This window comes from Planktothrix mougeotii LEGE 06226 (genome assembly GCF_015207485.1).
GTDB lineage: Bacteria > Cyanobacteriota > Cyanobacteriia > Cyanobacteriales > Microcoleaceae > Planktothrix.
This window is the reverse complement of sequence record NZ_JADEWU010000048.1, coordinates 1-45,098: the sequence shown is the minus strand read 5'-3', so window position 1 is coordinate 45,098 and position 45,098 is coordinate 1. Positions and strand designations below refer to the sequence as shown.

The following is a 45,098-nucleotide window of genomic DNA, read 5'->3' as shown; positions in this document are numbered from 1 at the left end:
GAAGAGGGAAATTATTAATGTCTGACTCCCTCACTGTACCCTTTAGCTTGCACTCTGCATTGGGTTCTTTTTCCCGATAACCGACAACCTACACCCCTATTCTATACGCTCTTTAAGCAGTTGCTTGTTGGGGGAAAAGTTGGCTAAGGTTTTGACGGGATAGGGGTTTGACCCAGGAAAACCAGGGGGTTACGGGTTTAAAATCAACCGATTGATAGAGCTTTGTAGCTCCTGTTAAACTATCAGCATCAACGCTTAGTTTAGCAGTGGTTACGCCTGCTTTTTGCAGTTGAGATAAACCTGCCAAAAGGAGGGTTTTTCCTAATCCTAATTTCCGAAATTCTCGTCGTGTTCCTAACCATTCAATCCAACCAATTTGATCGCAATTTAAGTGACATCTACAAAAAGCCGCAAATGTGCCATTGGGTGCAACTGCAACTAAATCTAATTCCGGTTGATAAGTCGGTTGATTTTGCCAATATTCGGCTTGTTCTAGGGTTAATTCGTGATGATCCCAATGGTCAATAAAGGAGTCATTAAACAAATCAACCCAGGCTGAAAGGTCTTGTTTGCAATGAATATGAGATAATTTAAAACCTGATGGAAGTTCGGGAATAGAGAGGGGAGATTCTAAGGATTTCGCCATCGTAATAAACTGCCGATCTACGTTAAAACCTCGTTGTTTGAGTAACTCGTTTTGTTCGGTTTGTTGTTCTAAACTGTAGGTTCTTAATTGCACGGGACACCGTTTTTGTTGTCCGATTTCTCGAATACGGGTTTCACACCACCGCATCATTTGTTTGCCTAAATTGCTGGCTCGGACACTAGGATGAATATACAATCCAAAATATCCATCAATTCCAGTTTTAGAGGCTTGGGGTTCAATTCCAACTAATCCCAAAAGTTGACCTTTTACATCTGTCCAAAGACGGATATCTTTTTCGGGGTTAACCGTTGGAGAAGAGAGTCCTAATTTTAAGTCTGCTAAACTTTCATCTTCTGTGAGATGATCTACGGTTTGACAGGCTTGAAATAAATTAAAAATTGCAGACCAATCTTTTTGACCTTCGTAGGGTTTAATAATTAAAGAATTCATAACAAATTGTTCCGAAAATTCGGAAGTTTTGACTTAATCTCGAACCGATAAATTTGCACCAAAAACTAGAGGTTGTTCTTCAATACAACCTTTATCAATTCTCTATTCAATGTTGATAATAGAGAATTTAAACCAAACTCTATTTGAGCCAAAAACCCTTTAGGAATAAGGTTTTACGACTAAAATCAGGATAGTTTTAGGGTTAAAAATTAATGATGACGATAAAACTCTGTTTCCTGTGGGTAACACAGAAATGTTCAGGTTTTATCAAATTAGACACTCATAAAAAAGGGTTAATAAATCAATTAAATTTTGTTCTCTAACTTGACTTCTGCATCGGCTAAATGGATATTGCCAGTTCGACCACTGGCTCTTGGAAAGTCACCAAACCGAATGCAAGAGTCTTGATCATTTGATTAAATAGGTTTTGTCTCGCTAGGTAAAGAAGAATTTCACCTCCAATGAGGTCGTTTTGTTAATTCACCCTCAGACCTGACAACCGCAGGCTGGATGACTCCATTTGAGTGTGATTGGCTAATGGCGGACGTTCCTAATCTAAGGATAGCTGATCCCCCCAATCTGTTGTCAAGTTTCCAGGGTTAAGCTTTGGTTATGTAGTGAGTCCTTTAGGACTCTAAGCCCTGAAGGGCTTACTACTGTAGTGAGTCCTTTAGGACTCTAAGCCCTGAAGGGCTTACTACTGTAGTGAGTCCTTTAGGACTCTAAGCCCTGAAGGGCTTACTACTACTCAAAGCCCTGAAGGGCTTACTACTGTTAGATGATTCAGTCTTAATGCTATGATTTGGGTTGTTTGTAGAGTTGTAAAATTATTATCACTGATTAAAATTAGCGATCGCCCTGTTTCGGGTAAGGAAGATCCCCACGTTAATCCTTCAATATTATCAATCGGAATATTTAAACGGCTTAAATTCAGTAATAAAGTTTTTTCTGCGGGTATAATTTCTGTATTGACTTCCTTTAAACTGGGCAAATCTTGAATATTATCTGCTTTTTCTAAAGAAACTAAAAACAATTTAATTGTATATCCTAAACCTAAAGAAAAAGATCGTTCTAAACTAATTAAATGAGATTCATCAATCGCTAATAAATCGACTAAACCCTGTCTGTTATATTGTTCTGCTATAAATGAAGAATTGGCTAAAGGATCGGTAATATACAAAAACTCGGCATCGGGTTGATTCGTTTGTAGATTATATCGCAAAATTCGACAAGGACTTCCCTGGTCTAAATTCGCTATTTCTCCATCTTGAATTAAGGCGTTTTCATTCCCGGTAAATAGATGGGTTTTATCAGGTGTCACCGTTAAACTTTCAAAGGCTAAATTAGAACGAACGCCTCGGTTTTTCTTCCCATTCCCATCAAAAAACTTTTCAGGAATGGGTAAAGTTCTCAATATTTTACCGTCCAGGGAAAATTCTTGAATAAAAGGGGAAATATTTTGATAGAGGTTCCCTTCTGAAGCAATAAAAACACTATTTTTAAAAAATGTAATTCCTTCAGGATCAAGACTATTTTTAGGAAAGGGTTTTCCCGTTTCTGTTAATAGTGTGGTAGCCCCGACTACACTCACCCCTGTTTCTGAAAGGGAACCCGAACTTAAATCAATCTTGAGAGTATAAAATCGAGCATCATTTTTATCACTGGGATCATCGGATATGGCATAATAAACTTGTTGTTCGGGGTTATAAGTAATACCTGATAAACCACCGACTTCTGTATTATTATAGAGTAGTCCTGTTGGTAAAGTAGCTTGTCCAATTAAATCAATTACTGTTGAAATCGCTACACTAGAGGTGCTGAAAATTAAAAAGAAAATTAAGGTTAAAATTAACAGCAGACAAGATAATAAAATTTTCATTAGATTTGCCTATTTTAATAAAGTTTAGGGATAAAGAATTAATAATCTATTCTTTTCTATTCTAATATCGAAGATTGATTAGAACTTGAGTAATAAAGGGTAAAGTCTTTTTGCTTGGCAAATTTAAAGAGTTGGGAACAGTTTTTTGAGGTAAATCTCGACGGAGAAATAAGGGTAAACTCATTAATCCTAAAATAATTACAATCACTGTCATCATCCAAATTAATAAACGGTTGGGTTTATAATTCGCTTGTTCAATTTGCCAAAAAACTTGATTATAATTCCAAGCTGCAATTACAGTAATCATCATTCCGGTAATTACTAAAATAATCCCCATATTATCAGAATTAAAAATAGGATGACTAGGGGGAATTTTTTCGGTAAATGAGGTTTGCAATTGACGTAAAAACAAACTAAATCGAGCGATCGCAAAACCTAAAGCAATTAAGGAAATAGACGTTCTTAACCAAGCCAAAAATGTCCGCTCATTGGCTTGATGTTCTCGCTGACGATCAATTTTTTGTTGTTGATTCATAAGTTCTATATCTCTTAAAAATTTCTCTTGATAAACTCCATTTTGGGGTTAAGCATTAAGAAATTCTGTTAGCCATTCTTTAACATGAAATGTAGCACGACAATCATCTTCATTATATTGTACAATGGCATCTAATAAGGTGCGATCGCCTGTTTTTAACCATTGTTCATACCAACAAACAGATTGAGCACCATTTGCTTTGGGATCTCGCCATTCAAACCCTAACCATTTTGCTACAGGTTTAAGGGCGTAACTTTCCACAGGAAGTGTTACCGTTTCTGTCATTTTTTGATGAAGATCAATAAATCGTTTTAATACTGGTTTCCACCAATAATCCGGGGTATTATAAATTGTAGCTAATCGTTTAATGGTCTTCGGTTCATAATCACAAAAATGAAAAATAGGGGCGATGGGATAAGCCCAAACCAACTCTAAAAACTGTTTCCAAATTAATTCTTCTTGAGTTTTATCTTCCGCTAAAAAGGGATAAAATTTCTGTTGATTAGATCGCCGATCTATCACTAGAAGACCATGCAAATAATCTAAATTCAATTCCGGTTGTGCTTCAATATCAAAATAAATCTCAACCGGAAATTCTTTTAATTTGGTTTGATAGCTATCTTGAAAATTATCTAACCAATAGCTAGAATTAAAATTTTGCTCAAAACTGATAAATTCTTCCTGACGTTTAAGTGCTTTACTTTCTAAATTAGATTCAGCTTGTTTAATAATTTGTAAAGCAATTCCTTCTGCAAATTCGGGATAAATTTCTAATTGCTCTGGGGTAGCTTTCGCCAAGGTTTCTACAGTAGGTAAATTCAATTCTTTTAACCGTAGATACCGAGTCGGAGTAACACCCGGAATTAAAGAAATATGATTTTGCGATCGCGCGACCTCCAAACAATAACTATGCCATTGACACAAATTACATTTTTGTCTAGCAATAAAAACTTCCGGTTCATCACGAGATAACGCCATGTTTAAATAATCATTTAAAACCTGATACATTTGCGGAAGACGTTGCTCTAAATTAACCGAATACGGAGCCTTATCTCGTAAAATTAACCAACCAGTTTCCGGCTGGACTCCTTGAATTGATTCTAATAAATAAGCATGAAAAGCAGAAATAATTTGATAATCGAGTTTAGGACGTTTCCCTAACTTAATATCGTGAGAAACATAAACCCAATCTCCAAATTGAGAATATCCGGGCTGTTTCACTAATAATTCAGGAGAACTCACTAAAGTAATCTGAATCATTTCATCAGATTCTATTAATGATCCATCTAACAAAATTTCAGAAAGGTGTAGAGACGTTGCATGCAACGTCTCTACTTTCAGCAAAACCCCCTGATAAATTCGATCAACGCCTTGCCGCATTAACTCTAGGGTTTGTTTAGCTCCCAACTCCCAATTTCCAAAAAAAGAGTCTATTTTAAAATAAGGATAATGAGATAAAATACTTTTTTGATAAGCAGAACTATCCTGCATCAATTTTAGTAAAAAATCACTAGGAGGATCTTGTTGAGAACTATCTCCATAACGCTCTAAAAATGCACGCCTCTGACAGCGTTGATACAGCAATAGTTGTTTATCGGTGATTAACATAATTATTTCGGTGTCAATGATCAATGATGAGTCAGATATCCTCTTCACCTTAAACTTAAAAGTGTCCTTTGACGAAAAATAACGAACCCTTAATATTATGACAACTCCTTCCCTAGAAACCTATCGCCAACAGTTTCCCGCCTCAGCCAATAAAGCCTATTTTAATTATGGCGGACAAGGGCCGTTACCCCAGGTGTCAATGGATGCTATTATTCAAGGGTATAACGAGGTGCAGTGTTCTGGCCCTTTTTCGGCTAAAATTAATCAATGGCAAAAGCAAGAAACCCAGTTAACTCGCAATTTAGTCGCCACTGAATTAGGAATTTCCCCCGAAACCCTGTGTTTCACCGAAAATGTTACCGTTGGTTGTAATATTGCTCTGTGGGGAATCGATTGGCGATCGGGAGATCATCTGTTAATTTCAGATTGTGAACATCCGGGAATTATCGCAATTGTTCAAGAACTTCAACGTCGCTTTGATTTGCAAGTTTCGTTTTTTCCGTTGAGAGAAACCTTAAATCAAGGTGATCCAGTGGCGATGATTTCTGAGTATTTAAAACCGAATACTCGTCTATTAGTCATCAGTCATATTTTATGGAATACAGGTCAAGTTTTACCGCTAACAGAAATCGTTAAACTCTGCCATCAAAATTATAACACAAAAGTATTAGTTGATGCGGCTCAATCCGTTGGTGTTTTACCTCTTCAATTAACAGAAACAGGAGTTGATTTTTATGCCTTTACAGGTCATAAATGGTTATGCGGGCCAGATGGATTAGGGGGGTTATATGTGAGTGCTGAATCTTTATCCGAATTGTCTCCAACCTTTATCGGATGGCGAAGTATTATTAACGATGCACAGGGAAAACCGATTGCTTGGACACCCGACGCTAGACGGTATGAAGTCGCCACTTCAGCCTATCCATTATATGCAGCATTACGCCATGCCATTACCCTGCATCATCAATGGGGAACTGCACGCGAACGTTATCAAAAAATTTGTCAGAATAGTCAATATCTTTGGCAAAAACTATCAGAAATTCCCCAAATTCAATGTTTAAGAACCTCTCCCCCCGCAGCCGGATTAGTCTCCTTTCAACTCACCAATGAACAATCCCATCAATCCTTAGTCAACACTTTAGAAAACCAAGGGATTTTCCTACGAACCCTCCTCGATCCCAATTGCGTTAGAGCCTGCGTTCACTACTTTACCCTTCCCTCCGAAATGGATCAACTCATAGAAGCGATAGCACCGAACAGGTAGGAAAAGACGGATGTATTGGCTGTTAACGGTTAACAAACAGCTAACAGCCAATAATCAACTTTTTCAAATTTTTCTTAACTGATAACTGATAACTGATAACTGATAACTGATAACTGATAACTGATAACTGATAACTGATAACTGATAACTGATAACTGATAACTGATTACACACCAACCGCCGTATTCCCGACCACTTCACCTTTTAACATTCGTCCGGCCGCTTCTAATAACTGTTCCTCCAAATAAGGCTTAGTAAAATAACCCCGTGCCCCCAAATTAAACGCCATTTGACGGTGACGATCCGCCCCCCGTGACGTTAACATAGCAATGGGTAAATTCGTTAAGACCGGATCTTTTTGCATCCGCGATAACAACTCCAACCCATCCATCCGAGGCATCTCAATATCGCAGAACACGATATCACAAGGTAAACCCGATTTCAGTTTTTCCCAGGCTTCCTTACCATCTCGCGCCTCTTCTACGCGATAACCGGATTTTTCAAACGTAATCGATAAGAGCGATCGCACCGTAATCGAATCATCCACAATCAACACCGTCGGTTCAGACTTCTGAAGTTGGGGTTCAGCCACCGCATTGCCCATCTGCCAAATCTTACCAGCAGCATCCTTGCGAATTCGACCCATCGCCAAATCAATCAACTCCAGCACATCGGCGATCGCCACAATTTGACCATCCCCTAACACCGTCGCCCCTGCAATGCCAATCGGTTTCGGCACCGGCCCTTCCAAGGGTTTGATCACAATTTCCTGTTCAATCAACACCTGATCCACCTGCACCGCCAAATAACTACTCGAAGACCGCAGGACAATCACCGAAATCATATCCTCCTCAGCCGTAGCCCCATAGACATTCCCCCGACCCAAATGGCGGTGATAAGTCAACAACTCCCGCAGATGACGGAGCGGTAAAATCGTTCCTCGCCATTCTAAAGCCTTACTCCCATCCTCCATAACTCGAATTTGTTCACGGGGAACATCAATCATGTCTTCTACCCCATCCATCGGAAAGGCAATCCGCACCCGATCGCTCACACAGCACAACGCCCTGGAAATACTCATATTCAAGGGTAAGCGAATGGTGAAGGATGTCCCGCGTCCCAACGTCGAATCCGTCGTAATTGTGCCGCGAATATCCGTTAAACTGGTTCGCACCACATCCATCCCCACACCCCGACCTGCATATTCATCCGCCACATCCTTTGTACTAAAGTTGGGCAGGAATAACAGATCATAAATCTCTGGATTGCTCATGCTCTCAGCTTCGACCGCCGTAATCAACCCCTTCTGAATCGCCTTATTTTTCACCCGATTCACATCAATCCCACCCCCATCATCGGAAACCGCAATAATGGTTTGGTTCCCTTGGTGAAATACCCGAATCGTAATCCGACCCACTGCGGGTTTTCCGGCTGCTGTCCGCACATCCGCAGGTTCAATGCCGTGAGTAATAGCATTATTGACTAAATGAATCAACGGGTCATGGAGTTTACCCAATAACATCTTGTCAATTAAAGTATCTCGACCCTCGACAAATAACTCCGCCTGTTTGCCACATTTAATCGAAATATCCCGCACTGGACGCTTCAACGCATCCGCTTCAATGGCAAAGGGTTCCATCCGGGCTCGATTTAACCCTTCCTGCAACGCGGTGGTAATTCGTCGCAACTCACGGGTAACTTGATCCGCTTCTTCCACCAAAAACTCAATATCCGCCGACGACTCCCGCACCCGGACAATTAACTCAATAATCTCTTGAGAGAGGGTATGGAACGGCGTAAACCGATCAAGTTCCGTCGAATCTAAATCCGTATTAGAATCATCATCATGAATTGAAGACGTTTCATTAAACCAGAACGGCTTACGACGGTGGGACAGGAGGGAAATTTCTAATAGCGATCGTTCATAGAAATCCTGCATCCGTTGACCCACATCCCCCAACAGCGAAACTTGGTGCAGCAAATTATCCAAAAACTGCCGCATCCGTTCTTGATCCTGTTCCAAACTGTTGCGGTTAACCACCAGTTCCCCCATTAGGTTGCTAAGGTTATCCAATTGTTTCACCGGAACCTTAACAATCGGTTCAGCAATCGGTTTGGCAAAGTTTCCTCTGGGAACCGCCGCTGACCGAGAGCTTGGCGGCCCATTTTCAATTAATTGCAGCAACTCCGTAAACTCTGAATCATCCTCAGAAGAAGACGATACTTTACTAACAGGGGTTCGTCCACTGTCTGAGGATTTGGGAATTGACGGTACAGACCGATCATGGCGCGTCTCTACTGCATCCGGGGACTGTAACAGTTGATCTAAATTTAAGAAAATATCTTCTTCTACCGTCTGATTAGCTTGTGCACCTTCTTCATTCAGTAAAGCATCTAAACTCGTAAAATCATCATCCGGTAGTTCCAAATTGGGAGCAGGTAGAGACCGACCCTGATCGGTCTCCATCGTTTCTAAGTTTTGAGATATCCTTGGGCTTAACACCTCAACACTGTCCTCAATAGTTGCAGCTTGCTCTTCTCCAAATTGCATCAAATCATCCAAAGAAGAAGGAGTCGATATTTCGGGTACAATACCCATCTCACTTTCTAACAGTTCGTCAAACCAATCCTCTTCTGGGGCTGCTTCTACGGTTAAGGAAGAACTGGGTTTTGCCGTTTGGGGTTTGGGTTCGGGAGAAGACCCTTGAGCCTGTTGGTCAAACTGGTCAAACAGTTCATCCAAACTTTCCGCATCCTCCAATAAATCATTAATTTCATCCGGGGAAATGGATGTAGAATTCTGGGCTGATCCCGATGAAACTTCTGTTTCGGGATTCATTTCTAACAGTTCATCAAAGAAATCCTCAAAACTAGGCGATGGTTTATCCTGTCCAACTTTTGGGGCGCTAGATGGTGGTTTGACCCTTGGGGTTTCCACCATCGGCATATCCGTATCACTGAGGTTATCAAAGAAACTAGCTAGATCATCATCCACACCAGAGTTAGCCGGAGACATCCCTGGGGGGTGATGTCCCCGTTGCAGACTTTCCTGAGAAGATTTTTTGTTTTTAGCTTCTGTCTTATTTAACCCCGTTTGTTTATCATCTAACAAATCAAAAAAGTCACCTTGTAGGGGGTCTGCTGACCTTCCCGACTGTGCAGGAGTTTCCCCAGCCGTTTCCCCAGCAGCCCCATGATCCCACTCATCCAAACCCTCAAATAAATCTCTGAGGCTGTTATATTCTTCGGGGGTAATTTCGGGGCCGTTTGGTAAACGAGTTGGGGTATTACTCGCATTCGTTGCCGAATCCGACCAGTTAGTATCGAGTAGGGGGTTCGTCAGCGTTGAAACATCTGGAGATTTCTTCTTACTATTCCCCGACTTCTTCGCTGCTGCTGATTTTTTAGACTCCCCTTCTCCCAGTGTTCGGGATTTAGGAGATTGACCGGAGGATTTTTTGGATGTTGGGGTTTTTGCAGGAGTTACGGACTTGGGTAACAAGCGGGTAATGGCTTCGGTGACGACAATTTCAGTCTCTCTATTCGCTAAAACCAGGTCTTGAGCTTCTTTAATCGCCTTAATCACCACGGGAGCTAAACTCCGATAAGTATTCTGTGAATTAGCGATCGCTTGTTCCACATTTTCGATAAATTTAACCCAACTCGGTAAATCAAACAGTTCTCCCGCCCGGGCTAAACTTCGGCAAGTTTCAATTAACACCTGACGAGTTTGGGGGGTTTCCGGTTGTTTAAACTGTTGCAACATTTCCCGCAACCGTTCAGCAACATCACTACCAAAGACCAAATCTTTAGCACTGCTATGTCCCGTTTCTTCACGCGGTTTCGAGATCGGCGCAGAAGTCGGGCGGGTTTGTACAGGGGTACTATAATCTGTCTCTACAGGCGAACGTTTACCTGTCCCCTGTTGCTGTACAACATTTTTAATATGATAATTTAAAGCTTCAAAAACAGGCTCAACATCCTGCAAAATAGCGCTCGCCGCCTCTTCCGTTAACCCATAGGGCCCTGACAATTGATCAATCAAGGCTTGTAAGGTATCAAAAACTTGTAAAAATAACGACTCTAATTGTTGATCGAGGAATTGAGTCGGAAGACGGTTTTCTTTGAGAATTTTAAAACTATCTTCTAATCGGTGAGCCGTTTGTTGAATACTATTCAGTCCCAACATCGCAGCCCCCCCTTTAACCGAGTGAGCCGCTCGGAAGACTTCATTGAGCAGTTCTGGATCTTCAACCGTAGTTTGTAGATTCAGTAATCCCTGTTCAATGGTATTGAGGTGGTCTTTGGCCTCCTCAATAAAATAGCCCATGATCCGTTGTTGTTGTTCAAGTTGCATATCAGTTATCAGTTATCAGTTATCAGTTATCAGTTATCAGTCAATCCTTGGTCACTCGTTTTCACGCACTTCCTCCCCTGCCTTTCTTGCTCCCTAGGATTTTTCTGAAGCATCAACCCGGAAACGTTCCACTGAAGTCAAGAGATCTCGCGCCACACCTACCAGTTTGGTTAATGCACTAGAGACTCCTTGGGCTTCTTGGGACGTTTCTTGGGCGCTATGTTCAACGGCTCGCATCACCTGGGCGACAGCACGAGCCGTTTCATTTTGTTCCACCGTATCGGCGGTAATGGAACGCACCAGGACATCAATCCGGTTCGTCACTTGGATAATGTCATCCAAAGCCCGTTTAGCTTGTTCAGCTAGACGAGTCCCTTCAATCACCTGTTGATGACCTTGAGACATCGCCATCATCACGGTATTAGTCTGGCTTTGGATTTGCATGACGATTTGTTCGATATCTTTTAAAGATTTCGCTGACTTATCCGCTAACTGTCGAACTTCATCGGCAACAATCGCAAATCCTTTGCCCGCTTCCCCAGCCCGTGCCGCCTCAATACTGGCGTTTAACGCGAGTAAGTTGGTTCGGGAAGCAATCTGAGAAATAATCGCCACAATTTTAGAAATTTCTTGAGAAGACTCCCCTAACCGCTTGACTTCTCGACTGGTTTCTGCCACCGTTTCCCGAATTTTGAGAATCCCAGCTACGGTCATTTGTACCGCTTCCCCCCCTTTAGTTGCTACCGCCGCCGCCGAACGAGCAACCTCCTCCGCTTCCCTCGCGCTTTCAGCCACCCGTTGAATCGCATCAGTCAGCACCTGTACCGAGTTTAACGTCGCAGCCAGTTCCTCCGCCTGTCGGAAGGCATCTCCGGCTACATCTTTCGCAAACGTCGCACTATCCGTTGCCCCCTTACTCACCTGACGGGCGGCTTGTTTCACCTGAACCACAATTTCCCGCAGGTTTTGGATGGTTAAGTTAAAGGAGTCGGCTACGGCTCCTAAAACATTAGCAGTAACCTCCGCAGTCACCGTTAAATCTCCCCGCGCCGCCCCTTCCACATCATCCAAGAGCCGAATCACCTGACGATGTAAATCATCTCTGGCATCTTCTTGTTCCTTGGCTTTGCGTTGGGCTTCTCTCGTAATATTTTGAATAAATTGAGCCGCATGGTTGAATTTGGCAGACATTCTCCCAAACTCATCCTCAGCAAAAATCGTAGCCCGGGCATCTAAATTGCCTTTACTAATCGCATCAAATTGAGCTTGTAAATCGTCTGTGGCTTTGGTAATTTGTTGGGCTGTAATCCGACCCAATCCCCAGGCGGTGATAAAACTTGTAGCTCCGGCAACAGTGGTCATAAACCAACCCGTAACCCTTAGATAATCCACTAATTCCCGTTTGTTATCTAAGGCAGCAGTGCGGGTAGCAACATTAGTCGCCGTTGCCACAAAAATCAACGTTACCAGTCCCGTTCCGAGGGCCGTGTAAAAAGGTTTGCGGTTGAGGGAAGCATTTTCTAAAAAAGAGAATGGCCCTTGATCAGATGCAACCACCGTATCCATCACATCCCCCAAATCGGGACTTAAGGTAGTAACAGCCGATGCAGTATAAGCACTATTAAAAATCTCATCATCCCCAATCGACGAACTATCACTATCGAGGGTGCTATTGTTGTAGGTCGCGCTCGGAAACTTACTATCTAAATTGCCAAAGTCTGAATCAACATATAGATCATTATCCCCACCAGCCGCCATATCAAAATCGGCAACATCATCAAACTCTTCAAAACTATCTAAGAAATCGTTTTCCACGGTTTGGGGAGCCTTGCCATTAGAAGAACGACCATTGAGATCTGTCATCTCCGGCGTTATATCAAAGGAGTCCCCAAAAGTATCCTCATTTACAGGTTCGAGATCAAAACTATCAGGAATATCCGTAGCATCAAAAACAATATCATCTTCCTCCTCAGCCCTATCCAACGCCCCATAAGCCGAGGATGGGGTAGCTTCACCCCGGGTATTAGAAAAATATGACTGATTCATCCTGTTATTGGTCAACAGGGTTTCCTCTTCGTTGCTTTCTTCTGTATCCAAAACATTAAAGTTCGCCGTCATGTTAGAAGGGTCAGGGGGTAAGGGAACAGAATCATCAGCATCATCAACGAAGGGTTCCACAGGAAATGTAAAACCAGACAGATCGGGGTCAAACTCCTCCTCTTCCTCTGGCTCAAATAAGGGAGTTGACCCACCCGACATCATCCCATTGGAGGATACCGGATCGGGGTTAACGAACTCCCCGGATGAATCTATCTCTTCTAGGGGGGCAAAAATATCATCGAGTTCTTCTTCAAAACTCATGGGGGTAGCGGCAGGAGATGAAGGAAAAGGGGTTTGGGGCTTAGAGTCGGGAGTCTCCATCAATTCCTCGTCTTCCTCATCTCCCCCGGTTCCCCCAAACTCTCCTTCATCCTCTAGGTCATCGAGGTCAAGGAACTGAGTCGGTTGATGTAGATAATCCATCTCTGACTCATCCAGAGTTTCCTGGGAATTGAGTGAATGCAGGTCATCCTCAGTGCTGGGGTTTGAGGAATCGAGAAGATGGAATTGGTCATCCTCGGAGGAAAATAAATCCCCGGTTAACTGTTCAAGATCACTGACACTCACCTCATCGGTGGCTAAGGGGGTTCTGGGTACAGATTCATCTTCTTCTTCTAGTGTAAACGGATCATCCTCGAATTGGGTCAAGGAACCCTGCTCATCCAAGGGATTTAAAATTTCTGTTCCTTCCTCTAAATCATCCTCTAAGGCAAAGGGATTATTGGCTGTAAAGCTGAGGGGAGATTGGCTACCATTAGAGTGTAAATAGTCTTGATTATCCCCTAGATGTTCTAACCCCCTTTCATCGATCGCATCATCGAGATCAGGAATTGATAAGTTTAATTCGGAGTCCTCTAATCCTTGAAAATCAAAGTGATCTTCGGTTCCGCTAAAATCCTTCAGGTCTATCTCAGGGTTTGACCCATTGATCAAATTGCCATTGCCTTGCTGATGGGAATCATCAGGAAGGGATTCTAAATCATTTAATAAATTCATTGAGGAGGTGCCATTGGCGAAACCATTGGTTTCTTCGGCAGCCCAGTGTAAATCTTGAGTTAAATCAACTTCGGTAGAATCAATTTCTTCATCGAGAAGGGCATTAAAAACCGCTTGGGAATCAGGGTTCTCGTTCAACTCACCTGAAGGCTCGGCGAGTTCGTATTGGTCAGTATCGGCTAAAGCTTGATGGGCTTGTTCGAGTAATTCCGCATCACTGGTCAAATTTAAGACCGCCATATACTGATCACGAGCCACATCATATTGCTGTAACCCATAGCCATAGATATGACCGCATAAAAGACGGGCGGACGGATCTTCTGGATAATCTTCCACCAGTTGATAAACCAGCGCCGCCGCTTCTTCGTAATTTCCCTGACAGTATGCTTCCTCCGTTTGCTGATATTCTTGTAGGAAGTCTGTGCTTGTTGCCATGAGCGATTCCCCTTTTGATTTTAAAGTTTAGTGTGGTATGGCTTAAACGTTAAGAGTTCAATGTAAGAAAGGTTTAACTTAAACAGTTTTATAATCAATTGATGCTGGGCAGGCTGTGACATTTTTGGCTATGAACCTTGAGTTGGCTAGATCACGTTGCCCAGCGAGCCGATCGCAAAATTGCTACTTGGTCTAAGAGTCGCAGAACGTTCCCTGTATTTGCCAATTGCCATTCTCCTTTAATAAAAGGAGCCATACTATCACTGACTTGAGTGGGCATTTGCATTTTATCAGGGTCAAGCCATGCCATATCATTGAGAGCATCAACCGCTAACCCTAATATAATGTCTTGGTCTTCTACCGCAATAACATGGATCTCTGTGCGGTCTGTATTCAAGGGAGTGCTATCCCCTAAAAATTGACCTAAATCAGCCACCCAAATCACCCGACCTCGAAGGTTGAAGGTTCCCAGTAATAGAGGGGAAACGTTAGGAATGGGCGTCATCCGGTCTGGAGATTGAAACAGTACCTCTCGAATTCCGATGGCAGGAAGGGCAAATTCATTGCCTGAAGGCACAAAAAACCGGAGGTGGGGCTCCCCTTCGGGAGTTTCCAACTCTTGAAATTCTGGGCCATCTGTTCCTTGCCCGGTTAAAAAATCTGGGTTTCCGACCATTATTGTTTACCCCTACCCTCTGAGCAATTGTTTAACGGTTCCGACTAATTCCGTCGGCTGGAACGGTTTAGCGATATAAGCATCTGCCCCCTGTTTCATTCCCCAATAGCGATCAAATTCTTCCCCTTTAGAAGAACACATGACAATGGCAATATTGCGGGTTTTGGGATCGGATTTGAGGCGACGACAAAGTTCATAACCATTCATCCGAGGCATGACAATATCGAGCACCATTAAATCGGGGCAGCTTTTTTGGACTTGTTCTAATGCTTCTACACCATCACTGGCGACACTGACTTGTAAGCCACTATCTTTGAGAAGATTAGAAATCATCTCCCGTTGGGTGACACTATCTTCTACCACCATAACTTTATTCATCTTTCTTCTCCCTGGGAAACTCCCGAATTATTGATAATCCGGTTAGGGGTAAGAGTCCAAGGAGTAAGGGGTTTATGCTGCTGCATTAGAAATTTATCGTAAAGTGTCAACTAAACCTTTGCGCCTCAAAAGAGGTCATTCTTTCTGGCATACCTGTTGGCATTACAGGACAGAGGCTATTTCTATGTTCTCAAAGACCCGATCATCGGGTATTTAATTGAAGGGCGAATCGGCGGCAGGGTTTTGCATCGGATCGCTCCGGGTTTGTTTAATTGTCAATCCCATCGGCAGGGTTATGATCACTTAGTTTTTTTAACATCTTGTTTAATTTCAAGTATAGTTCCCGACTCTATAAACCCATAGAGTCAGGTTTTACAGGATTGTGTATCTTGTCAGCCAGAGTCCTATTTAATTATACAAATCTTTGACCGCCTGGATTGATCCAGTCTGGGGTTTTCTACGGGGGAGTGTTAAAGGGTTTCTAACTCACTCATGAACTCCTCTTCTAATTTAGACTCTTTAGCTGTATTCGTGAGTTTCCCTGGCCCAATATAAGTTTCCACTAAGGTTAATAACTCAGCATCGCCAAACGGTTTTGTTAAGTAGTTGGTGGCTCGAATCATTCGAGCTTTGAGGCGATCAATAAATCCATCAATTCCCGTTAACATAACAATGGGAGTTTGACGAAAAGCCGTCGAATTTCGTAACATAGCACAGATTTCATAACCATTTAATTCAGGCATGGCAATATCACACAAAATTAAATCGGGTTTGAGTTGAAAAACTAAACTCAATGCTTTTAAAGGATTGCCAATGGCAGTTGCTTCATAGCCATGTTCTTTTAAAATCAATTCAACCGTTTGCCGAATCACCAGATCATCATCAATACAGACAATCCGAGGGCTACGATTTCTATCGGTGAAGGGTTCTAGTGTGGTTAACGGATTTTCGGGATGGGGAGCTAATAGTTGTACTAATCCCTGTTGTACAAACGGATAAATGGCTTTTGTCACCATGACAATATCTCGATGTAAATGACGGGCAATTTGACGAATCGAGGTTTGGCCATCAGCCCAACGATTCAAGGTTTCAAATACTTGAGGTCGGACGGTCTCTTGTAATTTTGATCGATCCGTAATTAAGGGACATTGATTCGGGGAGGTAATATGGGGATGGAATTTTTTCCATTCTTGGACTTGTTTGAAAATATTGGCTAATAACGGGCTAATTTCTAAGGTGGTTAATTGGGGCGCTAAAGCAGATCCCATTTCAAAAATAAAAGCTCCTTGATGTAAACTCAGTAAATCAAATAAGGTTTCCTGAACCATACAATGAACAATATTACGAGCGATGGCTGGGGTAATCACTTGATGTTCAAGTAACACCCACAAGTACCCATACTCTGGAGCATTGACCGAAGCAATGGAGGGAACTTCTAACTCAGCGAGAACGGCTTCAGCTTTATAGCGTCGTAAATAATCGCGTAATCTCATCAGGCTGCCTTCGCTTTGACCCGCATAGATAATGCGACCATTCCAAGAAAACACTAACCAACATTGTCCGGTTAAACGGCTGGGATGGCGTTCAATTTCAGTGGCCATCTGGGATGAACTGTAAGCTTCGACCATGAGTTCCCCTGTTCTCTGGCCAAGCTCAATCAGTTGCAAAATACTGCGAATATCAATTTCGTTTAAAGAGCCTTGCATTTAGCAAGTGGCCTCCTGCAAATGGGTTTGGGTTGAGGTACATCCTAGAGATGAAAAATAAGGCAGTATCGTGATGATCAAATCACGGCTTCCCTTATATTCTAGGGGAGACAGCCACTTATGCACCGGATAGTTAGCGATTCAGGATTAACTAACGGTATATTAGGCTTCAGGATTAACTGTTTACCTGCGACTCCCAGAAGGTTTTATGATTAAGACAGCGAACAAATAGTGCTTGAACACCTCAAGAGGATAAAGGGCCGATGCTCTATTTAGCGGAAGTACAAAAGCAGAGTAGCAAATTTGGTCTGGGTGGCGGTAGGACTGAACTCAAGCTATTGGCTTGTCAGCGAGGTGAAAACAATTGGAGTGCTGTACCCGGAGATGAAATCATCCTTGCTGATGATGCCAATAACTTTAAGGACGGAACGTTAGTCTTAGTGGATCTGAATACGGGTAAGCAGGTACAGCGCATCCAAGAAGCTGCCCGCCAACTCGTGGGAATTCTCCAAGATTTTTCTCGGTTGCAGGAAAAGTTTAAAACCCAACAGGAAGAAATTGAACAGTGGAAGGAGTCGTTGACTTACCAAAGTCAGGAATTAAATCGCCGGGAAATGGAAATGGAAGCCCGACGAGAACAGATGGAACAATTGGAGGAAGAATTAGAACGGCTGGAACAGCAACGTCAAGAAATTGAGCGTTCCCGAGATGAAAGTAACCATTTACGGTCTCAAATTGACCAGGCTCGTCAAGATATTGAAACCACTCGACAGCAGTTACGAGATCAACGCAAACAGCTTGAAGAACAACAAGCTCAATTACAGTCGTCTCCTTCCTTGAGTGCCGAACAATCTGAACTCCTCAGTAACTTACTCAATCAATTGTCTAACCCTGTTGAAATTTCACCGTTACAGACAAAACTCCATCAGTCCTTAGAACAAGTGACTGGGGCTGAGAGTTTACTGGCACAACATCAGCAACGATTACAAGAACAACGTTCTGAGGCTGAACGCCTTCAACAAACCCTAGAAACGACAACCAGCAGCATTAAACAGCAATGGCAACAGTGGCAGCAAGCGCAGGATACGTTAATTCAAAATCGCTCTGAGTTAGCCTCCCAGCAACAGTTAGTCCAAACGAAACAGGACTATGCTCAAACGTTACAAACCTTGATCCAAAGCCGTCAAACTTTATTAGAACAGTTACAAGAGTTGGCTTCTCGTCAATCGGAGGATGAACCCGTCGCAGTGAGCGTGAAAGTGGATATCCAAGCATTGGAGGCGATGCCCTTAGAACAATTACAAGCGGAAGTCGAACAATTAAAACAGGAATGGGATCGCTGGTCTGGTTTTGTTAAAGACCAAGAGGAGGAATTAAAATACAAACTCGAAGAGATTGGGGAAATTCAAGAGGAACTCAAAACGGCAAACGATGGCGATCGAGAGAGTTTACAGACGAAATTAGCTGATGAACAAGATGCCTATCAAATGTTGAATGAAACATTGGTGGGTCAGCGCCGTACCTTAAAAGAACGGGAAGACCATAAAACTCAATATGAAGGGGTGTTAAATCGTCGTCGGGGTTTGTCTCCGGCTACCGCAGGAGGGCCGACTGATTTGAAATCGGTGATTGCGAATTTAGAAACCCAACAACAGCAACAACAACAGCAACTCCAAACTTTGGAAACGGAACTCCAACAATTGCGCTCTACCTTTGCCCAAAGAGAGACAGAGGTAAATGCTCAAGTTCAACAACAAGAACAAACCCGTCAACAGTTAGAAAGTCAGGAGCAAAGTTGGCTTGAACAGCAACGCATGGTGGCTGAACTTTGGGGGCGGATTAATTTGTATCAGGAAATGTTGCAACCTGTTCAAGATTCATGGAATCAAGTTCGCCAGCAGTTGCGGGAAACAACGGCTGATCTGAATCAACTGTTAGATTTGTCCAACTCTCAAACCCAGGCAACAACACAGTTACGGCAGGTTTTATCAGGAATTAGTAATTAGTAATTCGTGTAACATTAGATCAGTTATTAGTCAACAGGAAACCGTTCAAAAACTTGGAGTTCATCAACAGATGAGTATTTACTGACAACTGATAACTGATGATGCGGATACTTGATAACTGATAACTGATGATGCGGATACTTGATAACTGATGACTGATGACTGATTATTCCTCTTCAAAGCCTGCATCGTCTTCTAAATCCAAGGTTTTGTTATAGTCTTCAGATTCAATGGGGATACAAATTAAGTTATCGTCTTGAGTATAAACTAAGCCTTGTTGACGGAGTTTTCCCATCAGACGAGTTACGGTAACTCGTGTGGAACCGATGGCGCTGCCGATTTGAGAGTGGGTTAATGACCAGGGTAAACGATAGCCTTTAAACCCATCTTCCCCGTTACTACTGGCATAATATTCCCCATATTCTTCAATGAGTAAGGTTAAAAATCCTAAAAGTCGGTCAATGGTACGACGTTGACCCAATGTACTTAACCAAAGTAATTTCCGTTGATGTTGATATCGAAACGCATCGAGAACTTCCCGACGAAAATGGGGCCAATTATCTAAATCGTGCCAATACATCCATAACACGGTTGTATCATCGGCGTGGCTATAGGCTTGTAGGCTAAAGGGAGATTGCGCCACCAATTCAAAAGGTTGACCTGCACCAACAAAACCGAGAAAGGCTTCATCTAAATTGCGATTCCGGGGTTTGGAATTGGGTTTACCCTTGGCATATTCCAGTTGAGCGCTACCGACTAATCGGACTGCACCCCGTTGGACTAAATACAGTAACCCTGGACGAGCCGGAATCCGCTCATCTTTGCTGAAACTGCGGCAACGGTAATGTTCCTGTGCCCAGTCTGTAATCCTCTGCCAGGTTAGGAAAGGTCGATTGGAATCGGTCGGAATAGGAGATGATTGCATCATGAGATTAGGTAATAAACAATTTTTAGTCAAACGTAAAGGCAAGATGCTTATACACCTCCACATCCGTCAAGTGTTGAATGGGTTCACAGAATTGCTCGCCTATCCTGAAGGTGTATTTTATACTTAAGAGAGAAGGGTTTAAGATCCTTTAACCAAAGTAACAAAAAACACATCTCTTTTGAGTAAACTCATCAACTATTTTAGACAATCAATTTCAAAAAATTCCGTCAGGGTATTGACTTAGTATGTTGATAATAGCCAATGTAAGCCTGTTTGGGATGGATTTAGAAGGTTATGCTTGCTTTGGCAAAGATGTTAGCGGTACAACTGGGAAAAAGTTTACGATTTCAAGGGATTGATACGGTTAATTCTCAGGAAATTCCCGTAAATCACATTAAACATAAGACTAAGATCACATACGGATCGGCGATCGCGCTGAAACTTTCATCCCGTTTACATCAACCTCCTCTGGATCTGGCGGAGGCTATCTGTGTTAGTTTAAAGACTTTAAATGCACAGGGTGAGTGCGGTTTTGGGAAAATTCCTAGAGATGTGACGGTTTATCCCTTGTCGTCAGGGATGTTGCAATTTATCTTTACGGATGTGGGAATTGCGGCTTGGTTAGAACACCTTCTTCGCCACCAGTGGACACTAACTGCGCTTCGGAATGGGGAAATTTCCCTGGATCAATTTGAGCTTCAATATAGTCATGCTCGTTGTTGTTCTTTATTAAGTTTGGCTCATCGGGAGGATTTAATTCAGTTAGAAGAACCGAATTTAAGGGCTGTATTACCTTTAAAAATTAGTTCTACTTCTCACCCGATTTCTTGGTTAACAGATCAAGGACAATTACAATTTACTCAAAGTTATGACTATCAACTTTTAATGCAATTGGTGAAGACTGTAGATGCTCTTTTTTTCCCTTTAAGTTCTCCTAATTGGGTAAAACTTGCTATTCAATTAAGCGATAATTTTCAACAGTTTTATCGTCACTGTCGAATTTGGGGAGAAGTCAAACAACAGACCCCGGAGTTAGCTCAAGCGAGACTGGGTTTGGTTTTAATGACGCAAGTGATTCTCCAAATTTTATTAGAAGAAAAGTTAGGAATTATGGCTCCTTTGGAATTATAACATTATATGAAATCTTTAAATGTTTGCTACGCATCTGTCTCCCGCAGAGACGCGCCATGGCGCGTCTCTACGTGGGGTTTAGGGTAATAATCTGTAGTATAATTTTCAGAATTTCATATAAAGTTGTAAGTTTTTTAGGGCTAAGAGAAAACAGTCCTTCAGGATTTACTATATTGTTTAGGATAAAAAGTCTGTTAGAACTTCATCGGGTTCATCATCATCATTGGTTAAAAGTTGAGCAAAGGTAGAATTAGGAATAATAGGAACTTCTGGAATCATTTTTTCAAGGGCTACTATTTTTGCTTCTAATTTAGCGACTTGATATAATAAGGGTTCTAAGGATTCAACTTTTTGCTGTAAAATTAATAAGTCTTGATGTAGGTTTAAAGAGTCTAAATTGGTGGAATTAGAAATAGAAGACGATTTAACGTTTTCTAAATACTGTCCGATAGCTTCTTGAACTAATTTGTCTACAGAATGTCCTGTTTCTGCGGATAATTGATTCAATTGACTAGCCCATTCTTGGGGAATAGTGGTTTCTATTTTTATATTTTCTAAGCTCATAGATATTAATTATTTTAATTAAGATTAACTTGAATCTATAGCAAGTCTACATCAGTTGTACATCAGACTTAAAATCCAATTCCTCGTAGGGGCGAGGCGCGCCTCGCCCTTACACTGGGATTTGTGTCCATTTTTTATGATTAATAATCCCGATGATTATGATTGGACAATCCATTTAGATTTGCTATATATAGCATTTTTAAATGATTTGTGAACGTGGAACAGGCATCTTGCCTGTGACCTGTGACCTGTGACCTGTGACCTGTGACCTGTGACCTGTGACCTGTGACCTGTGACCTGTGACCTGTGACCTGTGACCTGTGACCTGTGACCTGTGACCTGTGACCTGTGACCTGTGACCTGTAACGGGCAAGATGCCCATTCCACATTTATATCTCATTTAAAAATACTATATATAGAGGACAGGGACAATTTTACATATTAACATATTTTGCCTCAAAAAAATACTTTTCAAACAATAATTAATATTAATAACCTAAGTTTGATTAATGGAGACTTACTAACTCATTTTCCCCTGTAATTTTTAAAATAGTCATTTTTACAGGGGATAATTGCCTTTTAGTTATGCTCTGGATTGGGGAAAGTTCGCTTAAAGTCTTCAATTAACTCATCAATTTCTTCTAAGGCTTGATTCACATCAATTCTGAGGGTTCCTAAATTAGGTTTTTCTAACAACTTAACCAGAGATTCCCGTTTTTGCTCAATTAAAGCAACTCGTTCTCGAATCGTATTGCTGTCCATGTTAATTATCCTGCCTGAGTAAGTGAACGATCAATCTATTAATAATATACCGATAATCACTCAAACTTGCAATTGAAAAAACTATAGGTTTGAGTTCCTAAGTTGGGCAGGAATCACCCACCCAAAACCCTTTTAACGATTAGAAACGGCATAATGAACTAAAGCCGCCATGCGTTTTCTCAGGGTTTCTAATCCTAACGCTTTAGAGGCAGAAATATAAACCGCTTGGGGATATTTCTCTTGGGCTAATCGTAAGGTATCGCCATCAGTTTGATCAATTTTATTAAACGCTAATAATCCAGGGCCCGGAGTAACAGGCATTTCCCTTAAAATCTGCATCACCGACTCAATTTGACTTTCCCAAGCGGGATGGGATAAATCAACTAAATGAATTAACGCATCCGCATCGGTGACTTCCTCTAAGGTAGCGCGAAAGGCATCAATTAAAGGTGGGGGTAACTCATGAATAAATCCCACCGTATCCGTAATCACGACATTTAAAGGTTCCTCTGTCATGGTGTCAGGAATCTCTAAACGGCGAGTAGTGGGGTCAAGGGTCGCAAACAGTTGGTCAGCCGTGTAAACTTCCGACTGGGTTAAAACATTTAATAACGTCGATTTTCCGGCGTTGGTATACCCAACTAAGGCTAACGTCGGAACTTCTCGAACTTGACGATTTTGGCGTAACCGAGAACGATGGGCTTGAAGTTGGTTCACTTCCTGCTGTAACCGAGAAATGCGCCGTTGAATGGCCCGCCGTTCCGTTTCCAATTTCGTTTCCCCTGGCCCCCTGGTTCCAATTCCACCTCCTAACCGCGACATCGCCCGACCTCGACCTGTTAACCGAGGTAAACTATATTCCAGTTGGGCCAGTTCCACTTGTAATTTTCCAGCCCCGGACTGAGCCCGTTGAGCGAAAATATCCAGGATCACTTCAGTTCGGTCTACAACCCTTACCCCAATTTGGGTTTCCAGGTTACGAACTTGGGCGGGGGATAAGTCCCGGTCAAAAACAATTAAATTCGCGCCGATAGTTTGGGCGACGAGGGCGATTTCTTGGACTTTCCCTTCGCCGACAACGGTTTGGGGATGAGGTTGAGATCGCTTTTGGCGCAAGGTTTGTAACACTTTACCCCCGGCGGTATCGACTAAACGCACCAATTCCGCTAACCCATCTTCAAAACGTTGGGGTGAGATTTTTTCCGTTTTGACCCCGACTAAGAGGACTTTATCTTGACTAGAATCAACTTCACGGGCGACAAATTCCCGTTCAAATTCTGCCTCTAAGCCATTGACTAAATCCAGAAAGTCCTGTTGACACAGAGCATCCAGACTGATCGGTAACGATAAATAATAGGGAATGGCGGAAAAACCATTATCAATGTGTTGAGAATTGGCTGTGTCCATTTCTGGGACAAGGTGAGCGAGATAGGTGTCTTTAACATAACCCGTTTCACCCCCTCCTCGTCGTTGAAACCCGCTTCCAGTTAAAGTTAGAACGGCGAGAACATCTAACCGTTGAATCGCCATTGCAGTGAGGGCTGATTCTTTGGGGGGTTCGGCGGTGGTTTGGGTCGCTATACAGCGAATCCCACTCAGTCGCCCATTGCCATAACGGGGGAGTTCTAAGGGGGGAATTTGGGTCTGGCGGGGGCTTCCGACCCCCACACGCATGACTTGTCCCCGACGGTTAATATAGGCGCACAGAGGTTGTTCCACTTCTGTACTAATGGCCGCCAGTCGCTGGGCAAATTCTGCGGTTGTAATGCGATCGCCCGGTAATCTTTGATGATACAGGCTTTGCAACCGTTTAAGCTGACTGGGTTTTAAACCTTGGAGTTGACCATAAATCGTTTCGATAGGCACGTTTAACCAGTTCCCTGGCCCTCCATAAACGATAGGGGTTGATTTGAGATCATGATAGCGTTAATCACCCGTTACTGAGTTGATGGTTGACAGTTCAGGTCAGAAAAGTCTATTCTTTTGCTTTTGGTGACGGACTAATTTTATTGAAACTTTCTATGACCTATTGTTTGGGCATTATTACCAATACTGGCTTAGTGATTGCGGCGGACTCGCGCACAAATGCTGGGGTTGATTATATTTCTACCTATCGGAAATTATTCGATTTTTCTAAATCAGGTGAGCGCGTAATTCTATTATGTACGGCGGGAAATCTCTCCATCACCCAGGGAATTGTCAGCGAATTAGATCGGGATCTCAAAACCCAGGAAGAGATTAATTTACATACTCTCCCTTCCATGTATGAAGTCGCTCGATATATTGGATCAAAACTCAGAAAAATTCAAGAACTGGATGAAAAATGGCTAAAAAAAGACGGAATTGAGCCTCAATGTTCTATGCTATTAGGGGGACAAATCAAGGGACAAGATCCAGCTTTATTTTTAATTTATAGCCAAGGTAATTTTATTCATGCCACGAGAGAAACACCATTTTTACAAATTGGAGAAACTAAATATGGTAAACCCATTTTAGATCGAACCTTGAGCTTTAATACCCATTTAGAAGCGGCTGCTAAATGTGCGTTACTTTCTATTGATTCTACTATGAAATCTAATATTTCTGTAGGGCCGCCGATTAATTTAGTGTTATATGAAAAAGATAGTTTAGAGGTCAAAAATTGGTTAAAACTGCGTTTAGGTGATCCCTATTTAGCAGAAATTCGTAAACTCTGGGAAGAGTGCCTCAAACAAGGATTTAATAATATCCCTAATATTAATTGGCAGCATCGAACTAGCGACTCCTCGGAGGATATTTTAATTGATTAGATCTTTTTTAGAGGTTATTTGTTGTATAGGATACGGTTAAAAGCGGAAAGTTATCCTATCTTTTGATTGAGGTGAATCATTAAACGAATCCGCTAAATTTATACTGATGCGTAATTCTGAATTCACGCATCTTGTTCAGACACAAATCCGTCCATTTTGCCGTTCAAAATCCTCAAAAAAATGATGTTAAACTCTAGTCAAATCTACTGCTTTCGGGCGAGTTGGGAACTTTCAAGCCCGATTCGAGAACATACACTCCCAGATTGGTTATCAGTGGGATCAAATTGGCAAGGATACACCATTTGGACTGTTCCTTGGATTGCGGATGTTGCTAGGGTACTGGGTGCATTAGAAATAGAAGATTCCCCGGACGCCTGGAAATCTTATCTCGAAAGCTTAGGGTTTCAAAACGTCACCCCAGTTTTCGGAGAAGATTTATTTGAAGATCAACTGTATTCAATTTAAGTCTATTAAACACGCATTTAATTAAGGGAAAAACTAATCAATCACCCACAAGCCCTTTTGACGCCATTTTTGTTCTAAAAGGGCTTGTTCTAAATCAGTGGTCTGAATCCAACCTTCAGTCACTAACAGTTCTCCTAATTTTAAATGACAAACTCCTTGAAGGGTAATGGCTTGTTCAAGTTGTATTGAGGAAATTAACCCTCTCCGCACTAAAATCTCGCCGATTTTCATGAGCTTACACCTGTAGGAAGGTTAACAGATGGGCCCTGATGGTTTGAAATTTCTGAAAATTGTAGTTATTAAATTTTAGCTCTATTATGATCTAGGTTGCAAGATTAAACTAACTGTAACCGAGCATCAAAAGTTCTAATCAATGGGAGTTAAGATCAAATGAGAATTGGAATAATCGGAACCGGGTTAATGGGGTTTCCGATGGCGCAACGACTGTTAGAAGCTGGATATCAGCTAATTGTTTATAACCGTACAACCTCCAAAGTAGAACCATTAAGAGAAGCGGGGGCAACAGTAGCCGGAACGCCTCAAGGTTTAATCGCTACCAGTGATTGTATTTTATTGATGTTAACGAATCAAGACGCCATTGAGTCAGTTTTGTTCCGTTCAGAATTTCAATCGTTTTTATCGGGAAAAACAGTAATTTCTATGGGAACAATTTCGCCAACAGATAGTAAAACAATTCAAAAAGAAATTCTGAAAGCAGGAGGAGACTATTTAGAAGCCCCTGTTTTGGGAAGTATTCCTGAAGCGAAAGCCGGAACATTACAAATTATGGTGGGTTCTACAGAAGCGCAATTTGAGCAATGGTTGAATTTGTTAAAATGTCTCGGAGAACCGAAATATATTGGGGAAGTGGGAAGTGCGGCTGCGTTAAAATTAGCCTTAAATCAGTTAATTGCTTCCCTAACAACTGCTTTCGCCTTAAGTTTAAATTTTGTTCAACAGCAAGGAGTTGATATCGAACTCTTTATGGAGATTTTACGCAACAGTGCGTTATATGCTCCCACCTTTGATAAAAAATTGCAACGGATGTTAGAAGAAAATTATGAAAATCCCAATTTTCCTACTAAACATTTATTAAAAGATACGAATTTGTTTCTACAAGAAGCGGTCAAAATGGGGTTGAATGCGAGTTCATTAGAAGGAGTAAAAGCAATATTAGAAGCCACCCAAAAACTCGGAAAATCAAACGATGATTATTCCGCCCTATTTACCACCATCAAACCGTAGGGTGCGTAAGCTCCGCGCACGCACCACCACCGTAGGGTGCGTAAGTGCAACGCACGCACCACATCAAAGTTTATCGATCATTCTTTCTTAAATTTGTGAGAATTAATTGATCAATAGGAAATGGTGCGTGCGCGTTGCTTACGCACCCTACGGATAGGTTAAAATTCTAATACAAAATCAGATACTAGATCAGACCTATCTGAAATTGAAGGTCGTGAGGAAATATTATTATTTAATGGACATTGACTGACCGACTCTAAGGTAAACGAAATTTTTAGATCAGGTAGTCCACTGTTTTTTAGAGATTCAATCATAGTCTGTCTGACTTGATCGTATTTTACAATCGTTTCCGATGGCCCAAATGGAATTGTAAAAGTACGTTGATTACCCAATGATATTTTGACTTGAGCAGGTTTGATACACTTTCTTGGTGAAACATATACTCTTGAGATATAGCCATCATTTTCTGATAGAGTAACTTTAGCAAAATCTGATAAATAAGGTTCAAATAGTAACCATGCTTCTCGCTCTACTGATGTTAACATATATACATTTTGATAAGGAAATAGATTAAGATCAGATCCCTGAGAAAATGAACCTTTAGAGCCTTGTATAGAGTGGACAATTGATGTTGTGACTTTTTCTCCATTTTCAGAAATATAATTTTTTTGCCCCGTTGGTTCGTAAAGATTGATTGAAAAAGATTTAATATGGAGATAAATTCTTTTGTCAGAATAATCTTTAACATAGGGATGGGTACTATAGCACTTTAAATCAATTCCTCTTTGAGCTAAAATATCAGAAATATCATATTTATTTTGATTACAACGGCTACCAATTCCTCGCTTTTGGGATTTATATTCTTCTTCAAATTGTTTTATATTTTCGTTAATATTTCGAGATTTTATTGATTCATTAAATAATATTTTGATGGGATCTTTTTGATAGGACGATAGGCGTTTTAGAGGGTAATTGCATAACTGAGAAAACTCACTATCGTCATTTAGATTGAAAATATTATAGCTAGACTGACCACAATATTTTTGAATGGCTTGTAAAGACTCTTGATTAATAGCTCTCACAGGAATTCCGGCTAATGCTGTTAATTCATAGCCTGTAATTAATGTAATAGCTTCTTTACTGATATCATACACTTCAACAGCATAGCCATTTACAAGAAGCCTTATTGATGTACGCTCACCACTTTTTCTAAATTCCCATTTGTTAGTATATGCTTTTCGGCTTGAAAAAGCTTTATTAATCGCAAGCTCGGTGGCGCGGCTATCTTCTGTATTGTTATAAATACTACTTTTATCAATACACAAATGTATAATCGGTAAAGGCAAAACTTTTTTTAGAATTCGCCAACTTTTTTCAAATTTATTACACTTTTCAACATAAACAGGATCGTCTTTTCTGGGTGGTTCAATTCCGATTATGATCATATATTCTGAAAGGGCCTTGAGGGTTTCACGCAGTAATGTTTCAGCCGGACGGATTGTTTTCTTCGTAACTTTACTCCCGTTAAGCTGAGGTTTATATTCTTCAATTCTAGCTTTTTCAACTTTGGTTAGCTGGTCAGGGGATATTTTCTCATAATAAATATGAAATACTTTTCTTTTTTGAGATCCTAGCTGTAGAATTCTATGATGGGTTTTTCCATCCCATCTTGTCTTAATATTTTTAGCTTTTCCGATATACCAAATTAGTTCATTTTCATCAATAACATAATAAATTCCTGAGTCTTCTGGTAAAAGTTCTTTTGACTTAAGTAATACATGGGGCAATTGTAGTATATAAGTATCTGCATTCATTTTTTTATCCTAATTTTCTAATTATAGTTATGCGATCGCCAACTTTCACATATTACCTCATCTCCATCACTTCTGTTTTTCTAGTATACTATCAAACTACCCATATAGTAGGGTGCGTAAGCAACGCTCACGCACCCTACAAATAGGCTAAAATTTTAATAAATCAGATATTGTCTCAGATGAAAGTGGATGTAGTGAGGAAAAAGTAACGACCGACCGACATTGACTGACCGACTCTGAGGAAAACGAAATTTTTAGATCGGGTAGCCCACTGTTTTTTAGAGATTCAATCATAGTCTTTCTAACTTGATCGTATTTTACAATCGTTTCTGAAGGCCCAAATGGAATTATAAAAGTACGTTGATTACCCAATGATATTTTGACTTGAGCAGGTTTAATACACTTTTTTGCTGAAACATATACTCTTGAGATATAGCCATCATCTTCTGATAGAGTAACTTTAGCAAAGTCCGATAAATAATGTTCAAATAGTAACCACGCTTCTCGCTCTACTGATGTCAGCATATATACATTTTGATAAGGGAATAGATTAAGATCAGATCCCTGAGAAAATGCACCTTGAGAACCTTTTATAAAGTTGGGAAGTGATATTATGAATTTTTCTCCATTTTCAGAAATGTAGTTTTTTTGTCCTGTTGGTTCATAGAGATTTGTTGAAAAAGATTTAATATAGAGATAAATCCTTTTGTTGGAATAATCTTTAACATAGGGATGGGTACTATAGCACTTTAAATCAATTCCTCTTTGAACCAAAATATCAGAAATATCATATTTAGTTTGATTGGAACGGCTATCAAATCCTCGCTTTTGGGATTTATATTCTTCTTCAAATTGTTTTATATTGTCGTCAATACTTCGAGAATTAATTGATTCATTAAACAATATTTTTATGGGATCTTGTTTATAGGATAATAGGCGTTTTAGAGGATGATTGTGGAACTGTGAAACCTCACTATCGTCATTTAGATTGAAAATACTATAGGTAGATTGACCACAATATTTTTTAATGGCTTGTAAAGACTCCGAATTGATAACTCTGACAGGAACTCCAGCTAATGTAGTAAATTCGTAGCCTGTAATTAATGCAATAGCTTCTTTGCTAATATCATAAACTTCAACAGCATAGCCATTTACAAGAAGTCTTATTGATGTAGACTCAGTTTTTCTAGATTCCCATTGATGAGAATATGCCTTTCGACTTGAAAAAGCTTTGTCAATAGCAAGATTTACTGCTCGGTAATTTTCTGAATTTTGATAAATATTAGTTAAATCAATACACAAATGTATAATTGGTAAAGGCAAGACTTTTTTTAGGATTCGCCAATTGTTTCCGAATTTATTACACTTTTCGATATAAACCGGATCGTCTTTTCGTGGAGGTTCAATTCCGATTATGATAATATATTCTGAAAGGGCATTAAGTGTTTCACGCAGTAATGTTTCAGCCGGACGAATTGTTTTAGTTTTAACCTTACTCCCGTTAAGCTGAGGTTTATATTGTTCAATTCTAGCTTTTTCAACTTTGGTTAGCTGATCAGGTGATATTATTTCAAAATAAATATGAAATACTTTTCCTTTTTGAGATCCTAACTGTAGGATTCTGTGATGGGTTTTTCCAGACCATCTTGTCTTAATATTTTTAGCTTTTCCTATATACCAAATTAGTTCATTTTCATCAATAACATAATAAATTCCTGAGTCTTCTGGCAAAAGTTCTTTAGACTTTAACAATACATGAGGCAACTGTAGTATGTAGGTATCTGCATTCATTTTTTTGTCCTAATTTTCTAATCATAGTTATGCGATCCCCAGCTTTCATATTTTACCGCATATCCATCACTTCTGTTTTTCTAGTATAATTAAGTTGATCATTTCCAGGAATTATCAGAGTTTTTTCATTTTTCCCCGGCTGTATTTTTTCCTAATTTAAAATAGCAATTTCTAAGCTGTTTAGCATCTAATATTTTTCATTGCCTCTCTTACAGGGGTTGCACGATATTTCACAGGTCAGTACAACGTCCTTCCCGTAGATGTTGCAGGGCTTGTTTAGCCAAACCATCGAGCCGACCTGCTGCAACATCTTCTTCAAATTGCTGATCCCATATTTCTGCATCAAATTCTGCAAACCACAGGCGGAAAGCCGCTAGTTCCTCTTTGGATAATTGACTAACAGCACGTTCAATCTCCTGTAAATTACTCATATACTTAAAGTAAATTTAGCAATTAGGAACATAACTAATTATACCACTATTCATTCAATCTAATCTTCTGTTACCGGGGACTATTTCTCCTAATGGCATTTATGGCTAGAAACTAGAAACGAGGGAATCAGCAATCAGAAACTCAGAAACCGGGTTTCTTAACAAAACTTTCGGTTTTCGCCGATAGATAATATAAGAAACCCGGTTTCTCTTTTCACCTGCCCTATTTTTCCCAATTTAAAATAGTAATTTCTAAGCTGTTAAGCATCTAATAGTTTTCAATTTTCTAAAGAAGAATTTACTTGCTCAGAAACTATTTTTAAAATCTCGCTCAACCCCACTGGTTGATAGGGAAATACAGCGTCTTCCGCACCATCATGTAGATGATCAGGATAAGTTTCTATCTCAGGATGATGAGCCGCATTATCCCAACGTTTAATCAATTGTCCATCATCTTTTTGCCAATGGAAACTATACTTAATTATTTTTACTTGTCCAGATTGAATTTCAAAAAATTCAAACATTTCTAAAAAACTATGATCTTTTAACGTTAGTCGGTATCGCCATAGTCCTTTAGTAACTTGTGCCTCCTCTCTAAGAATACTCAAATCTATTACTTCTGGACAAAGAGCAATTAAGGATTTTATCAAAGCCAAATAATCCTCAGCATTCATCATAAGGCTTTTTCTAATTTACCAATCTTGACTAAAATATCTTGACGTAATTCACACAAACTAAACCATTCAAAAAAATCCATCTCATCCCCTAATATTCCAGCCTCAAATTGTTCTATAAATTGGTTTGAATCTAGCTTATAGGTTTGTTCAAACTTTTTAATATCCTGATCATAGATCTCTAACTTCTGACGATGACGAGTCAAAATAATGTTGAGAAGTTGCCCAATAATTCGATCTAATTCTGTGCGATCGCTACAGTTTTCACTCAGGAGTTCTAATTTTTCTAATGTATTCATCATTACCTCTTTTTATAGCTGAATAAATAAGCAATCAGAAACCGGGTTTCTCATATTATCTATCGGTGACAACCGAAAGTTTTGTTAAGAAACCCGGTTTCTATTTCCCTAGCTTACTCACTTCTTAATAATCGGTCATACTCTGCATGGGAACCAATCCAAAACCACACCATTTCACCGTTTTCTTCGACTGCTAAGGCTCGATAGTGGATTCCAATCCGCACTGACCAAAACTGTCCTACCTTCTTAAAGTGCAGCGAAGGATATCGAGAATCCTGCTTGAGTAACTCATAGCATCGATCAGCTAGTTCTTGAATCTCATTCGGTAACTGTCGATAATAATACCAGAAATCAGGGGTTGCACAATATTTCACAGGTCAGTACAACGTCCTTCCCGTAGATGTTGCAGGGCTTGTTTAGCCAAACCATCGAGCCGACCTGCTGTAACATCTTCTTCAAATTGGCGATCCCAGATTTCTGCATCAAACTTTGCAAACCACAGGCGGAAAGCCGCTAGTTCCTCTTTGGATAATTGACTAACAGCACGTTCAATCTCCTGCAAATTACTCATATACTTAAAGTAAATTCAGCAATTAGGACTATAGCTAATTATAGCCCTATTTATTTAATTTAATCATCTGTTATCGGGGTTTATTCCTGCTAATGGCATTTATAGCTAAACACTAGAAACGAGGGAACAAGCAATCAGAAACCGGCTTTCTCTTTTCCAAGTTAATTGGTGTTATAATCCTATTCTGATTAATAAGTACCACTGGAAGCCAAAATGTCAAAAGAAAATATAGCAACCGTTGTTAAGATACTAGAATCTTTAACAGATTCCCAACAGCAACAGATTATTGAGCATTTACAAAAATATATTAGAGATCTAAAAAACAAAAACGCTGATTTGGAAGATGAATTGCAGTGGGATCAATCTTTTCAAAAAACCCAAAGCAAGTTAGTCGCAGCAGCAAAGCTGGCAAAACAACAAATTGCTCAAGGACAGGCACAACCAATGGACTATGAGCAATTATGAGGTCTGCTACTTTACCGTCTTTTTGGTCAGAATATCATCGCCTTCCACTCAACATTCGCAAAGAAGCGAAAAAAGCGTATCGTTTATGGCCAAATAATCCTTTTTATCCCTCCTTACACTTTAAGTGTATTAATCGTGATGAGGATATTTGGTCAGTCAGAATTACGCGAAATTATCGTGCGATTGGAATTTTACAAGAGGATACAGTTACATGGTTTTGGATTGGTAGTCATGATCAATATGAGGAGTTTTTTGGGTAAATTTAAGATTAGCAAATAAAGTAAATATTGGGCAAAAAATTTTGATAAACCTAGTTTATTGTTCTAGTTATCCATATAAAATACCCCTTACCGATTAGGTAAGAGGTAAGGAAAAAAGATCAATTTATCGTTCTTGAACTGTTAACAATTCAACGGGTAAACGTTTAAATGCTAATCGTTCATTTTCGATATCAACAAAAATGGTATCTCCATTCACAAATTCACTGCGAAGAATGGCTTTAGCAATAGGGGTTTCTAATTCTCGTTGAATGGCTCGTTTTAATGGACGTGCACCATACACGGGATCATAACCCACTTCTGCTAAGAAATCTAAGGCAGAATCCGATAATTTTAACGCCATTTTCCGTTCAGCCAAACGTTTCGATAATCGTTCAATTTGGAGACGAACAATTTGTCGCAATTCGGATTTTTGTAAGGCATGGAAAATGATCATTTCATCAATGCGGTTGAGAAATTCAGGTCGGAAACTTGCCCGCATTGCGTCTAATACTCGACTCCGCATTTCTTCATATTGGGAATCTGAACCCGACACATCTAAAATATACTGTGATCCCACATTACTCGTCATGATAATAATGGTATTTTTGAAATCAACAGTATGACCTTGTGCGTCTGTTACCCGCCCATCATCGAGGATTTGCAGCATAATATTAAATACATCGGGATGGGCTTTTTCTATTTCATCAAACAGAATTACAGCGTAAGGACGGCGACGAATGGCTTCGGTTAATTGCCCCCCTTCGTCATATCCCACATACCCTGGAGGAGCACCAATTAAACGGGAAACGGCGTGTTTTTCCATGTATTCCGACATATCAATTCGCACCATCGCTTCTTCGGTATCAAATAAATAGGAAGCTAAGGCTTTTGCTAACTCTGTTTTCCCGACTCCTGTAGGCCCTAAAAAGATGAAACTGGCGACGGGACGATTGGGATCAGCTAACCCGGCTCTTGAGCGTTGAATGGCATCAGCAACGGCCGTTACGGCTTCATTTTGACCGATGACTCGGTGGTGTAATTCATCTTCTAAATTCAGGAGTTTTTGCATTTCCGACTCGACTAATTTACTAATCGGAATTCCTGTCCATTTAGAGATAATTTCCGCAATATCGGCTTCGGTTACTTCTTCCCGCAATAAAGTTTTTCCACTGGTTTGAGTCGCTTCTAATTGCGCTTCTGTAGCTTTAAGTTTTTTCTTGAGTTCTTCAAGTTTACCGTATTTTAATTCCGCAGCCCGGTTTAAATCATAATTCCGTTCGGCTTGCTGAATTTCAATATTAACCCGATCAATTTCTTCTTTGATGGATTGAATATCGGTAATTACATTCTTTTCAGATTGCCATTGAGAACTGAGGCTGCGCTGTTCTTCTTTTAAAGTTCCTAATTCACTTTCTAGCCGTTCTAACCGTTCTAAAGATGCGGTATCGCTTTCTTTTTGCAAGGATAATCGTTCCATTTCTAATTGCAAAATTCGCCGATCAATTTCATCTAATTCTTCCGGTTTAGACGTGATTTCCATTTTTAATTTAGCCGCAGATTCATCAACTAAATCAATGGCTTTGTCGGGTAAAAAGCGATCGCTAATATATCGAGTGGATAATACGGCGGCTGCGACTAACGCACTATCGGAAATTTTCACCCCGTGATGCACTTCATAGCGTTCTTTTAATCCCCTTAAAATTGAGATGGTATCTTCAACGGTGGGTTGATCGACATAAACCTGTTGAAAACGCCGTTCTAAGGCCGGATCTTTTTCAATATATTTACGATATTCATCGAGGGTTGTTGCTCCAATACAGCGCAATTCTCCCCGTGCTAACATGGGTTTTAATAGGTTCCCCGCATCCATCGCTCCTTGGGTTGCACCCGCCCCCACAACGGTATGAATTTCATCAATAAATAGAATAATTGCACCATTAGAGTCGGTAACTTCTTTTAATACCGCTTTGAGGCGTTCTTCAAATTCTCCTCGGAATTTTGCTCCCGCAATTAATGCCCCCATATCTAAGGCAATTAAGCGTCTTTCTTGCAAAGATTGAGGTACATCTCCGGCAATAATTCGTTGGGCGAGTCCTTCGGCGATCGCGGTTTTACCAACACCGGGTTCCCCAATTAATACGGGATTATTTTTAGTTCTCCGACTTAAAATTTGCACCGTGCGCCGAATTTCATCATCTCGTCCGATCACGGGATCAAGTTTTCCTTGGCGGGCGGCTTCGGTTAAATCTCGACCATATTTTTCCAGGGCTTCATATTTGTTTTCAGGGGTTTGATCAGTCACTTTATTGTTTCCTCTAATTTGAGTAATAATTGATTTGAGTTTAGGTTCATCTAAGTGAAATTCTTGAAATAAAGCCTTGCCAAAACGATCATCTTTAGGATATGCTAAAAATAGATGCTCGATGGAAATAAACTCATCTTTGTATTCTTGGCGATAAGCTTCGGATCGATCCAATAGGGTATCTAAACTTCGACCTAAATAAACATTAGAAATTGTACCTGTTATTTTAGGTTGACGATTAATAAAGCTATCGGTTCTTTCTCGAAATTTAGCAACAGATATTCCAGCTTTACTTAAGATATTTTTAGTTAATCCTTCTTGTTCCAGCAACGCTTTCATTAAGTGTTCACTTTCAATTTGTTGCTGTTGGGATTGTTTGACAATATCGGGAGTTCTGGCTAGAGCTTCCCAGGTTTTTTCTGTAAATTTATTGGGGTCAGTTGGTTGCATATTGATTAAGCCTCCACATAGATTAAAATGAATTGACTGATAATTATCAATATTAGCAATGCTAGAAGTTAAGGATTTCCTATAACACTTCCTTACTATACTGAACTCTCTGACGGAAGTTTATCTGATTTTCACGACTTTTTGAGTACGGTTCACCGAAAATCCGGGGTTAATCTCAAAATCTGAAGGTCAAAGGAGAATCGATCTATAATTAAAACAGTCTAACTCGTTGAGGAAATTTTAACAATGACACAAACTGTTAACCCTAGTTCTCCCATTTCAGCCGGAACTAACCCGACTACATCGGAAGCAAAACCGACGTTATTAATTAACGAAATTTTAACAGAAATTCAATTAACTCCGCAAGAACAATGGCACAATCTATTACAAATTATGAGAACTTTTCGACAAGCCACGAACCCAGACCCTCAACCTGTCCCTTTAACACCGGAAGAACAGCAACGGAAAGAACAAATTAAAAAAAATCAAGCTGTAATTGAATTGTTAAGAGAGTGGAGAGAAGATGGTGATGAGCAAGAACAAAAAGAAACTTGGGAAATTTTAAATCAAGCGTTAGAGATTGAAAAAAACGAAATTTAAGGACGTGTAAATGCGATTAATTTTTTTAGATGCTGGCCCTTTAGGAATGATTGCTAACCCGAAAGCGACTTCCTCAAATTTAGGCTGTCAATTATGGTTAGACAATTTATTAGCCCAAGGGGAAAAAGTGATTTTACCCGAAATTGCTGACTATGAAATCCGTCGGGAATTATTAAGAGCTAATAAACAACGGAGTATTAGGAAACTTGATCAATTAAAATCTATTTTAGAGTATAGACCGATTAATACGGAGGTAATGTTATTAGCAGCAGAACTGTGGGCGGATGCGAGAAAAAGCGGCAACCCAACGGCGGATAATCGTGCTTTAGATGCAGATGTTATTCTAGCAGCGCAAGCTAAATTAGAAGAATTAAATGGAAATTCTGTGATTGTAGTGACAACGAATAAAAAGCATTTATCGATATTTGTAGACGCGAGAGAATGGCAAGAAATTCCTCAACAAAGTGATTCACCATAGGAGTGAATGGCTAAGGAAACATCATTTTTAACCTCAATACTTCGGTGAGTGAGGCAATAGAATCCTGATGGAGAGTGAGACAAGTCAAGTTTATGTAGAGGAATGAAAAATATGCCAACATTCAGTGGCGATCGCCCAATCTTCTTCCGTATGAATCACTAATATTTTAACCTTTGAATCGGGTGTTGAAATCTCTTCATCAATGGGGTGAGAGGCATTTTTTTCTAAGTCTAATTTTAACCCTAAAAACTCCCATCCTTGACAAGTGGCTTCTCGAACTTGTTCGGCGTGTTCTCCGACTCCGGCGGTAAAGACTAAGGCATCTAAACCGCCTAAACTGGCTAACATTTGCCCTATTCCCATTCTTAAGCGATGAATATACATTTCAAAGGCGAGTTTTGCTTGAGCATTTCCGGCTTTCATTTCTGCTAAAACATATCGCAGATCTCCCGACTCTCCAACAATTCCTTTTAAGCCGGATTCCTTATTTAAAATTTGATTAATTTGATGCACATCATATTGATATTTTCCCTGTAAATATAAGACAATAGAGGGATCAATTGAACCGCTTCGGGTTCCCATCATTAATCCTTCTAGGGGGGTAAATCCCATTGTGGTATTAATACTAATCCCATCTTGAATTGCGGCTAAGGAACATCCATTTCCTAAATGACAGGTAATTATTTTTAAGAATTCTAAGGGTTTCCCTAAAATTTTAGCGGTTTGTTTGGCACAATATTTATGGCTAGTTCCATGAAATCCATAGCGTTTGATTCCTTCTTGTAAATATTGATAAGGAATCGGATAAACTGTTACATAATCGGGCATTTTTCGATGAAAAGCGGTATCAAATACTGCAACTTGGGGGACATTCCCTAATAACCTTTCTACGGCTTCAATTCCTTCTAAATGGGCGGGGTTGTGGGTAGGGGCGAGGGGAATTAAAGATTGAATAATTTCCTTAACTTTTTCATTAATCAATATGGCTTCAGAATAATCTGAGCCACCATGGACGACACGATGACCAACAATATTAATTTCTGAAAGGTGATTTAATACTTTTGTTTCCCCTGCACTTAGGGTATTAAACATTTGAGCGATCGCGTCTTGTTTAGATTTTAAATCAATTTGATACTCTTGCTTAACCTTTAAGGTTTTCACTTTCATTAACCCGAATTCTTGAGAAGCTGTCCAATCAATTGTTGCTTCCCAAATCGGGTGTAAGGGATAGTCGGGTAATGTAGATTTTGTAATTTCATACAAACAGCTTTTTTGAGAACTTGAACCCGCATTTAATACTAAAATTTTCATAGGGTAAATTCGGTAAAAATTAAGATCAATAATAATATCATCAATTGAACTCAAATCCGAAAACATAAACTAAATTTTATGGGCAATCCTATTAATCCCTTAAATCCGGGTTTTAAGTTCCAATAGAAGACCGTAAGCTTTCATCTAAATGACAGCGATCAGCTAAAACGTGTAATAACGGCCCATGAGATGATAATTCTACGATACTAACGGCCCCTGTGGGCATAGCAATGCGATCGCGAAATCTGCCAATATCAATTCCTAATAATTCACAGATCATAATTCTAATCGTGGCTTTATGAGATACAATTAAAATATTCCCCGATTGATAACGTTCTCCAATTTCTTGAAGCACCGGAGCACAACGTCGAGCAATATCAACCCCTTTTTCGCCGCCTGTGGGAGCATTCCAACCGGGATCTGTTAACCAGCGAACATACTCATCATGGTAATTTTCATTAACGGTTTGGGGTGATTTTCCTTCCCATTCTCCATAGGCAATTTCTTTTAAACCGTCTCGAAATTGCATTTCTAAACCGACTGTATCACATAGAGGTTTTGCTGTCGCAATGGTTCGTTTCATCGGACTTATAAATGCGGCAACCCAAGGCAAATTCTGGTAAGCCTTAGCAAATTGATCCGCCATTTTTAAGCCATTTTCGGTTAAATCGGGATCTAAATTTCCACAATAACCGCCTTGTTGACTATAGGTGGTTTCTCCGTGTCTCAAAAAATACAGTTTAACGCTCATCATTTTTAGCCAGTGATTGATGGGATACAATGATTCTCGTGTAGGGGCGAGGCGTGCTTCACTCCTACGATAAATTTAATTTTAAGCTATTTGTCCGACTAATTTACACTGGTTATATAGTAATCCTAAATCATTGGTGGAAAAAACCTGTAGGGGTTGGGTTTCCCAACCCTATTTGCACCTGGGTTGGGAGACCCAACCCCTACAATAAAAAAAATAATTTTAATCTTTTGTTAAAGTTTCCTCCTTATAACGGCTAACCTCGTCAAATCTTAAAAAAACAATAAGAATAAAAATAGGATGTCTCTTCAATCAAGATTCAGTGCTATGATTTAACCAAATTTTCAACAAGAGGGTGTATACAAAACTGCAAACCGCCGTTTTCAAGATATCCTATACTCTCAAAAGTTGAAAAACGAAAACCCTTTATAACGGTCAGGACTTATGGTAGCTGCACCAGATAAACCCATTGAGTTGAATAACCCTTTGAATGAGGAGGAACTGCTTAAGATTAACGCTTACTGGCGAGCTTGCAATTACCTAGCCGTTGGTATGATTTATCTACGCGAAAATCCTTTATTAAAACAACCCCTAAAACCTTCAGACGTTAAACATCGGTTATTAGGACATTGGGGCTCCAGTCCAGGGTTGAGCTTTATCTACATTCACCTCAACCGCTTAATTAAAAAATACGACCTGGATATGATTTATCTCGCTGGCCCAGGTCACGGCGCACCCGGAGTTTTAGCCCCGGTTTATTTGGAAGGAACCTACTCAGAAATTTACCCCAATATTAGCGAAGATGCTGACGGGATGCAGAAATTCTTCAAACAGTTTTCCTTCCCTGGGGGTATTGGCAGCCATTGTACCCCGGAAACCCCCGGTTCTATCCATGAAGGAGGGGAGTTAGGCTATAGTTTATCGCACGCCTATGGGTCTGTGTTTGATAACCCCGATTTAATCTCCGTTTGTGTGGTAGGAGACGGAGAAGCTGAAACCGGAGCTTTAGCCACTGCATGGCATTCTAACAAATTTTTGAATCCGATTCGAGATGGGGCGGTGTTGCCTGTTCTACATTTGAACGGGTATAAAATTGCCAACCCGACTATTTTATCGCGGATTAGCCATGAGGAATTAGAAGCGCTATTTAAAGGCTATGGCTATAAACCCTATTTTGTGGAAGGGTCAGACCCGACCTTAATGCACCAGAAAATGGCGGCGACCTTAGAAGAGGCCATTACGGAAATTAAAGCCATTCAAGGGGAAGCCCGGTCAACGGGAACCGCAAAACGTCCGATGTGGCCAATGATTGTTTTACGCAGTCCCAAAGGTTGGACGGGCCCTGCGGAGGTGGATGGTCATAAAGTTGAAGGGTTTTGGCGAGCACACCAAGTCCCCATGGCGGATGTCACCACCAACCCGCCCCATCTTCAGTTATTAGAAGATTGGATGCGGAGTTATAAACCGGAAGAATTATTTGATGAAAACGGTCGTTTAATTCCTGAACTCAAGGCTTTAGCCCCCCAAGGCACGAAACGCATGAGTGCGAGTCCCCATGCCAACGGAGGGGCACTGCGGAAAGATTTAAAATTACCCGATTTTCGCCAATATGGGGTTTCTGTGGAACATCCGGGTAAGGCAACAGTAGAAAATACAAAACTTTTGGGCAATTTCCTACGGGATGTGATGCGGAATAATCTGCACAATTTCCGAGTATTTGGCCCCGATGAAACCGCCTCTAATCGTTTAAATCCGATTTATGAGGTTAGTAAAAAAACTTGGTTAGCTGAGTTTTACCCGGAAGATTTAGACGGAAGTGAGTTAGCCACCGATGGCCGGGTGATGGAAATGTTAAGTGAGCATACCTTAGAAGGCTGGTTAGAAGGGTATTTACTCACCGGACGTCATGGATTTTTCCACACCTATGAAGCCTTTGCTCACGTCATTGATTCCATGTTCAACCAACACGCGAAATGGTTGGATATTTGTAAAAATGAAGTGTCTTGGCGAGCGCCGATTTCTTCCTTAAATATTCTATTGTCTTCAACGGTTTGGCGTCAAGATCATAACGGGTTTAGTCATCAAGACCCCGGCTTTTTAGATGTAGTTACGAATAAAAGCGCCAGTGTGACTCGGATTTATTTACCCCCCGATGCGAACTGTTTATTATCCGTTGCTGACCATTGTTTAAAGAGTACCGACTACATCAATGTGATTGTGGCAGATAAACAGAAACATCTGCAATTTTTGAGCATGGATGATGCCATTAAACATTGTACTAAAGGCATTGGCATTTGGGAATGGGCGAGTAATGATGATTGCGGAAAAGACCCGGATATTCCTGATGTGATTATGGCGAGTTGTGGGGATGTGGCGACGATGGAATCCTTAGCAGCAACGGCGATTTTACGGGAAGAAATACCGGAGTTAAAAGTTCGGTTTGTGAACGTGGTGGATTTATTTAAGTTACAACCGGATACGGAACATCCTCACGGGTTATCAGACCGAGATTTTGATAGTTTGTTTACAACAGATAAACCCATTATCTTTAATTTTCATGGCTATCCTTGGTTAATTCACAAGTTAGCTTATCGTCGCAAAAATCACCCGAATCTGCACGTCCGAGGGTATAAAGAAAAGGGGAATATTAATACTCCCTTGGAATTAGCGATTAATAACCAAGTTGACCGTTTTAATTTGGTGATGGATGTGATTGACCGAGTACCTAAATTAGGTTCGGCGGCGGCTTACGTTCGGGAACGCATGAGAAATGCTATCATCGAAAATGTCAATTATGCCTATGAGCATGGTATTGATAAAGATGAAATTGTGAATTGGAAATGGCCGTTTTAAATTCCTAGAAACCGGGTTTCCAATTCAGTCTACCGTAGAGACGCGCCATGGCACGTCTCTACGTGGGCTTTAGGAGCATCTATAGCCATCGATTTAAGGATTTAATATCATTTAACTTCTAAAATATTACCCATTTTTTTCAATTTAAAATAACAATATTTATCAAAATTATAGAAAATAACTACACAGTCAGTCTTTTAAAATCTATATCTTAGGTATAAGCACAAAAAATATATGGCTGGCTACAATGAGGTTGATTCAGTTGGTTTAAATAACCTATACGGCTAGATTTTAGCTGTGTATTGACTTGAAAATACAGAGTATTTGCCTAGACCCAAAACTTGTATAAAAGGTTTAGGTGATAGGGATATTTGCATCTACATAATAAACTTCAACCTCATTTTTAATTAAAATTAGGACTATCTGGGTATGTCATTACAACAGCAAGAAAAAGCCATCGTTTTTATTGATGCTCGTGTTAAAGATTATCACATCTTATTAGAAGAAGTCAATCCAAACGCAGAAGTTATTATTTTTTCTCCTAACAAAGATGGAATTCAAGAAATAACTTCTGTTCTCAGTCATCGCAAAAATATTCAATCTCTCCATATTATTTCTCACGGAAGTCCCGCAGAAGTAAAATTAGGAAATACCGAATTAAATACCCATACCCTAAATCAATATGCACCTCAAATTAAACAATGGAAAACTGCTTTTACCCAACATACCGACTTATTATTATATGGCTGTAATATTGCTCAGGGGAGTTTAGGAAAATCTTTTATTCATCACTTAGCTAAACTGACTCAAACTCAGGTTGCAGCCTCCAAAAATTTAATTGGAAATGCCGAATTAGGAGGAAATTGGAATTTAGAAGAAACCACTGGAATAATTCAAACGCCATTGTGTTTGAGCGAAAAAGCGATCGCAAATTACAAGGGAATTTTATCTGAACCTGCGATTAATTTTAGGGGTACTTTTGTGCAAAATGGGGCAACCACTTATGAAGCCCCTGGTGCTAACAACCCCAATACAATCTACACAATGAACTATGCAGGAAATAACAATACATTCAATTCTTTTGATATTGTTCTTCCCGATGTAGGTACGGTTCCCTTTGAAATTATCAAGAATTTAGATTTTCTGAAAATTCAACGAAAAGATAACCCTGAAGTTCAAGGGATTAGGGATATTCTGTGGTTTGATGGCACTGCAAATGACACAACAATTAATATAAATTCAGGCTATAATAGCAGCATGGAAGTTGCGCTGAGAACTCCTATTTTAAACTTAGGAACTGATAATATTTTTACGAATACGGGAGATGGCAATAACAACAATAATAATATTGAACGAATAGATTTTATAGAACCCGGAGGCTTAATTTCACCTACGACCAATGAAAGTATTGGTTTTGTATTAGTTGAACGCGGAAGACCGGGTTTAAATGATCCCGTTATTATCACTCCAATTTTAGGCATTGATGAACAGAATAAACCCACAGAATTCGGGGGGTTAATTAACATTAATGATGGGGAGTGGGGAAATTCTGGGCTTCCCGATGTCATTCCCCAAATTACCCGCCAAGATCCAAATCAAGATCAAATGCGTTGGGCTTACACCAGTACATCACAAAGTGTTGGCGGTATTTATGTCAGCTTTGCCGATTTAGGGATTAATCCTGGGGAAACCTTCTATGGTTATGCTATCTTTCCAGCAGATGTAAATGCTGATATGGATTTAATCGGATTATCTGATGTCCCCTTAAATACCAATCAAGAATTAGGGGGTTTGGATGTTATTACAGGAGGATTATTAGCTAGTGCACTTAATATTGCTCCCACCAGTAGTAACAACAATGTTACCACTTTAGAAGATACTCCTTATAATTTTGTTGCCGCCAATTTCCCCTTTAATGACCTCAATACTGGGGATACTTTACAACAGGTGAAAATCACCAGCCTCCCCACACAAGGAACGCTTAACTTGAGTGGTCAAGCTGTTACTATTAATCAAATTATTCCGATTGCAGAAATTGGTCAATTAAATTTTAGTTCACCGCTTAATGCGAATGGTGACAATTACGCGAACTTTAGCTTTCAAGTTGGAGACGAAACGGATTTTAGTGGTAACAATACCCTCACCGTTAATGTTACGCCTGTTAATGACGCGCCTGAAATCAATGACCTCAACAATAACCCCAGTTATATCTTGGGAGAAAACCCGGTTATTCTCGATAACAATGCCATTATCAATGATGTAGAATTAGATACTATTAACAATTATGCTGGATCTACTCTAACTTTAAGCCGCGATGGTGCAGCTAATCCGAATGATGTTTTTAGCGGAATTGGCACATTAGGAGCCCTTACTCCTGGGGGAAATCTAACAGTTAATGGCGCTATCATTGGCACTGTTACTAACAATAGTGGGGGTCAACTTCTCCTCACCTTCACGAATGCGACAGCAACTCAAGTAGATACGGTTTTACAACAAATTGCCTATTCTAATAGTGGTGATACTTCGGAAACAGTTACGATTAACTATAGCTTCAATGATGGCAATACAGGAAGCCAAGGTACAGGAGGCGCTTTAACTGCTACAGGTAGCCTTACCGTTAATATTAATACGCCACCCAACCAACCCCCTACAGCAACCAACGATACTGCTACAACTCAACAAGATACTCCTGTCATCTTAACCCCTTTAAATAACGATACCGACCCAGAAGGTGATAATTTAATTATTGAAAATGTTAATAATCCTAATAACGGTACAGTTAACTTAAATCCTGATACGGGAGAAGTTGTATTTACTCCTACACCCGGTTATATTGGCCCTGCGAGTTTTGACTATACTGTCAATGATGGAAACGGGGGAATTAGCACCGCAACTGTTAATATTACTGTTGATGAACTTCCTAACCAACCGCCTATCCTTGTTGACGATACTGCTACAACTCAACAAGATATTCCTGTCACCATCAACCCTCTAAATAACGATACCGACCCAGAAGGTGATAATTTAATTATTGAATCCGTTAATAATCCTAATAACGGTACAGTTGAACTAAATCCTGATACTGGAGAAGTTGTATTTACTCCCACTTCGGGTTATATTGGGCCAGC

At 40.3% G+C, this 45,098-nt stretch carries 37 protein-coding genes; 13 read left to right on the top strand and 24 right to left on the bottom strand.

Annotated features, from left to right (window positions below; translation table 11 throughout):
- Positions 1 to 112 precede the first annotated feature (112 nt).
- The 4 genes from IQ236_RS18260 to IQ236_RS18245 all read right to left on the bottom strand — a co-directional run bounded on the left by IQ236_RS18260 (position 113) and on the right by IQ236_RS18245 (position 5,118).
- Positions 113 to 1,096, bottom strand: a complete 984-nt coding sequence (locus IQ236_RS18260) for a GNAT family N-acetyltransferase (protein WP_193870616.1) — start codon at positions 1,094 to 1,096, stop codon at positions 113 to 115.
- Positions 1,097 to 1,844: 748 nt separating this feature from the next.
- Positions 1,845 to 2,975, bottom strand: coding sequence for an esterase-like activity of phytase family protein (locus IQ236_RS18255; protein ID WP_193870615.1), 1,131 nt, complete (start codon positions 2,973 to 2,975; stop codon positions 1,845 to 1,847).
- A 61-nt stretch (positions 2,976 to 3,036) separates the two neighbouring features.
- Positions 3,037 to 3,510, bottom strand: coding sequence for a YidH family protein (locus IQ236_RS18250; protein WP_193870614.1), 474 nt, complete (start codon positions 3,508 to 3,510; stop codon positions 3,037 to 3,039).
- Positions 3,511 to 3,558: 48 nt separating this feature from the next.
- Positions 3,559 to 5,118, bottom strand: coding sequence for a TM0106 family RecB-like putative nuclease (locus tag IQ236_RS18245; protein ID WP_193870613.1), 1,560 nt, complete (start codon positions 5,116 to 5,118; stop codon positions 3,559 to 3,561).
- A gap of 97 nt (positions 5,119 to 5,215) precedes the next feature.
- Between IQ236_RS18245 and IQ236_RS18240 the strand changes: the two genes are divergently transcribed.
- Entirely contained in the window at positions 5,216 to 6,382 is a 1,167-nt protein-coding gene (locus IQ236_RS18240; RefSeq protein WP_193870612.1) for an aminotransferase class V-fold PLP-dependent enzyme, read from the top strand.
- Between the two features lie 166 nt (positions 6,383 to 6,548).
- Here IQ236_RS18240 and IQ236_RS18235 read toward each other — a convergent pair whose 3' ends face one another.
- The 5 genes from IQ236_RS18235 to IQ236_RS18215 all read right to left on the bottom strand — a co-directional run bounded on the left by IQ236_RS18235 (position 6,549) and on the right by IQ236_RS18215 (position 17,030).
- On the bottom strand, positions 6,549 to 10,739 hold the full coding sequence (locus tag IQ236_RS18235; protein WP_193870611.1) for a hybrid sensor histidine kinase/response regulator: 4,191 nt from the start codon (positions 10,737 to 10,739) through the stop codon (positions 6,549 to 6,551).
- A gap of 93 nt (positions 10,740 to 10,832) precedes the next feature.
- Complete coding sequence (locus tag IQ236_RS18230; protein ID WP_193870610.1) at positions 10,833 to 14,270, bottom strand: methyl-accepting chemotaxis protein; 3,438 nt, start codon at positions 14,268 to 14,270, stop codon at positions 10,833 to 10,835.
- Positions 14,271 to 14,421: 151 nt separating this feature from the next.
- Positions 14,422 to 14,946, bottom strand: coding sequence for a chemotaxis protein CheW (locus IQ236_RS18225; RefSeq protein ID WP_190520898.1), 525 nt, complete (start codon positions 14,944 to 14,946; stop codon positions 14,422 to 14,424).
- Positions 14,947 to 14,958: 12 nt separating this feature from the next.
- Positions 14,959 to 15,324 carry a response regulator transcription factor gene (locus IQ236_RS18220; protein WP_072718823.1) on the bottom strand — a complete coding sequence of 122 codons (366 nt, stop codon included), beginning with the start codon at positions 15,322 to 15,324 and terminating at the stop codon, positions 14,959 to 14,961.
- 470 nt (positions 15,325 to 15,794) lie between these two features.
- The gene (locus IQ236_RS18215) at positions 15,795 to 17,030 is read right to left on the bottom strand and encodes a response regulator (RefSeq protein ID WP_193870609.1); all 1,236 of its coding nucleotides are present in this window, start codon (positions 17,028 to 17,030) and stop codon (positions 15,795 to 15,797) included.
- A gap of 263 nt (positions 17,031 to 17,293) precedes the next feature.
- Here IQ236_RS18215 and hmpF point away from each other — a divergent pair, with 263 nt between their 5' ends.
- Positions 17,294 to 19,036, top strand: a complete 1,743-nt coding sequence (gene hmpF / locus IQ236_RS18210; protein WP_193870608.1) for a pilus motility taxis protein HmpF — start codon at positions 17,294 to 17,296, stop codon at positions 19,034 to 19,036.
- Positions 19,037 to 19,202: 166 nt separating this feature from the next.
- Here the strand turns inward: hmpF and IQ236_RS18205 are convergent, their stop codons facing one another.
- A complete protein-coding gene (locus IQ236_RS18205) occupies positions 19,203 to 19,961 on the bottom strand; it encodes a Crp/Fnr family transcriptional regulator (protein ID WP_193870621.1) in 759 nt (252 codons plus the stop codon).
- A gap of 1 nt (position 19,962) precedes the next feature.
- On the opposite strand from IQ236_RS18205, the gene IQ236_RS28070 reads away from it, so the two are divergent.
- Both IQ236_RS28070 and IQ236_RS18200 read left to right on the top strand, forming a co-directional pair.
- A complete protein-coding gene (locus IQ236_RS28070) occupies positions 19,963 to 20,091 on the top strand; it encodes a hypothetical protein (protein ID WP_265578695.1) in 129 nt (42 codons plus the stop codon).
- A 167-nt stretch (positions 20,092 to 20,258) separates the two neighbouring features.
- A complete protein-coding gene (locus tag IQ236_RS18200) occupies positions 20,259 to 21,095 on the top strand; it encodes a DALR anticodon-binding domain-containing protein (RefSeq protein WP_193870607.1) in 837 nt (278 codons plus the stop codon).
- 177 nt (positions 21,096 to 21,272) lie between these two features.
- Here the strand turns inward: IQ236_RS18200 and IQ236_RS18195 are convergent, their stop codons facing one another.
- The 3 genes from IQ236_RS18195 to hflX form a co-directional block, all read right to left on the bottom strand.
- The gene (locus IQ236_RS18195; RefSeq protein WP_193870606.1) at positions 21,273 to 21,659 is read right to left on the bottom strand and encodes a hypothetical protein; all 387 of its coding nucleotides are present in this window, start codon (positions 21,657 to 21,659) and stop codon (positions 21,273 to 21,275) included.
- Between the two features lie 579 nt (positions 21,660 to 22,238).
- Positions 22,239 to 22,421: a hypothetical protein gene (locus tag IQ236_RS18190; RefSeq protein ID WP_190520888.1), complete on the bottom strand. Its 183-nt coding sequence runs from the start codon at positions 22,419 to 22,421 to the stop codon at positions 22,239 to 22,241.
- Positions 22,422 to 22,553: 132 nt separating this feature from the next.
- Positions 22,554 to 24,281, bottom strand: coding sequence for a GTPase HflX (gene hflX, locus IQ236_RS18185; protein WP_456107207.1), 1,728 nt, complete (start codon positions 24,279 to 24,281; stop codon positions 22,554 to 22,556).
- A gap of 161 nt (positions 24,282 to 24,442) precedes the next feature.
- Between hflX and IQ236_RS18180 the strand changes: the two genes are divergently transcribed.
- Both IQ236_RS18180 and IQ236_RS18175 read left to right on the top strand, forming a co-directional pair.
- A complete protein-coding gene (locus tag IQ236_RS18180) occupies positions 24,443 to 25,210 on the top strand; it encodes a proteasome-type protease (protein ID WP_193870604.1) in 768 nt (255 codons plus the stop codon).
- A gap of 180 nt (positions 25,211 to 25,390) precedes the next feature.
- Positions 25,391 to 25,675, top strand: coding sequence for a hypothetical protein (locus tag IQ236_RS18175; protein ID WP_228041725.1), 285 nt, complete (start codon positions 25,391 to 25,393; stop codon positions 25,673 to 25,675).
- 33 nt (positions 25,676 to 25,708) lie between these two features.
- Here the strand turns inward: IQ236_RS18175 and IQ236_RS18170 are convergent, their stop codons facing one another.
- Positions 25,709 to 25,906 (bottom strand): hypothetical protein, encoded by a 198-nt coding sequence (locus IQ236_RS18170; protein ID WP_193870603.1) that lies wholly within the window; start codon positions 25,904 to 25,906, stop codon positions 25,709 to 25,711.
- A 159-nt stretch (positions 25,907 to 26,065) separates the two neighbouring features.
- Between IQ236_RS18170 and IQ236_RS18165 the strand changes: the two genes are divergently transcribed.
- Positions 26,066 to 26,920 carry an NAD(P)-dependent oxidoreductase gene (locus IQ236_RS18165; RefSeq protein WP_193870602.1) on the top strand — a complete coding sequence of 285 codons (855 nt, stop codon included), beginning with the start codon at positions 26,066 to 26,068 and terminating at the stop codon, positions 26,918 to 26,920.
- Positions 26,921 to 27,078: 158 nt separating this feature from the next.
- On the opposite strand, the gene IQ236_RS18160 is transcribed toward IQ236_RS18165, so the two are convergent.
- The 7 genes from IQ236_RS18160 to IQ236_RS18130 form a co-directional block, all read right to left on the bottom strand.
- Positions 27,079 to 28,734 carry a GIY-YIG nuclease family protein gene (locus IQ236_RS18160; RefSeq protein ID WP_193870601.1) on the bottom strand — a complete coding sequence of 552 codons (1,656 nt, stop codon included), beginning with the start codon at positions 28,732 to 28,734 and terminating at the stop codon, positions 27,079 to 27,081.
- A 147-nt stretch (positions 28,735 to 28,881) separates the two neighbouring features.
- Positions 28,882 to 30,525, bottom strand: a complete 1,644-nt coding sequence (locus IQ236_RS18155; RefSeq protein ID WP_193870600.1) for a GIY-YIG nuclease family protein — start codon at positions 30,523 to 30,525, stop codon at positions 28,882 to 28,884.
- A gap of 230 nt (positions 30,526 to 30,755) precedes the next feature.
- Positions 30,756 to 30,956, bottom strand: coding sequence for a hypothetical protein (locus IQ236_RS18150; protein ID WP_193870599.1), 201 nt, complete (start codon positions 30,954 to 30,956; stop codon positions 30,756 to 30,758).
- Positions 30,957 to 31,234: 278 nt separating this feature from the next.
- Entirely contained in the window at positions 31,235 to 31,633 is a 399-nt protein-coding gene (locus tag IQ236_RS18145; RefSeq protein WP_193870598.1) for a toxin-antitoxin system TumE family protein, read from the bottom strand.
- The gene (locus IQ236_RS18140) at positions 31,630 to 31,929 is read right to left on the bottom strand and encodes a hypothetical protein (RefSeq protein ID WP_193870619.1); all 300 of its coding nucleotides are present in this window, start codon (positions 31,927 to 31,929) and stop codon (positions 31,630 to 31,632) included. The genes IQ236_RS18145 and IQ236_RS18140 overlap by 4 nt, the downstream gene beginning before the upstream one ends.
- Positions 31,930 to 32,042: 113 nt before the next feature.
- Positions 32,043 to 32,303 (bottom strand): ParE family toxin-like protein, encoded by a 261-nt coding sequence (locus tag IQ236_RS18135; protein WP_193870597.1) that lies wholly within the window; start codon positions 32,301 to 32,303, stop codon positions 32,043 to 32,045.
- Positions 32,300 to 32,500: a hypothetical protein gene (locus IQ236_RS18130; RefSeq protein WP_193870596.1), complete on the bottom strand. Its 201-nt coding sequence runs from the start codon at positions 32,498 to 32,500 to the stop codon at positions 32,300 to 32,302. The genes IQ236_RS18135 and IQ236_RS18130 overlap by 4 nt, the downstream gene beginning before the upstream one ends.
- Before the next feature lie 213 nt (positions 32,501 to 32,713).
- Between IQ236_RS18130 and IQ236_RS18125 the strand changes: the two genes are divergently transcribed.
- On the top strand, positions 32,714 to 32,965 hold the full coding sequence (locus IQ236_RS18125) for a hypothetical protein (protein ID WP_193870595.1): 252 nt from the start codon (positions 32,714 to 32,716) through the stop codon (positions 32,963 to 32,965).
- Entirely contained in the window at positions 32,962 to 33,225 is a 264-nt protein-coding gene (locus tag IQ236_RS18120; protein WP_193870594.1) for a ParE family toxin-like protein, read from the top strand. Before IQ236_RS18125 ends, IQ236_RS18120 begins: the two co-directional genes overlap by 4 nt.
- A gap of 124 nt (positions 33,226 to 33,349) precedes the next feature.
- Here the strand turns inward: IQ236_RS18120 and clpB are convergent, their stop codons facing one another.
- Positions 33,350 to 35,977: an ATP-dependent chaperone ClpB gene (gene clpB, locus IQ236_RS18115; protein WP_193870593.1), complete on the bottom strand. Its 2,628-nt coding sequence runs from the start codon at positions 35,975 to 35,977 to the stop codon at positions 33,350 to 33,352.
- Between the two features lie 246 nt (positions 35,978 to 36,223).
- Here clpB and IQ236_RS18110 point away from each other — a divergent pair, with 246 nt between their 5' ends.
- Together IQ236_RS18110 and IQ236_RS18105 are read left to right on the top strand one after the other, a co-directional pair.
- Positions 36,224 to 36,577: a hypothetical protein gene (locus tag IQ236_RS18110; protein ID WP_228041724.1), complete on the top strand. Its 354-nt coding sequence runs from the start codon at positions 36,224 to 36,226 to the stop codon at positions 36,575 to 36,577.
- A 10-nt stretch (positions 36,578 to 36,587) separates the two neighbouring features.
- Positions 36,588 to 37,055, top strand: coding sequence for a PIN domain-containing protein (locus tag IQ236_RS18105; RefSeq protein ID WP_193870592.1), 468 nt, complete (start codon positions 36,588 to 36,590; stop codon positions 37,053 to 37,055).
- A 90-nt stretch (positions 37,056 to 37,145) separates the two neighbouring features.
- On the opposite strand, the gene IQ236_RS18100 is transcribed toward IQ236_RS18105, so the two are convergent.
- Positions 37,146 to 38,366 carry an acetate kinase gene (locus IQ236_RS18100; RefSeq protein ID WP_193870591.1) on the bottom strand — a complete coding sequence of 407 codons (1,221 nt, stop codon included), beginning with the start codon at positions 38,364 to 38,366 and terminating at the stop codon, positions 37,146 to 37,148.
- 112 nt (positions 38,367 to 38,478) lie between these two features.
- The gene (locus IQ236_RS18095; protein ID WP_322744243.1) at positions 38,479 to 39,120 is read right to left on the bottom strand and encodes a histidine phosphatase family protein; all 642 of its coding nucleotides are present in this window, start codon (positions 39,118 to 39,120) and stop codon (positions 38,479 to 38,481) included.
- A gap of 441 nt (positions 39,121 to 39,561) precedes the next feature.
- Here IQ236_RS18095 and IQ236_RS18090 point away from each other — a divergent pair, with 441 nt between their 5' ends.
- Positions 39,562 to 41,970 (top strand): phosphoketolase family protein, encoded by a 2,409-nt coding sequence (locus IQ236_RS18090; RefSeq protein ID WP_193870590.1) that lies wholly within the window; start codon positions 39,562 to 39,564, stop codon positions 41,968 to 41,970.
- A 429-nt stretch (positions 41,971 to 42,399) separates the two neighbouring features.
- Positions 42,400 to 45,098: DUF4347 domain-containing protein (locus tag IQ236_RS18085; RefSeq protein WP_193870589.1), on the top strand; the 2,699-nt coding region annotated here is incomplete at its 3' end.

Coding starts and splice junctions, on each gene's coding strand:
- IQ236_RS18260 (WP_193870616.1), bottom strand. CDS start 1,096: ATGAATTCTTTAATTATTAAACCCTACGAAGGTCAAAAAGATTGGTCT.
- IQ236_RS18255 (WP_193870615.1), bottom strand. CDS start 2,975: ATGAAAATTTTATTATCTTGTCTGCTGTTAATTTTAACCTTAATTTTC.
- IQ236_RS18250 (WP_193870614.1), bottom strand. CDS start 3,510: ATGAATCAACAACAAAAAATTGATCGTCAGCGAGAACATCAAGCCAAT.
- IQ236_RS18245 (WP_193870613.1), bottom strand. CDS start 5,118: ATGTTAATCACCGATAAACAACTATTGCTGTATCAACGCTGTCAGAGG.
- IQ236_RS18240 (WP_193870612.1), top strand. CDS start 5,216: ATGACAACTCCTTCCCTAGAAACCTATCGCCAACAGTTTCCCGCCTCA.
- IQ236_RS18235 (WP_193870611.1), bottom strand. CDS start 10,739: ATGCAACTTGAACAACAACAACGGATCATGGGCTATTTTATTGAGGAG.
- IQ236_RS18230 (WP_193870610.1), bottom strand. CDS start 14,270: ATGGCAACAAGCACAGACTTCCTACAAGAATATCAGCAAACGGAGGAA.
- IQ236_RS18225 (WP_190520898.1), bottom strand. CDS start 14,946: ATGGTCGGAAACCCAGATTTTTTAACCGGGCAAGGAACAGATGGCCCA.
- IQ236_RS18220 (WP_072718823.1), bottom strand. CDS start 15,324: ATGAATAAAGTTATGGTGGTAGAAGATAGTGTCACCCAACGGGAGATG.
- IQ236_RS18215 (WP_193870609.1), bottom strand. CDS start 17,030: ATGCAAGGCTCTTTAAACGAAATTGATATTCGCAGTATTTTGCAACTG.
- hmpF (WP_193870608.1), top strand. CDS start 17,294: ATGCTCTATTTAGCGGAAGTACAAAAGCAGAGTAGCAAATTTGGTCTG.
- IQ236_RS18205 (WP_193870621.1), bottom strand. CDS start 19,961: ATGCAATCATCTCCTATTCCGACCGATTCCAATCGACCTTTCCTAACC.
- IQ236_RS28070 (WP_265578695.1), top strand. CDS start 19,963: ATGAGATTAGGTAATAAACAATTTTTAGTCAAACGTAAAGGCAAGATG.
- IQ236_RS18200 (WP_193870607.1), top strand. CDS start 20,259: ATGCTTGCTTTGGCAAAGATGTTAGCGGTACAACTGGGAAAAAGTTTA.
- IQ236_RS18195 (WP_193870606.1), bottom strand. CDS start 21,659: ATGAGCTTAGAAAATATAAAAATAGAAACCACTATTCCCCAAGAATGG.
- IQ236_RS18190 (WP_190520888.1), bottom strand. CDS start 22,421: ATGGACAGCAATACGATTCGAGAACGAGTTGCTTTAATTGAGCAAAAA.
- IQ236_RS18180 (WP_193870604.1), top strand. CDS start 24,443: ATGACCTATTGTTTGGGCATTATTACCAATACTGGCTTAGTGATTGCG.
- IQ236_RS18175 (WP_228041725.1), top strand. CDS start 25,391: ATGATGTTAAACTCTAGTCAAATCTACTGCTTTCGGGCGAGTTGGGAA.
- IQ236_RS18170 (WP_193870603.1), bottom strand. CDS start 25,906: ATGAAAATCGGCGAGATTTTAGTGCGGAGAGGGTTAATTTCCTCAATA.
- IQ236_RS18165 (WP_193870602.1), top strand. CDS start 26,066: ATGAGAATTGGAATAATCGGAACCGGGTTAATGGGGTTTCCGATGGCG.
- IQ236_RS18160 (WP_193870601.1), bottom strand. CDS start 28,734: ATGAATGCAGATACTTATATACTACAATTGCCCCATGTATTACTTAAG.
- IQ236_RS18155 (WP_193870600.1), bottom strand. CDS start 30,525: ATGAATGCAGATACCTACATACTACAGTTGCCTCATGTATTGTTAAAG.
- IQ236_RS18150 (WP_193870599.1), bottom strand. CDS start 30,956: ATGAGTAATTTACAGGAGATTGAACGTGCTGTTAGTCAATTATCCAAA.
- IQ236_RS18145 (WP_193870598.1), bottom strand. CDS start 31,633: ATGATGAATGCTGAGGATTATTTGGCTTTGATAAAATCCTTAATTGCT.
- IQ236_RS18140 (WP_193870619.1), bottom strand. CDS start 31,929: ATGAATACATTAGAAAAATTAGAACTCCTGAGTGAAAACTGTAGCGAT.
- IQ236_RS18130 (WP_193870596.1), bottom strand. CDS start 32,500: ATGAGTAATTTGCAGGAGATTGAACGTGCTGTTAGTCAATTATCCAAA.
- IQ236_RS18125 (WP_193870595.1), top strand. CDS start 32,714: ATGTCAAAAGAAAATATAGCAACCGTTGTTAAGATACTAGAATCTTTA.
- IQ236_RS18120 (WP_193870594.1), top strand. CDS start 32,962: ATGAGGTCTGCTACTTTACCGTCTTTTTGGTCAGAATATCATCGCCTT.
- clpB (WP_193870593.1), bottom strand. CDS start 35,977: ATGCAACCAACTGACCCCAATAAATTTACAGAAAAAACCTGGGAAGCT.
- IQ236_RS18110 (WP_228041724.1), top strand. CDS start 36,224: ATGACACAAACTGTTAACCCTAGTTCTCCCATTTCAGCCGGAACTAAC.
- IQ236_RS18105 (WP_193870592.1), top strand. CDS start 36,588: ATGCGATTAATTTTTTTAGATGCTGGCCCTTTAGGAATGATTGCTAAC.
- IQ236_RS18100 (WP_193870591.1), bottom strand. CDS start 38,366: ATGAAAATTTTAGTATTAAATGCGGGTTCAAGTTCTCAAAAAAGCTGT.
- IQ236_RS18095 (WP_322744243.1), bottom strand. CDS start 39,120: ATGATGAGCGTTAAACTGTATTTTTTGAGACACGGAGAAACCACCTAT.
- IQ236_RS18090 (WP_193870590.1), top strand. CDS start 39,562: ATGGTAGCTGCACCAGATAAACCCATTGAGTTGAATAACCCTTTGAAT.